Annotated in this window: 50 protein-coding genes (1 of these 50 cut by a window edge); 26 read left to right on the plus strand and 24 right to left on the minus strand. The window is 74.0% G+C overall.

All coding sequences use genetic code 11. The annotated features are described in order from the left end of the window. Positions 1-186 precede the first annotated feature (186 nt). The gene (locus ABZ312_RS34150) at positions 187-1,470 is read left to right on the plus strand and encodes a DUF6986 family protein (RefSeq protein WP_500324368.1); all 1,284 of its coding nucleotides are present in this window, start codon (positions 187-189) and stop codon (positions 1,468-1,470) included. A 72-nt stretch (positions 1,471-1,542) separates the two neighbouring features. On the opposite strand, the gene katG is transcribed toward ABZ312_RS34150, so the two are convergent. Beyond that, positions 1,543-3,774: a catalase/peroxidase HPI gene (katG, locus tag ABZ312_RS34155; protein ID WP_500324367.1), complete on the minus strand. Its 2,232-nt coding sequence runs from the start codon at positions 3,772-3,774 to the stop codon at positions 1,543-1,545. A gap of 380 nt (positions 3,775-4,154) precedes the next feature. Between katG and ABZ312_RS34160 the strand changes: the two genes are divergently transcribed. Next, positions 4,155-4,565, plus strand: coding sequence for a Fur family transcriptional regulator (locus tag ABZ312_RS34160; RefSeq protein ID WP_500324366.1), 411 nt, complete (start codon positions 4,155-4,157; stop codon positions 4,563-4,565). A 24-nt stretch (positions 4,566-4,589) separates the two neighbouring features. On the opposite strand, the gene ABZ312_RS34165 is transcribed toward ABZ312_RS34160, so the two are convergent. Then, the gene (locus tag ABZ312_RS34165; protein ID WP_500439416.1) at positions 4,590-5,573 is read right to left on the minus strand and encodes an acetylxylan esterase; all 984 of its coding nucleotides are present in this window, start codon (positions 5,571-5,573) and stop codon (positions 4,590-4,592) included. Between the two features lie 84 nt (positions 5,574-5,657). On the opposite strand from ABZ312_RS34165, the gene ABZ312_RS34170 reads away from it, so the two are divergent. Beyond that, positions 5,658-6,149 (plus strand): hypothetical protein, encoded by a 492-nt coding sequence (locus tag ABZ312_RS34170; protein ID WP_500324364.1) that lies wholly within the window; start codon positions 5,658-5,660, stop codon positions 6,147-6,149. Beyond that, positions 6,139-6,477: a hypothetical protein gene (locus ABZ312_RS34175; RefSeq protein WP_500324363.1), complete on the plus strand. Its 339-nt coding sequence runs from the start codon at positions 6,139-6,141 to the stop codon at positions 6,475-6,477. The genes ABZ312_RS34170 and ABZ312_RS34175 overlap by 11 nt, the downstream gene beginning before the upstream one ends. Before the next feature lie 16 nt (positions 6,478-6,493). Here ABZ312_RS34175 and ABZ312_RS34180 read toward each other — a convergent pair whose 3' ends face one another. Beyond that, on the minus strand, positions 6,494-7,480 hold the full coding sequence (locus ABZ312_RS34180; protein WP_500324494.1) for a LacI family DNA-binding transcriptional regulator: 987 nt from the start codon (positions 7,478-7,480) through the stop codon (positions 6,494-6,496). An 86-nt stretch (positions 7,481-7,566) separates the two neighbouring features. Between ABZ312_RS34180 and ABZ312_RS34185 the strand changes: the two genes are divergently transcribed. Then, positions 7,567-8,574, plus strand: coding sequence for an ROK family protein (locus ABZ312_RS34185; protein ID WP_500324362.1), 1,008 nt, complete (start codon positions 7,567-7,569; stop codon positions 8,572-8,574). 151 nt (positions 8,575-8,725) lie between these two features. On the opposite strand, the gene ABZ312_RS34190 is transcribed toward ABZ312_RS34185, so the two are convergent. Beyond that, on the minus strand, positions 8,726-9,055 hold the full coding sequence (locus ABZ312_RS34190) for a hypothetical protein (protein WP_500439417.1): 330 nt from the start codon (positions 9,053-9,055) through the stop codon (positions 8,726-8,728). Between the two features lie 155 nt (positions 9,056-9,210). Between ABZ312_RS34190 and ABZ312_RS34195 the strand changes: the two genes are divergently transcribed. Further along, positions 9,211-10,251 (plus strand): NUDIX hydrolase, encoded by a 1,041-nt coding sequence (locus tag ABZ312_RS34195; RefSeq protein WP_500324360.1) that lies wholly within the window; start codon positions 9,211-9,213, stop codon positions 10,249-10,251. A gap of 35 nt (positions 10,252-10,286) precedes the next feature. Here ABZ312_RS34195 and ABZ312_RS34200 read toward each other — a convergent pair whose 3' ends face one another. Then, a complete protein-coding gene (locus tag ABZ312_RS34200) occupies positions 10,287-11,645 on the minus strand; it encodes a dipeptidase (RefSeq protein ID WP_500370627.1) in 1,359 nt (452 codons plus the stop codon). A gap of 157 nt (positions 11,646-11,802) precedes the next feature. Here ABZ312_RS34200 and ABZ312_RS34205 point away from each other — a divergent pair, with 157 nt between their 5' ends. After that, a complete protein-coding gene (locus tag ABZ312_RS34205) occupies positions 11,803-13,032 on the plus strand; it encodes a geranylgeranyl reductase family protein (RefSeq protein ID WP_500324358.1) in 1,230 nt (409 codons plus the stop codon). A 57-nt stretch (positions 13,033-13,089) separates the two neighbouring features. Beyond that, positions 13,090-13,761, plus strand: coding sequence for a DUF4230 domain-containing protein (locus ABZ312_RS34210; protein ID WP_500439418.1), 672 nt, complete (start codon positions 13,090-13,092; stop codon positions 13,759-13,761). Here ABZ312_RS34210 and ABZ312_RS34215 read toward each other — a convergent pair. Then, the gene (locus tag ABZ312_RS34215) at positions 13,754-14,212 is read right to left on the minus strand and encodes a nitroreductase/quinone reductase family protein (RefSeq protein WP_500324356.1); all 459 of its coding nucleotides are present in this window, start codon (positions 14,210-14,212) and stop codon (positions 13,754-13,756) included. The two genes, ABZ312_RS34210 and ABZ312_RS34215, sit on opposite strands and share 8 nt — an antisense overlap. A gap of 150 nt (positions 14,213-14,362) precedes the next feature. Here ABZ312_RS34215 and ABZ312_RS34220 point away from each other — a divergent pair, with 150 nt between their 5' ends. From ABZ312_RS34220 to ABZ312_RS34230, 3 genes are read left to right on the plus strand one after another with little or no spacing between them, the layout of a single operon-like run. Next, entirely contained in the window at positions 14,363-15,082 is a 720-nt protein-coding gene (locus ABZ312_RS34220; protein WP_500439419.1) for a TetR/AcrR family transcriptional regulator, read from the plus strand. A gap of 58 nt (positions 15,083-15,140) precedes the next feature. Beyond that, on the plus strand, positions 15,141-16,406 hold the full coding sequence (locus tag ABZ312_RS34225; protein WP_500439420.1) for a sensor histidine kinase: 1,266 nt from the start codon (positions 15,141-15,143) through the stop codon (positions 16,404-16,406). Beyond that, a complete protein-coding gene (locus tag ABZ312_RS34230; protein WP_499510704.1) occupies positions 16,403-17,068 on the plus strand; it encodes a transcriptional regulator in 666 nt (221 codons plus the stop codon). Before ABZ312_RS34225 ends, ABZ312_RS34230 begins: the two co-directional genes overlap by 4 nt. A gap of 55 nt (positions 17,069-17,123) precedes the next feature. Here ABZ312_RS34230 and ABZ312_RS34235 read toward each other — a convergent pair whose 3' ends face one another. Continuing rightward, a complete protein-coding gene (locus tag ABZ312_RS34235) occupies positions 17,124-18,620 on the minus strand; it encodes an MFS transporter (RefSeq protein ID WP_500357496.1) in 1,497 nt (498 codons plus the stop codon). A gap of 87 nt (positions 18,621-18,707) precedes the next feature. Here ABZ312_RS34235 and ABZ312_RS34240 point away from each other — a divergent pair, with 87 nt between their 5' ends. Beyond that, on the plus strand, positions 18,708-19,103 hold the full coding sequence (locus ABZ312_RS34240; RefSeq protein WP_500324352.1) for a MarR family winged helix-turn-helix transcriptional regulator: 396 nt from the start codon (positions 18,708-18,710) through the stop codon (positions 19,101-19,103). 30 nt (positions 19,104-19,133) lie between these two features. Here ABZ312_RS34240 and ABZ312_RS34245 read toward each other — a convergent pair whose 3' ends face one another. From ABZ312_RS34245 to ABZ312_RS34255, 3 genes are all read right to left on the minus strand, one after another. After that, positions 19,134-19,601, minus strand: a complete 468-nt coding sequence (locus tag ABZ312_RS34245; protein WP_500439421.1) for a DUF4442 domain-containing protein — start codon at positions 19,599-19,601, stop codon at positions 19,134-19,136. Positions 19,602-19,670: 69 nt separating this feature from the next. After that, complete coding sequence (locus tag ABZ312_RS34250) at positions 19,671-20,417, minus strand: maleylpyruvate isomerase family mycothiol-dependent enzyme (protein ID WP_500439422.1); 747 nt, start codon at positions 20,415-20,417, stop codon at positions 19,671-19,673. A gap of 216 nt (positions 20,418-20,633) precedes the next feature. Next, a complete protein-coding gene (locus ABZ312_RS34255; protein ID WP_500324349.1) occupies positions 20,634-21,872 on the minus strand; it encodes an MFS transporter in 1,239 nt (412 codons plus the stop codon). Positions 21,873-21,889: 17 nt separating this feature from the next. Between ABZ312_RS34255 and ABZ312_RS34260 the strand changes: the two genes are divergently transcribed. Further along, positions 21,890-23,113: an ROK family protein gene (locus tag ABZ312_RS34260; protein WP_500324348.1), complete on the plus strand. Its 1,224-nt coding sequence runs from the start codon at positions 21,890-21,892 to the stop codon at positions 23,111-23,113. Positions 23,114-23,143: 30 nt separating this feature from the next. Here the strand turns inward: ABZ312_RS34260 and ABZ312_RS34265 are convergent, their stop codons facing one another. Beyond that, the gene (locus ABZ312_RS34265) at positions 23,144-24,040 is read right to left on the minus strand and encodes a DUF2797 domain-containing protein (protein ID WP_500439424.1); all 897 of its coding nucleotides are present in this window, start codon (positions 24,038-24,040) and stop codon (positions 23,144-23,146) included. A gap of 148 nt (positions 24,041-24,188) precedes the next feature. Here ABZ312_RS34265 and ABZ312_RS34270 point away from each other — a divergent pair, with 148 nt between their 5' ends. From ABZ312_RS34270 to ABZ312_RS34280, 3 genes are read left to right on the plus strand one after another with little or no spacing between them, the layout of a single operon-like run. After that, positions 24,189-24,497: an SHOCT domain-containing protein gene (locus ABZ312_RS34270; protein ID WP_500324346.1), complete on the plus strand. Its 309-nt coding sequence runs from the start codon at positions 24,189-24,191 to the stop codon at positions 24,495-24,497. Beyond that, a complete protein-coding gene (locus ABZ312_RS34275; RefSeq protein WP_500439426.1) occupies positions 24,494-25,264 on the plus strand; it encodes an ABC transporter ATP-binding protein in 771 nt (256 codons plus the stop codon). The genes ABZ312_RS34270 and ABZ312_RS34275 overlap by 4 nt, the downstream gene beginning before the upstream one ends. Then, positions 25,261-27,837 (plus strand): ABC transporter permease, encoded by a 2,577-nt coding sequence (locus ABZ312_RS34280; RefSeq protein ID WP_500357488.1) that lies wholly within the window; start codon positions 25,261-25,263, stop codon positions 27,835-27,837. Before ABZ312_RS34275 ends, ABZ312_RS34280 begins: the two co-directional genes overlap by 4 nt. Positions 27,838-27,901: 64 nt before the next feature. Here ABZ312_RS34280 and ABZ312_RS34285 read toward each other — a convergent pair whose 3' ends face one another. Further along, the gene (locus ABZ312_RS34285) at positions 27,902-28,459 is read right to left on the minus strand and encodes an ATP-binding protein (RefSeq protein ID WP_500324343.1); all 558 of its coding nucleotides are present in this window, start codon (positions 28,457-28,459) and stop codon (positions 27,902-27,904) included. A gap of 189 nt (positions 28,460-28,648) precedes the next feature. Further along, the gene (locus tag ABZ312_RS34290) at positions 28,649-28,957 is read right to left on the minus strand and encodes a hypothetical protein (RefSeq protein WP_500324342.1); all 309 of its coding nucleotides are present in this window, start codon (positions 28,955-28,957) and stop codon (positions 28,649-28,651) included. Positions 28,958-29,115: 158 nt separating this feature from the next. Between ABZ312_RS34290 and ABZ312_RS34295 the strand changes: the two genes are divergently transcribed. The 3 genes from ABZ312_RS34295 (at position 29,116) to ABZ312_RS34305 (ending at position 32,988) form a co-directional block, all read left to right on the plus strand. Then, positions 29,116-30,213: a PLP-dependent cysteine synthase family protein gene (locus ABZ312_RS34295; protein ID WP_500439438.1), complete on the plus strand. Its 1,098-nt coding sequence runs from the start codon at positions 29,116-29,118 to the stop codon at positions 30,211-30,213. A gap of 93 nt (positions 30,214-30,306) precedes the next feature. Beyond that, positions 30,307-31,707, plus strand: coding sequence for a GlnX family signal transduction membrane protein (locus ABZ312_RS34300; RefSeq protein WP_500324341.1), 1,401 nt, complete (start codon positions 30,307-30,309; stop codon positions 31,705-31,707). A gap of 90 nt (positions 31,708-31,797) precedes the next feature. Next, entirely contained in the window at positions 31,798-32,988 is a 1,191-nt protein-coding gene (locus tag ABZ312_RS34305; protein WP_500439428.1) for a hypothetical protein, read from the plus strand. Between the two features lie 26 nt (positions 32,989-33,014). Here the strand turns inward: ABZ312_RS34305 and ABZ312_RS34310 are convergent, their stop codons facing one another. Together ABZ312_RS34310 and ABZ312_RS34315 are read right to left on the minus strand one after the other, a co-directional pair. Next, positions 33,015-33,491: an SRPBCC family protein gene (locus tag ABZ312_RS34310; RefSeq protein ID WP_500324339.1), complete on the minus strand. Its 477-nt coding sequence runs from the start codon at positions 33,489-33,491 to the stop codon at positions 33,015-33,017. Positions 33,492-33,516: 25 nt separating this feature from the next. After that, entirely contained in the window at positions 33,517-34,380 is an 864-nt protein-coding gene (locus ABZ312_RS34315) for a DeoR/GlpR family DNA-binding transcription regulator (protein ID WP_500324338.1), read from the minus strand. 249 nt (positions 34,381-34,629) lie between these two features. Here ABZ312_RS34315 and ABZ312_RS34320 point away from each other — a divergent pair, with 249 nt between their 5' ends. Next, positions 34,630-36,930, plus strand: a complete 2,301-nt coding sequence (locus tag ABZ312_RS34320) for a hypothetical protein (RefSeq protein ID WP_500439429.1) — start codon at positions 34,630-34,632, stop codon at positions 36,928-36,930. Here the strand turns inward: ABZ312_RS34320 and ABZ312_RS34325 are convergent. The 4 genes from ABZ312_RS34325 to ABZ312_RS34340 all read right to left on the minus strand — a co-directional run bounded on the left by ABZ312_RS34325 (position 36,900) and on the right by ABZ312_RS34340 (position 41,647). Then, a complete protein-coding gene (locus ABZ312_RS34325; protein WP_500324336.1) occupies positions 36,900-39,335 on the minus strand; it encodes a right-handed parallel beta-helix repeat-containing protein in 2,436 nt (811 codons plus the stop codon). The two genes, ABZ312_RS34320 and ABZ312_RS34325, sit on opposite strands and share 31 nt — an antisense overlap. A 166-nt stretch (positions 39,336-39,501) precedes the next feature. Continuing rightward, positions 39,502-40,110, minus strand: coding sequence for an Rv1733c family protein (locus ABZ312_RS34330; RefSeq protein WP_500357480.1), 609 nt, complete (start codon positions 40,108-40,110; stop codon positions 39,502-39,504). A 133-nt stretch (positions 40,111-40,243) separates the two neighbouring features. Further along, positions 40,244-41,080, minus strand: coding sequence for an MOSC domain-containing protein (locus tag ABZ312_RS34335; protein ID WP_500324334.1), 837 nt, complete (start codon positions 41,078-41,080; stop codon positions 40,244-40,246). A gap of 60 nt (positions 41,081-41,140) precedes the next feature. Continuing rightward, positions 41,141-41,647 carry a DUF6643 family protein gene (locus ABZ312_RS34340; protein WP_500357479.1) on the minus strand — a complete coding sequence of 169 codons (507 nt, stop codon included), beginning with the start codon at positions 41,645-41,647 and terminating at the stop codon, positions 41,141-41,143. Positions 41,648-41,967: 320 nt separating this feature from the next. On the opposite strand from ABZ312_RS34340, the gene ABZ312_RS34345 reads away from it, so the two are divergent. Continuing rightward, complete coding sequence (locus ABZ312_RS34345) at positions 41,968-43,125, plus strand: glycosyltransferase (RefSeq protein ID WP_500324332.1); 1,158 nt, start codon at positions 41,968-41,970, stop codon at positions 43,123-43,125. Here the strand turns inward: ABZ312_RS34345 and ABZ312_RS34350 are convergent. Next, positions 43,089-44,246 (minus strand): glycosyltransferase, encoded by a 1,158-nt coding sequence (locus ABZ312_RS34350; protein ID WP_500324490.1) that lies wholly within the window; start codon positions 44,244-44,246, stop codon positions 43,089-43,091. The two genes, ABZ312_RS34345 and ABZ312_RS34350, sit on opposite strands and share 37 nt — an antisense overlap. Positions 44,247-44,366: 120 nt before the next feature. On the opposite strand from ABZ312_RS34350, the gene ABZ312_RS34355 reads away from it, so the two are divergent. Together ABZ312_RS34355 and ABZ312_RS34360 are read left to right on the plus strand one after the other, a co-directional pair. Continuing rightward, positions 44,367-45,155, plus strand: coding sequence for a glutamate racemase (locus ABZ312_RS34355; RefSeq protein WP_500324331.1), 789 nt, complete (start codon positions 44,367-44,369; stop codon positions 45,153-45,155). A gap of 90 nt (positions 45,156-45,245) precedes the next feature. After that, on the plus strand, positions 45,246-45,773 hold the full coding sequence (locus ABZ312_RS34360) for a hypothetical protein (protein ID WP_499510680.1): 528 nt from the start codon (positions 45,246-45,248) through the stop codon (positions 45,771-45,773). A gap of 69 nt (positions 45,774-45,842) precedes the next feature. Here the strand turns inward: ABZ312_RS34360 and yicI are convergent, their stop codons facing one another. The 4 genes from yicI to ABZ312_RS34380 form a co-directional block, all read right to left on the minus strand. After that, on the minus strand, positions 45,843-48,182 hold the full coding sequence (gene yicI / locus ABZ312_RS34365) for an alpha-xylosidase (RefSeq protein ID WP_500439431.1): 2,340 nt from the start codon (positions 48,180-48,182) through the stop codon (positions 45,843-45,845). After that, entirely contained in the window at positions 48,179-49,576 is a 1,398-nt protein-coding gene (locus ABZ312_RS34370) for a GH1 family beta-glucosidase (RefSeq protein WP_500439432.1), read from the minus strand. Before ABZ312_RS34370 ends, yicI begins: the two co-directional genes overlap by 4 nt. 93 nt (positions 49,577-49,669) lie before the next feature. Beyond that, positions 49,670-50,707, minus strand: a complete 1,038-nt coding sequence (locus ABZ312_RS34375; protein WP_500439433.1) for a LacI family DNA-binding transcriptional regulator — start codon at positions 50,705-50,707, stop codon at positions 49,670-49,672. A 463-nt stretch (positions 50,708-51,170) separates the two neighbouring features. Further along, entirely contained in the window at positions 51,171-52,235 is a 1,065-nt protein-coding gene (locus ABZ312_RS34380; RefSeq protein WP_500439434.1) for an O-antigen ligase family protein, read from the minus strand. 156 nt (positions 52,236-52,391) lie between these two features. Between ABZ312_RS34380 and ABZ312_RS34385 the strand changes: the two genes are divergently transcribed. The 3 genes from ABZ312_RS34385 to ABZ312_RS34395 all read left to right on the plus strand — a co-directional run. Continuing rightward, positions 52,392-52,877: an NUDIX hydrolase gene (locus tag ABZ312_RS34385; RefSeq protein WP_500439435.1), complete on the plus strand. Its 486-nt coding sequence runs from the start codon at positions 52,392-52,394 to the stop codon at positions 52,875-52,877. A gap of 85 nt (positions 52,878-52,962) precedes the next feature. Beyond that, positions 52,963-53,787 (plus strand): 3-hydroxybutyrate dehydrogenase, encoded by an 825-nt coding sequence (locus tag ABZ312_RS34390; protein WP_500324325.1) that lies wholly within the window; start codon positions 52,963-52,965, stop codon positions 53,785-53,787. Between the two features lie 66 nt (positions 53,788-53,853). After that, positions 53,854-55,666, plus strand: partial view of a helix-turn-helix domain-containing protein gene (locus ABZ312_RS34395; protein WP_500324488.1) — the 5' portion only. Its footprint extends 116 nt past the window's final position; 1,813 of the gene's 1,929 nt are visible here — the first part of the coding sequence; the start codon lies at positions 53,854-53,856; its stop codon lies beyond the right edge, outside the window.

The raw sequence follows: 55,666 nt of genomic DNA on the forward strand, positions 1-55,666 counted from the left end.
CGCCCGCAAGGGCTGACCCCGGCACACCACCGGCCGGCAGCACACACCCACCGGAGCCCCGTGACGCCCCCTGACGGCACCACGGGGCTCCGGCGCTTCCTGGCTCCCCCCGCGGGTCGTTGACGGTGCGACGGAGGGGGCGTTAGCTTCACTTCAACGATTTGTTGAAGACCGGGAGGGTGCCCGATGGCGCAGAACGAGACGGTCCGCACATCGCTCGGCGACGCGGTCCGGCAGGACGTCGACGCCTCGCTCGCCGCCGTGGACGCCGAACTCGCCCGCCGCTACCCCGGGGACCCGGGCACCCGGCAGCCCGTGCACACCGTCTACGTCCCCGCCGACGCCTTCGCCGCCGACACCGTGCGCAGCTGGGGCGACCGCGCCCTCGCCGCCCTGGACGAGCACGCCCCCGACGCGGTGCGGCTCGCCGGCGTGCTGGGCCTGTCGCCCGCCCTCGCCGCGCCCGTCCACGACCGCGTACGGGCCAAGCTGCGGCGCGAACCGGTCGAGGACCTGCGGATCGACTTCGAGGACGGCTACGGGACCCGGCCCGACGCCGAGGAGGACGCGGCGGCCGCCCGCGCCGCCCGGCTCGTGGCCGCAGCCGTCGCGGACGGGACCGCGCCCCCGTACGTCGGCATCCGCATGAAGTGCATGGAGGCCGCCGTGCGCGACCGCGGCATCCGCACCCTGGACATCTTCCTCACCGGCCTGATGGATTCCGGCGGGCTGCCGGGCGGCCTGGTGCTGACCCTGCCCAAGGTCACCTTCCCCCAGCAGGTCACGGCGATGGTGCGGCTCGCCGAGGAGTTCGAGACGGCACGCGGACTCCCGGCCGGACGTCTCGGGTTCGAGATCCAGATCGAGACCACGCAGTCCATCCTCGGGCCCGACGGCACGGCCACGGTCGCCCGGCTGATCGACGCCGCCGAAGGCCGCGTCTCGGGGCTGCACTACGGGACCTTCGACTACAGCGCCGCGTGCGGGGTCAGCGCGGCGTACCAGTCCATGGACCACCCGGTCGCGGACCACGCCAAAGCCGTCATGCAGGTGGCGGCCGCCGGCACGGGCGTACGGCTCTCCGACGGCTCCACCAATGTGCTGCCCGTCGGCCCGGGCCCCCAGGTCCACGAGGCCTGGCGGCTCCACTACGGCCTGGTCCGCCGTTCGCTGGCCCGCGCGTACTACCAGGGGTGGGACCTGCACCCCGCGCATCTGCCGACACGGTACGCCGCGGTCTACGCCTTCTACCGCGAAGGCCTGGACGCGGCGGCGGCCCGGCTCGCGGCGTACGTCGCCAAGGCCGGCGGCGACGTCATGGACGAACCCGCCACCGCCCGCGCCCTGAGCGGCTACCTGCTGCGCGGACTCGACTGCGGCGCCGTGGACTTCGCGGAGGTCGCCACCGCCACCGGGCTGACCCGCGCCGACCTCGACGCCCTCGCGGGCCGCGGCGGCCCCGCCGTCTGAGGACCCTCCACGCGAAGACGGCCGGGCCGGCCCCAGCGGGGGCCGGCCCGGCCGTCCTGCAGAGGTGGACGATCAGACGAGGTCGAACCGGTCGAGGTCCATGACCTTCGCCCACGCCGCGACGAAGTCCTCGGTGAACTTCGCCTTCGCGTCGTCGCTCGCGTAGACCTCCGCGAGCGCGCGCAGCTCGGAGTTGGAGCCGAAGACGAGGTCGGCACGGGTGCCGGTCCACTTGACCTCGCCCGTGGCGTTGTCACGGCCCTCGAAGGTGGACTGGTCCTCGGAGGTCGCCTTCCACGACGTGCCCAGGTCGAGCAGGTTGACGAAGAAGTCGTTGGTCAGCGACCCGGGGGTCGCGGTGAAGACGCCGTGCGACGACTGCCCGTGGTTCGCGCCCAGGACGCGCAGACCGCCGACGAGGACCGTCAGCTCGGGGGCGCTGAGGGTCAGCAGGTTCGCCCGGTCGAGCAGCAGGTACTCGGCCGGCAGGCGGTTGCCCTTGCCGAGGTAGTTGCGGAACCCGTCGGCGGCCGGCTCGAGCGCCGCGAAGGACTCCACGTCCGTCTGGTCCTGGGCGGCGTCCACACGACCCGGCGTGAAGGGCACCTCGACGCGGTGACCGCCGTCCGCGGCGGCCTTCTCGACGGCGGCGGAACCGGCCAGCACGATCAGGTCGGCCAGCGAGATCCGCTTGTCGCCGGACTGCGCCGCGTTGAAGGACTCCTGGACGCCCTCCAGGGTGCGCAGCACCACGGCGAGCTCGTCGGGCTCGTTGACCTCCCAGCCGCGCTGCGGCTCCAGGCGCAGACGGGCGCCGTTGGCGCCACCGCGCTTGTCGCTGCCGCGGAAGGACGAGGCCGACGCCCACGCGGTGGACACCAGCTGCGACACGGTGAGGCCCGAGGCGAGGACCTGCTCCTTGAGGGCGGCGACGTCGGCGGCGTCGACGAGCCCGTGCGTCCGCGCGGGCAGCGGGTCCTGCCACAGCAGGGTCTCGGACGGGACCTCGGGACCGAGGTAGCGCACGACCGGGCCCATGTCGCGGTGGGTCAGCTTGAACCACGCGCGGGCGAAGGCGTCCGCGAACTCGTCCGGGTTCTCCAGGAAGCGACGCGAGATCTGCTCGTAGACCGGGTCGAACCGGAGCGAGAGGTCCGTGGTCAGCATCGTCGGGGCGTGGCTCTTGGAGGAGTCGTGCGCGTCGGGGATGGTGCCCGCGCCGGCACCGTCCTTGGCCACCCACTGGTTGGCGCCGGCGGGGCTGGTCGTCAGCTCCCACTCGTAGCGGAAGAGGTTCTCGAAGAAGCCCATGCCCCACTGGGTCGGGGTGCTGGTCCAGGTGACCTCGAGACCGCTGGTGATCGCGTCGGCGCCCTTGCCGGTGCCGTAGCTGTTCCGCCAGCCGAGGCCCTGCTCCTCCATCGAGGCGGCCTCGGGGTCGGGACCGACGTTGTCCGCGGGGCCCGCGCCGTGGGTCTTGCCGAAGGTGTGCCCGCCGGCGATGAGGGCGACGGTCTCCTCGTCGTTCATCGCCATCCGGCGGAAGGTCTCACGGATGTCGCGGGCCGCGGCGATCGGGTCCGGGTTGCCGTTGGGGCCCTCCGGGTTGACGTAGATCAGGCCCATCTGGACGGCGCCGAGCGGGCTCTCCAGCTGGCGGTCGCCGGTGTAGCGCTGGTCGCCGAGCCAGGTGGACTCGGGGCCCCAGTAGACGTCCTCCTCCGGCTCCCAGACGTCCTCGCGGCCGCCGGCGAAGCCGAAGGTCGCGAAGCCCATCGACTCCAGCGCGACGTTGCCGGTGAGGATCATGAGGTCGGCCCACGAGATGCTCTGGCCGTACTTCTTCTTCACCGGCCACAGCAGGCGGCGGGCCTTGTCGAGGTTGCCGTTGTCCGGCCAGCTGTTGAGCGGGGCGAAGCGCTGCTGGCCGGCGCCGGCGCCGCCGCGGCCGTCGCTGATGCGGTAGGTGCCCGCGCTGTGCCAGGCCATGCGGATCATGAACGGGCCGTAGTGGCCGAAGTCCGCGGGCCACCAGTCCTGAGAGGTCGTCAGGACCTCGAGGACGTCCTGCTTCACGGCAGCGAGGTCGAGGGCCTTGAACGCCTCGGCGTAGTCGAAGTCCTCACCGAGCGGGTTGGCCACCGCGGGGTTCTTGGCGAGGATCTTCAGGTTCAGCCGTTCCGGCCACCACTGCCGGTTTCCGCCGCCCTGGGTCGGGTGCGGGGCGCGCCCGTGCGCGACGGGGCAGCCGTTCACACCCTCCGTCTTGGCGTCTGTGACGATTGCTTCGTGGTTCTCAGACATGGGAATCCTTCCGGACCTGGCGGATCACGGTGCTCAGGACTGCGGGCCGTCGGACGCGTTCGGGCGGGGGCCGTCGCGGTGAGCGCACGGGGGCCTCACCGGCGGCATGACAGGGAGAGCGGGTCCCGGACCGGCTGCGGCAGTGCGACGCGGGCGCCCGTAACTCCCAGGCGGCACCGCGCGGCTGCTCGGCGGTGGTCCCGTCACGTCTCTCTCTTCTGCCGTACTGGAGTCTTCCTGTCCCTTGGCTGGCGCCGGAACCGATCCTACGATGGACGCAGTCCAAGTCAAGAAGAGCGTCAATTCCCTAGGCGATTAGAACCCGGACGCGTCCACGGGGTGAATTCCGGACGTCCACCGAGCGGAACGGGTGAGCACACATGAGCGACCTGCTGGAGCGACTGCGCGGGCGCGGCTGGCGCATGACGTCCCAGCGGCGTGTCGTCGCGGAGGTCCTCGACGGCGACCACGTGCACCTCACGGCCGACGAGGTGCACGCCCGCGCGGCGCGGCTGCTGCCCGAGATCTCCCGGGCGACCGTCTACAACACCCTGGGCGAGCTGGTCTCCCTCGGTGAGGTCATAGAGGTCTCCACCGACGGCCGGGCCAAACGCTACGACCCCAACGCGCACCGTCCGCACCAGCACCTGGTGTGCTCCAGGTGCGGCACCGTCCGCGACGTCCACCCCACCGGCGACCCGCTGGCCGACCTCCCGGCCGACGAGCGCTTCGGTTTCACGGTCTCCGCGGCCGAGGTCACCTACCGCGGCCTGTGCCCGTCCTGCGCCTGAGCGTGCCACCTGCGGGAGCGGCGGCTACCGGTCCGTGGCAGGGGCGAGCCCGAGGCCGCGCAGCCACAGCATCTGCTCGTACGGCTGGGAGCCGCGTCCGCCGCCGTGGTCGCCGAACCGCCACACCGTGATGTCCTTGGGCCCCGCGTAGCGGTTATAGGCGGCGAACACCGTCGACGGCGGGCAGACGGGGTCCATCAGGCCCACGCTGAACAACGCCGGCGCGGTGGCGCGCGGGGCGAAGTGGACACCGTCGAAGTAGTCGAGGGTGCCGAAGAGCCGTTCGGGGTCGATGCGCCGGTGGACGCCGAGGTACTGGGCGAGCTCCGGGTACGGCCCCTCGGTGGCGGTCTCCGCGCTCCGCCGGAAGTGGCAGAGGAACGGCACGTCGACCAGGGCCGCCGCGACCGCGTCCGGGGCCAGTCCGGCCACCGCCAGGGCGAGCCCGCCGCCCTGGCTGCCGCCGGAGACGACGACCCGGCCCGCGTCGACGGCCGGGTGCGCGCGCAGGGCGTCCACGGCGCGTACGCAGTCCGTCATCAGGCGGCGGTAGTAGTAGTGCTCCGGGTCCTCCACGCCGCGGGTCATGAACCCGCCGACGTACTGCGGGCCCGGGGCGGGGTCGGGGTCCGGCGTGTCGTGGCCCTGGCCGCGGGAGTCGACGACCAGATGTGCGTAGCCCGCGGCGCTCCACAGCAGGTTCTCGTGGTGCAGCCCGCGCCCGCCGCCGTAGCCGATGTACGTGACGACCCCCGGCAGCGGCCCGGCCGCCCCGCGGGGCAGCAGCAGCCAGGCCGCGACCGGCTGGCCTCCCCAGCCCGGGAAGCGCACGTCGAACACCTCGACCGTGGCCAGCGGCGAGTCGACCGCGCGGTACTCGGCCGGGGCGGTGCCCGCCTCACGGGCGGCGGTCAGGGTCTTGGCCCAGAAGGCGTCGAAGTCCCCGGGCTCGGCGATCTCCGGGGCGTAGCGGCGCAGTTCGTCCAGCGGCAGGTCGGTGAGCGGCATGGCCGGTATCGAATCGTTTCACGGGGTGGGGTGTCAACGGCCGGCCGGTGCGTGCCGGTTGTCCGTCCGTCGTGGGATGGTGTCGTGGTGGAGGAGATCGGCTGGGAACCGGCGCCCCGCTCGCCGGTGACGCGAGCGCTGCTCAGGGTGGGCGCCGTCACCGTGCTCGCCGCGTTCGCGGCAGGGCCGGGAAGTGCCGTGCCCGTGACGGCGGTTCCCCTGAGCCGCGCCGCGGTGGAGGCGGAACTCGACGCGGCGGCGGACCAGTCCGGCGTACACAGGTCGCAGAACACCGTGATGGGCTTGACCGTGACCACCGACAAGGAGTCCGACCGGCCCAGCGAGCAGTGCATGCTCGCCTGGGCGGCCGCCGAGGGGGCGGGCCAGCGGGAGTACGCCGCCGTGACGGCGGTCCTGCGCGAGCACGGGTGGACGGAACTGCGCCGGGAGAACAGCCCCGGCGGCGGTACGTACGTCAACCTCGGAAAGGGTGGCTGGACGGTGACGGTCGCGTACGACGGCGGGCCGGGGTCCTTCACCTCGCTGACCTTCACCGCCATGGCACATGCCTGCTGACGGTCCGGGCACGGCGCGCCCGCGCCACGCGCTCGGCCACGGTGCCCCGGCGACGGACACCGACCCGCTCGTGCCGGTACTCGCCGGAATCGTCGTGGACGTCGTCCACTTCCTCGACACCTACGCCGACGGCGAGGTCGCCGCCGATGTCGCCGTGCGGACGGCGGAGCACGCCGGGTGGGTGCTCCACAACCTGCCACCCCGTCAGCGCGCCCGGTTCCTGCGGGTGCTCGACGACCTGGCGGCGGCCGAGCCGGACCCGGCGCGGCGCCGCGCCCTGGAGTCCTTCGGCTTCACCTGCGGGCTGGTCGAGGAGGAGCCGTCCTGAACCGTCCGCCGCGCCGTCACGGCACGGGCGGGAGCTCGCCCGAACCGCGCGGGATCAGGCGGCAGGCGAGCTCGACCCGCTTGGGGGGGCCCGCCGAGCCGTCGAGCCGCTGGAAGAGCAGGCCGGCCGCGGTCCGGCCGAGCTGTCCGGGCTCCTGGGCGACGACGGTGACCGCCGGGCGCAGCAGGTCGGCGAGCTCGAAGTCGTCGAAGCCCACGAGGGCGACCACGCTGGGCCGGTCGGCGAGGACCCGGACCGCGGTCACGGTGATCCGGTTGTTGCCGGCGAACAGGGCGGTGACCGGCTCCGGGCCGCTCAGCATGGACTCCACGGCGGCGCGGACGCGGTCGGGGGCGGTGGGCCCGCAGGAGACCCAGCCCTCGTGCACGGGGAGCCCGGCGGCGGCCATCGCCTCGCGGTAGCCCCGCAGACGCTCGGCCGCGGTGTGGATGCGGGGGAGGTCGCCGATGAAGCCGATGCGCCGGTGCCCGTGGGCGATGAGGTGGGCGACGCCCTCGCGGGTGCCTCCTGCGTTGTCGCTGAGGACCACGTCCGCGTCGATGCCGCCCGCGGGGCGGTCCACGAACACGGTGGCCACGCCGGCCGCGATCTCCGGTTCGAGGTAGCGGTGGTCCTCGCTGGCGGGCACGATGACCAGCCCGTCGACACGCCGGGCGCAGAAGGCGAGCACCAGTTCCTGCTCGCGGTCCGCGTCCTCGGCACTCGATCCGGTGAACAGCAGCGTCGAGTGCGCCCGTGCCAGGTCCTCGACGGCCCGGCTGAGCGGGGAGTAGAAGGGGTCGGCGAGGTCCTCGAGGACCAGCCCGATGCTGGCCGTACGGCCCTTGCGGAGCAGCCGCGCGCTGTCGTTGCGGCGGAATCCGAGGGCGTCGATGGCCGCCTGGACACGCGAGATCGTGTCCTCGGTGACGCCTGGTTCCTCGTTGACGACACGCGATACCGTCTTCAGGCCGACACCGGCCCGGGCCGCGACATCCTTCATGGTGGGACGGGCGGTACGCGGAATATCGGTCACGGCGTGATCCTATGGGCTGGACAACGTTGTCAACAAAGGGCGACACTACGCCCATGCCGTTCGAGAGCTCTGCCGAGTCCATCGTCCCGCCGTCGGGTGCCGCCGGTGCGGGCCCGCTGATCGCCGCCGTGGACATCGGCGGCACCAAGATCGCGGGCGCCCTGGTGGACGCCCGCGGCGAGTTGCTCGTACGCGTGCAGCGCCCGACGCCCGCGGACCGGGACGCGGCGACGGTGATGGGATCGCTCGCGGAGGTCCTGGCCGGGCTGCGGGAGTCCGCGGGCTGGCCGCGGGTCGTCGCGGTGGGCATCGGCAGCGCCGGGCCGATCGACGCCTCCCGCGGCACGGTGAGCCCGGTCAACATCGCCGGCTGGCGGGACTTCCCCGTGGTCGCCCAGGTGGGCGAACGCGTCGGCGGGCTGCCCGTCGTCCTCACCGGCGACGGCATCGCGATCACCGCGGCGGAGCACTGGCAGGGCGCCGCCCGCGGGCACGACAACGCGCTGTGCATGGTGGTGTCGACCGGCGTCGGCGGCGGTCTCGTCCTCGGCGGCAAGCTCCACCCCGGCCCGACGGGCAACGCCGGGCACATCGGCCACATCAGCGTCGACCTCGACGGGGACGTGTGCCCCTGCGGCAGCCGAGGCTGTGTCGAGCGCCTGGCCAGCGGGCCCAACATCGTGCGGCGCGCCCTGGAGTCCGGCTGGCGTCCGGCCCACGGCGAGGAGTCGGACGCCGCCGCCGTCGCCCGGGCCGCCCGTGAGGGCGACGCCCTCGCCCTCGCCTCGTACGACCGTGCGGCGCAGGCGCTGGCCGCGGGCATCGCCGCGACGGCCACCCTGGTGGAGATCGACGTCGCGGTGATCGGCGGCGGTGTCGCGGGCGCCGGCCCGCTGCTCTTCGAGCCCCTCCGCGCGCACATGCGCCGGTACGCCACGTTGTCGTTCGCCTCCGGGGTGAAGGTCGTTCCCGCCGTGCTCGGCACGGACGCGGGCCTGGTCGGCGCGGCCGCCGCCGCGGCGCAGGCGCTGCGGCTGGAGGCCTTCGCGACCGGGGCCTAGTCCGGCTCGTCGCAGTCCCTCCCCTGGCCTACGGCCGGGGGCGAGGTCCGGTGTGCCTCGCGGAGGAGGAGATTCACCCGTTCGCGCGGGAGCGCACACTCGTGCCCCCGCGTCGTCGCGCGCTGCCCTCGTGGACGTCGCGACGCGCACGTCACGGCCCGGTGGGCGAGGTCGGTCGCGCCTGCTTCTCGGGCTTGTCGACCTCGGGCCCGAGCGTGAAGCCCAGGCGGAGCAGGCGCGCCATGGCCGCGTCGCTGCGGGCGTCCGCCCACCGGGTCGGCAGAGGTGTCGTCGTCCGGAACAGCGCGACGATCCGGTCGTCGCGGTGGACGAGGCAGGCGTGGTGCGTGCCGACGCCGTCCAGGAACACGTGGATCTCCACGATCGGCCGAGGCGTGCGGCCGAGCTCGTGGTGGTCGCGGGAGGCGACGACGAGGCCGTCGCGGGCCGGGACCACCATGCTGCTGCGGAGGCAGTTCATCGCCCGACTGACCCCGGGGTCCAAGGAGGGCTGACCACCGGGTTCGCGGGTGCCGAAGCCGCCGGTATGCGCCGATGGCCGGGCCTGCGCGTTTGCCGACGCCGATGATCCGGGCAATTCGTAGGGGGCTACCGGGCTACGGAAGAGGGGGCACCGTGATCGTCTGGCTCAACGGCACGTTCGGCGCGGGGAAGACCACTGCGGCACGCGAACTGCTCGAACTGCTGCCGGGCAGCGTGCTCTACGATCCGGAACTCGTCGGCAGCGGACTGCGGCTGATGCTCCCGGAGAAGCGGCTGGGCGAGGTCTCCGACTACCAGGAGCTGCCCGCGTGGCGGAAGCTGGTCGTGGACACCGCCGCCGCGCTGCTCGCCGAGGTGGGCGGGGGACCGCTGGTGGTGCCGATGACCCTGCTGAGGCAGGAGTACCGGGACGAGATCTTCGGCGGGCTCGCGGCCCGCCGGATCACTGTGCGGCATGTGCTGCTGCACGCTGAGGAAACGGTTCTGCGGGAGCGCATCGACCAGCGCGCCGACATCCCGGGCGACGCCGAGGCCAGCGCGGGGGTCCGCGCCTGGTGTCTGGACCACCTGCCCGCCTACCAGGAGGCACTGCCCTGGCTCACGGCGGACGCCCACGTCGTCGACACCGCGGGGCTCACCTCCCGCGCGACGGCCGAGCGGATCGCCGAGGCGATACGGGAGGGCGCGGGCTCCTGCGACATCGTGCAGACCCCGGAGCCCACCGCCGAGACCCTCGCGGCGGGCGTGCTGCTCTTCGACGAGGACGACCGGGTGCTGCTGGTCGACCCGACCTACAAGCCCGGCTGGGAATTCCCCGGCGGGGTCGTCGAGCCCGGTGAGCCGCCCGCCCGGGCCGGCATGCGGGAGGTCGCCGAGGAACTCGGACTGCGGCTCCCGGCGGTGCCCCGGCTGCTGGTCGTCGACTGGGAACCGCCGCTGCCGCCCGGATACGGCGGTCTGCGGCTGCTCTTCGACGGCGGGCGGCTGCCCGCCGCCGACGCCGAGCGCCTCCTGCTGCCCGGCGCCGAGCTGCGGGGCTGGCGCTTCGCCACGGAGGACGAGGCCGCCTCCATGCTGCCGCCGGTCCGGCACACCCGGCTGCGCTGGGCGCTGCGGGCGCGGGAGCGGGCCACCGTGCTCAACCTGGAGGCGGGCGTGCCGGTGGGCGGCTGAGAGGCGGCGGGCGCGTCCCGGCCGCCCACCGGGGCTCAGACGGCCTTGGCGGCGTACTTCTGGAGGAAGAGCGCCTCGGTGAGCGAGAGCTTCTCCAGTTCCTCGGGGGAGACGCTCTCGTTCACCGCGTGGATCTGCGCCTCCGGCTCGCTCAGGCCGATCAGCAGGATCTCCGACTCGGGGTAGAGCGTCGCCAGGGTGTTGCAGAGCGGGATCGAGCCGCCCATACCGGCGATCTCCATCTGCGTGCCGTACGCGGTGCGCATCGCCTCCGCCATGGAGGCGTACGCCGGGCTGGAGGTGTCCGCGCGGAACGGCTGGCCGCTGCCGACCTGGGTGACCTCCACGCGGGCCCCCCAGGGGGCGGCCGCCTCCAGGTGGGCGATCAGCAGCTTGGCCGCCTGCTGGGCGTCCACGCCCGGCGGGACCCGGAGGCTGACCTTGGCACCCGCGGTGGCCTGCACGGACGGCGTGGCGCCGACCACGGGAGGGGCGTCGATGCCGATGACGGTGACGGACGGACGTGCCCAGAGGCGGTCGGCGACCGTGCCGGTGCCCATCAGCTCGACGCCGTCGAGCACCTTGGCGTCGGCGCGGAAGTCGCCCTCGTCGTACTGCAGCCCGTCCCAGGCGGCGTCGGCGGTGAGGCCCGCCACGGTGGAGGCACCGGAGTCGTCGTGGAGCGTGTGCAGGATGCGGACCAGGGCGGCCAGTGCGTCCGGTGCGGCACCGCCGAACTGGCCGGAGTGCAGGTTGCCCTCCAGGGTGGTCACCTTGACGTCGACCAGCGCCATGCCGCGCAGGGTCGCCGTGACGGTCGGCAGGCCGACGCGGAAGTTGCCGGAGTCGCCGATGACGATCGCGTCCGCGGCGAGCAGTTCGGGGTGCTCCTCCGCGTAGCGCTCCAGACCGCCGGTGCCCTGCTCCTCCGAGCCCTCGGCGATGATCTTCACGCCGACCGGGACCCCGCCGTTCTCGCGCAGCGCGCGCAGGGCGGTGAGGTGCATGATCAGGCCGCCCTTGCAGTCGGCCGCGCCGCGCCCGTACCAGCGGCCGTCGCGCTCGGTGAGCTCGAACGGCGGCGACAGCCAGCCGGCCTCGTCCAGCGGCGGCTGCACGTCGTAGTGCGCGTACAGCAGCACCGTGGGCGCTCCCTCCGGCCCGGGCAGGTAGCCGTAGACCGACTGCGTGCCGTCCGGGGTGTCCAGCAGGGCGACGTCCTCGAAGCCCTCCGCACGCAGCGCGTCGGCGATCCAGGAGGCGGCCCGCTCGCACTCGCTCTTGGGGAACTGCCGCGGATCCGCCACCGAGCGGTACGACACCAGCTCGGCCAGCTCGGTCCTGGCCCGCGGCATCAGTGCGGCGACGGTTGCGGCGAGTGGTGCGGCGGACATGGGCGCTCCTGATGGGTGGGACAGGGTCGAACGCGATGTTCGTGGACCGGTGGTCGTGATCGATGGTGCCACAGGCGGCCTCGCTCACCCCGCGGATTAGTATGCGGCTGAGCAGGGGCGACGGCAGTCGGCAGGTCGAACGGGAGCGGAAGCACACGTGAGCAGCGAGTACCAGGCGCAGGACGGCGGTTCGGCGGAGGACGTCGACGGTACGCCGGTGTGGGACGTCGTCGTGGTGGGTGCCGGACCGGCCGGGGCCTCGGCGGCCTACGCCGCGGCAAGTGCGGGACGCCGTGTGCTCCTGCTGGAGAAGGCCGAACTCCCGCGTTACAAGACCTGCGGCGGCGGCATCATCGGGCCCTCCCGCGACGCGCTGCCGCCGGGCTTCGAGCTCCCGTTGCGCGACCGGGTGCACGCGGTGACCTTCAGCCTCAACGGCCGGCTCAGCCGGACCCGCCGGTCGCGGCAGATGCTCTTCGGGCTGATCAACCGGCCCGAGTTCGACGCCCAGCTGGTGGACGCGGCCGTCGACGCGGGCGCGCGGCTGCGGACCGGGGCCCAGGTCTCCCGGGTCGAACAGCACGGCACCTCCGTCCCGGACCGGCGGACCGTCGCGGTGGTGCTCAACGACGGCGAGACGATCCTCGCCCGCGCGGTCGTCGGCGCCGACGGCTCGGCGAGCCGGATAGGCGCCCACGTCGGCGTCAAGATGGCCCAGGTCGACCTGGGGCTCGAGGCCGAGATCCCGGTGCCCGCGGAGGTCGCCGAGGACTGGGCGGGCCGGGTGCTCATCGACTGGGGCCCGTTGCCCGGCAGTTACGGGTGGGTCTTCCCCAAGGGCGAGACCCTGACCGTCGGCGTCATCTCGGCGCGCGGCGAGGGGGCGGCCACCAAGCGCTACCTGGAGGACTTCATCGGCCGGCTGGGGCTGGCCGGTTTCGAGCCGAGCATCTCCTCCGGCCACCTCACCCGCTGCCGCGCCGACGACTCCCCGCTCTCCCGCGGCCGCGTGCTGGTCTGCGGTGACGCGGCGGGCCTGCTGGAGCCGTGGACCCGCGAGGGCATCTCCTTCGCGCTGCGCTCCGGCCGCCTGGCGGGGGAGTGGGCGGTGCGGATCGCCGAGGCGAGCGACGCGGTGGACGCGCGTCGCCAGGCCCTGAACTACGCGTTCGCCGTCAAGGCCGGCCTCGGGGTCGAGATGGGCGTCGGCCGCCGGATGCTGGGCGTCTTCGAGAAGCGTCCGGGTCTGCTGCACGCGGCTCTCACAACCCTCCCCCCGGCGTGGAACGCCTTCGCTAAGATCACCCGCGGTTCCAGCTCGCTCGCCGAGCTGGTCCGTACGCATCCGCTGGCCCGTCGCGCGCTGGAGTCGTTCGACCGTCGTTGACCTCCTGATGGCACCCTCCTGGGCGTCATAAAGGCGGAGTTGAGGGGCAGAGACGTTATGGGAGGTGTCCTCGTCATGCCCTTGAGGAACGTAGACGGAAGACTGCCGTGGTGGGTGCGTACACTCACCGGGCTCGTCGCGCTCGGCGGACTTCTGTTCCTGGTCGCGCGCGCGGACCTGATACCGGGTCTGCCCAATCCCTTCGCCGAGGAGACCAAGGACCGCAGTGGTCCCGTGGTGCTCAAGGCGATCCAGGACATGAGCCGCTTCGAAGGAGCAAGTGGCCAGTTCCAGGTCGTGGTCGACCTGGAGAAGGACGCCAAGTTCCTTCCCGACGCCGTGCGCGGCAGGCGCACGCTCTACGTGGGGTCCGGCAGTGTCGACGCCTACGTGGACCTCGGTGACGTGGGCCCGAAGGGCGTGACCGTCTCCGAGGACCGGACCTCCGCCGTCATCACCCTGCCCCACGCCCAACTCGAGCGGGCCTCGCTCGACCCCGACCGTTCCTACGTGGTGGCCCAGGAGCGCGGTTTCTTCGACCGGCTCGGCGACTTCTTCTCCTCCCACCCGGGGGACGAACAGCAGGTCCAGCAACTCGCCGCGAAGAAGATCCAGCAGGCGGCCAAGTCCACCGAACTGGCGAAGCGGGCGGAGACCAACACCCGGGCCATGCTGGAACAGCTGCTGACCTCGCTGGGGTTCGAGAAGGTGGAGGTCCGCTTCAGCTGACGGGCCGGAGCTCGGTGATGCGGAAGACCGGGTGCTTGTGGGCTATGGCGCGCAGTTCCTCGTCGGTGGAGTCCGCCCCCACGCCGCCGAAGAACACGCCCACCTCGGCCTTCCAGCGCTTGAGGTAGGCACGCAGCACCTCGGGCTTGACGTCGTCGCCGACTTCGGTCGCGCTGAACTCCTCGACCTTTTTGCCCAGCAGCAGCTGACCGCCGCCGGCGGCGCGCATGTTGTGCGTCCACTGGACGTGCCCGCGCGGCGCCACGAGGTAGCGCTCCCCGTTCACCACCAGCAGGTTGACCGGGGTGCGCCGCCACTCCCCGCTCTTGCGGCCGCGGACGGCCAGCACGCGGGAGCCCCACACGCTCAGACCGCGGCGGGTCAGCCAGGCCACGGCGCGGTTGAAGACGTTGACCGTGAACCAGCCGGGCTTGATGACGTGCTCGGACATGAGGACTCCTCCGTGACGCGCGGGCCGTGGACCGAGGGCGGTCCGTGAGCGGTGCTCTCGCTTGAGAACAGTGTGCACGTCCTGCCGCTCCATGGCAAGAGCACTGCTCTCGCTCTTGGTCGCCGCTCCATTCGTGCGTACACTGATCGCATGAGCGTCATCCGAACGGCCAGGGAACGGGCCCGCGACGAAGTGACCGCGGCCATCAAGGAAGAGGCGCGCCGGCAGCTCGCCGACGAAGGCGCCTCGAGGCTCTCGCTCCGCGCCGTCGCGCGGGAGCTGGGCATGGTCTCCTCCGCGCTCTACCGCTACTTCCCGAGCCGGGACGAGTTGCTCACCGCCCTCATCATCGACGCCTACGACGCGGTGGGCACCGCCGCCGAGGAAGCCCTGGCCCGCGCAGGCGGCGACCCTGTGGAGCGCTGGAGCGAGGTCTGCCGGGCCGTACGCCGCTGGGCCCTCGGGCATCCGCACGAGTACGCCCTCATCTACGGCTCCCCCGTGCCCGGCTACTCCGCGCCGCTCGACACGATCGGACCCGCGTCCCGGGTCGGGCTGGCACTGATCGCCGTGGCCGAGCAGGCCCACACCGCGGGGGCGCTCGCCGCCGCCCCGGCCGACGCCCCGTTGTCGGAGGCCGCCCACGCCGACGCCTGGCGGCTCAGCAAGGACCTCGACCGCGACCTGCCGGCACGGGCGATCCCCTCCCTCGTGGCCGCCTGGGCGCAGTTGTTCGGCCTCGTCAGCTTCGAGGTGTTCGGCCAGTTCAACAACGTGGTCGAGGCGCGGGACGACTTCTTCGACCACGCCGTCGCGGGCCTCGCGCACCAGGCGGGGCTCCGCCGTGAGCGCGTACTCCACGGGGAGTAGACGCGATCACCCCGCCGACCGGACGCCGACCCGCCGCCCCCCGGTCTAGCGTGGCCGCATGACCGACGACGTGACACGGGGCGGCGGCCCGCCCTGGGGGCCCTGGTGGCGCCACACCGGGCCCGGCCACTCCCACGGCGGCGAGCGCCTGCGCCGCCCGTGGGTCTCGTCGCTGGTCATCGCCGTCGTCCAGGTGGTCGGCACCACGGCCGCCGCGCACAACGCGCCCGACCGGGTCACCCTCGGCCACTTCGGGTACACGCTCCTGCTCGCGGGGCCGGTGCTGCTCCTGTGGCGCAACCGCGCGCCCGTCGCGGTCGCCGCCGCCGTCTCGGCCGTCACGCTCGCGTACGTCGCCGCCGGTTACCCGTACGGTCCGGTCTTCCTGAGCATCGTCGCCGCGTACTTCACGGCCGTCGCCGCCGGTCGCCGCAGAGCCGTCCTGATCATCGCGGCCGCCCTGTACACGGCCTACCTGCTCATCACCGTGTGGCTGTACCGCTGGCTGCCGCCCGCCGGGGACGAGGCCGCCTCGTGGGCCCAGGTGTCGGGGGCCGCCGCCTGGCTGCTGGCGATCCTCGCCGTCGCCGAGCTGTGGCGGCTGCGCAGGGAACAGTTCGTCCGCGACCGGCGGGAGCGGGCCGAGGCCGAGCGGCGCCGCGCCGACGAGGAGCGGCTGCGCATCGCCCGTGAGCTGCACGACGTGCTCGCGCACAGCATCTCGGTCATCAACGTGCAGGCGGGGGTCGCGCTCGCCCTCATGGACGAACGCCCCGAGCAGGCCCGGCAGGCACTGACCACCATCAAGGCGGCCAGCAAGGAGGCGCTCGGCGAGGTCCGCCAGGTGCTCGGCACCCTGCGCAGCCCCGGGGAGGCACCCCGCTCGCCCGCACCGGGCCTGGACCGGTTGCCCGAACTGCTCGAACAGGCCGCGGGCGCGGGCCTGGCCGTCGACATCACCCGCGACGGCCGCACCGGCGCCCTGCCACCCGGCGTCGACCTGGCGGCGTTCCGCATCGTCCAGGAGGCGCTGACGAACGTCATCCGCCACTCCGGCTCCCGTACCGCCCGCGTCCACGTCACCCGCCGCCGGGACGCCGTCGAGCTGCGGGTCGACGACGACGGCCCCGCCACCACGACTGCCGACCACGCCCCCGACTCCGGTGGCGGCAACGGCCTGCTCGGCATGCGCGAGCGGGCGGCGGCGCTCGGTGGCACGGTCGAGGCCGGACCCCGTGCCGACGGCGGGTTCCGCGTCATGGCCCGTCTGCCGCTCGCCGCCGGCGCCGCGGCGGCGCCCGCCCCCGACAAGGAGAACCCATGACCCGGGTCCTGCTCGCCGACGACCAGCTCCTGGTGCGCGCCGGCTTCGCCGCCCTGCTGGACGCCCAGCCAGACATCGAGGTCGTGGGGGAGGCCTCCGACGGCGCCCAGGCGCTGCGCCTGGTCCGCGAACTCACCCCGGACGCGGTGCTGATGGACATCCGCATGCCCGTCATGGACGGACTGGAGGCCACCCGCCTGATCACCGAGGACGCGGCGCTGACCGGGGTCAGGGTCGTCATCCTCACCACGTTCGAGCTCGACGAGTACGTCTTCGAGGCCATCCGGGCGGGCGCCTCGGGCTTCCTGGTCAAGGACACCGAGCCGGAGGAACTGGTGCGTGCCGTACGGGCGGTGGTGGACGGCGACGCGCTGCTGTCGCCCGGCGTGACCCGACGGCTCATCGCCGAGTTCGCCGCCCGGTCGAAGGAGCCCTCGGCCGCGGCGGAACTCGACCGGCTCACCGAGCGGGAGCGCGAGGTGATGGCCCTGGTCGGGATCGGTCTGTCCAACGAGGAGATCGCGCGCCGCCTGGTGGTGAGCCCGCTCACCGCCAAGACGCACGTCAGCCGCACGATGGTGAAGCTCGGCGCCCGGGACCGGGCCCAACTCGTCGTCCTCGCCTACGAATCCGGTCTGGTGCGGCCGGGCTGGCTCGGCTGAGCCGCAGGGGCCCGCGCGGACCGTGGTCCGCACGGGCCCCCAGGCGGCGAGCAGGTCAGTCCCGCACCGGGACCTTGCGCTCCTCGCCCACCGGCGTGGCGGTGTCGGAGGAGGCGACCACGAAGCCGTACGACACCCTGCGGCGCAGCCCCGTGAGGGTGATCAGCAGTCCGGCCAGGGCGATCGCACTGACCACGACCAGCCCCGGGCGGTAGCTGTCGAGCACCGCCTGCGGGGAGGCGGGGTGGCCGTCATCGGACCCGGCGGTGATCGCGGCGGTCACCACCGCGAGGAAGATGGCGCCGCCCACCTGGAAGGAGGTGTTCAGCAGGCCGGAGACCATGCCCTGCTCCTCGTCGCGCACGCCGTTGGTGGCCTGGATGTTGAGCGACGGGAAGACCAGCGCGCACGCGGCGCCCAGCAGCAGCATGGACGGCAGGATCACCGCGGCGAAACTGGGGGTGAGGTCGACGCGCAGGAAGAGCACGTAGCCCACGAAAAGCAGGGTGAACCCGGTGGCGATCACCCGCGGTGTGCCGAAGCGGTCCACCAGCGGACCGATGCGCGTGGAGGCGAGCGCCACCAGCGCCCCCGCGGGCAGGAAGGCGAGCGCGGTCTGCAGCGCCGACCAGCCCAGCAGCGACTGCATGTACTGGGTGACGAGGAACTGGAAGCCCACGTAGGAGCCGAAGAAGGCGGCGCCGCCCAGGTTGGCGCGGATCTGGTGGGGCGAGCGCAGGACGCCCAGCCGGATAAGCGGGTGGCTGCTGCGGTGCTCGATCACCGCGAAGGACGCCAGCAGGACGGCGACGGCGGCGAAGGAGAGCAGGGTGCGGGCGGAACTCCAGCCCGCTTCGGGGGCCTGGACGACGGTGAAGACCAGCAGCAGCATCGCCCCGGTGCCGGTCAGGGCGCCGGGCAGGTCGTAACCGCGGCCGGTGTGCCGCTCGCGGGGGCTCGACGGGATCAGCCGCATGCCGGCCACGAGGGCCAGGACGGCCACGGGCGCGGGCAGCAGCATCGTCCAGCGCCAGCCCACCTCGGTCAGCAGGCCGGACAGGACCAGACCCATGGAGAAGCCGGTCGCGCCGCAGGTGGTGTAGATGCTGAGGGCGCGGTTGCGGACCGGTCCCTCGGCGAAGGTCGTGGTGATGATGGACAGTCCCGCCGGGGCGGTGAACGCCGCGCTCAGACCCTTGATGAAGCGGCTGGCGATGAGCAGTTCACCGGAGTCGACGAGTCCGCCGAGCAGGGACGCGAGGGCGAACACGGCCAGCGCGACGAGGAAGACCCGGCGCCGGCCGAGCAGGTCGGCGGCACGGCCGCCGAGGAGCAGCAGGCCGCCGTAGCCGAGGATGTAGCCGCTGACGACCCACTGGAGCGACGAGGTGGACAGGTCGAGGTCGTCCGCGATGGACGGGAGGGCCACGCCGACCATCGAGACGTCCAGGGCGTCGAGGAAGAGCGCGGCGCAGAGCACCAGCAGGGTGCCCCACTGCCGGGCGCTCCAGCGCCCGTCGGAACCGGGGACGGCGGTGTGCGGAGAGGTCATGCCGAGGAACATTACATGCATGTGCATCAGATGCAAGCGCATTTAATGTGCGTACATCTAGTGTTGATTTTCTGGTATCCTGCGGCCATGACCGGCGTGAAGAGTGAGCATGTGCTCGTGGAGCGGTGGCGGGAGGTCCTCTCCCTGCACGCGCGCACCGCGTGCGAACTCGACCGTGAGCTGAACCCGCACGGACTCGGGGCGAGCGACTTCGAGGTGCTCGACCTGCTCGCCGAGGGCAACCCCGACGACGGCGGATGCACCTACCGCGTCCAGGAGCTCGCGGACCGCGTGCACCTGAGCCAGAGCGCGCTCTCCCGGCTGGTCGGCCGGCTGGAGAAGGACGGCCTCGTCAGCCGGGGGATCTGCAGCGAGGACCGGCGCGGGGTGCGGGTCGCGCTGACCGAGGCGGGCCGGGTGCGCCACGAGGAGGTCAAGCCCGTGCAGCGCGCCGTCCTGGAGCGGATGCTCGGCCAGGCCTGAGGACGCCCGGCGTCGCAGCCGTCCTTCCGCTCAGCGGGAGTCGCGCTTCCGGCGGACGTACAGCTGCTTGCGGACCCTGGCCACGACCGTCCCGTCGTCCGCGACGACGTCGTTCTCGAACCACACCAGGGCCTTGTCGCCGCCCGCGGTGAGCCCCCTGATCTCCTCGAGCCGGTGCTCGGTCAGCTTGAAGTCGGCGAACACGTCCCCCTTGCCGGGTGAGACGAACTCGATCTCCGCCGCGCGGTCCCACACCAGGTAGTCGCGCCCTAGGCGGTTCATGACCAGCAGCATCCAGAAGGGGTCGCTCATCGAGAAGAGCGATCCGCCGAAGTGGGTGCCCACGTAGTTGCGGTTGAAGCGGTGGAGCCGCAGGCGGACCCGGGCCGAACTCCAGTCGTCGGCGATGTGCAGGACGCGGATGCCGGAGAACAGGTAGGGCGGCCACCAGGTGATCGCGCGGCGCAGGGCGGCGGGCGTGAGGGAACGTCGTGCCATGCGGAGACGCTAGCACGTGAAGTTACCGGTTGGTAATCACGGTGCCGCCCCTGCGTCGCGCCCGGTGCGTCAGTCGATCGCCGCCGTGCGCCGCCACAGTTCGATCACGGAGCCATCCCCCGTCACCTGCAGCTTCTCGTACGCACCCCGGTTCCAGAGGGTGAGGTAGAGCTCCTCGGCGGTGCCGCTCACCGTGCAGTCCGCCTCGCCCGGCGCGGGCCTTTCGACGGCCAGGGGATCGGCCGACATACGCGCGAGCCAATCGTCCCGCGCGGCGTCGGTGTCGGTCGTGCGCACCCGGAGCGTCCTGGGCGTCCCGCTGCGGACCCGGCTCCTGGGCCGGGCGTGGAAACCGGCGAGCAACTCGTCGATGCCGTCGGCCGCGAACCCAGGATCCACCGGGGACGGGGCCCGGCCCAGGGCCAGTTCCGCGTCGACCCGGTGGACCGCCGTCTCGTGCGCCTGGCGCCGCGCCCAGAAGGCCCGCGGGGAGGGGGCCTTGAGGAAGTGCCAGCACTCCAGGTCGGCGGGTGCGGCATCGAGGGCCGCGACCAGCAGCCCGTGGCCCTCGCGGAACCAGGGGAGGAGCAAGGCGTCGTCCCTGGGTGCCTCGGCCTCGATGGGCTCCGGCTGCCGCCGTCCCTCCGCGACGTAACGCGTCGCCCAGCGGTGCACGACCCCTTGATGGCGGACCAGTTCACGCACGCGCCAGCCGGGGCAGGACGGCACCTCGGCGTCGAGCCCGGCCGCTTCCGCCGCGTCGGCGAGCAGTCCGCCGTCGCGTCGCAGCACCTCGATGAACTCGGCTGTCTCCATGACGCGATTGTGGCAGCCGGCACCGACAGCCGGGCCCGTGAAAGCTCAGTGCGCGGGTCGACGCCGGCGCCGGGCCCGCGCCCACCAGGCCGGACAGCACCGCGTCGAGGACCGCCGACGCCACGGCCGTTGCCACGGCCGCCGACCAGCCACCCCAGCCTCGGGCGGCGTCGGCCGTCCAGTCCCCGCACGCCGGGGGAACCCGGATGCGACGCGTCAGACTCCGGCCGCCGCGGACGCGTGCCGGGTCGTGTGCGCGACCACGGCGGCCACCGCCGCCAGCGCGGCGACCGTGGTCAGCGCGACCGGCAGCCCGAAGGCGTCGGCAAGGAAGCCGATCGTGGGCGGCCCGAGCAGGAAGCCCGCGTACCCCAGGGTGGAGGCGGTGGCCACACCGCCGGGGCCGCCGAGGGCACCGGCCCGGCCGATGGCCACGGGGAAGACGTTGGCGAGCCCGAGCCCGGTGAGCGCGAAACCGGCCAGGACGAGCCAGACCTCGGGGCCGAACGCCCCCAGCAGCATCCCGGTGCAGGCCGTGAGTCCGCCCAGCACCACCGCCCGGGTCGGGCCGAGCCGCAGCAGGAGGGCGGTGCCGGACAGGCGTCCGACGGTCATCGCGAGGGCGACGGCGGCGTATCCGGTGGCCGCGAGGGCCGGACCGGTGTGCAGGTCCTCCTGAAGGTGGAGCGGACCCCATTCGGCGAGCGCTCCCTCGCCGTATGCGGTGCACAGCGCGATCAGGCCGAAGACAGCGACCATCCGCCGGGCGCCCGCCTGGCGCGCCGTGTCGTGCGCACCGTCCATGGTGACGGCCGGCGGATCCGCGGGCTCCGCGGTACGGGGGACGGCGTGTCCGAGCAGGAGCCGCCCGAGCAGCACCGTGGCCAGGAGTCCGAACAGCGCGACGCCGACGAGGTGCTGGGCCGGCGTCAGCCGCGCGGCCAGTGGCCCGCCGACGCCCGCCCCGACCAGTCCGCCAAGGCTGTACGCCGCGTGGAAACCGGGCATGATGGGGCGCCGCAGCGCGGCCACCAGGTCGACGGCGACGCTGTTCATCGCGACGTTCATGCCGCCGAAGCCCACGCCGAGCAGGAGCAGTACGAGACCGAGGGCGAGGGGGGAGTGGGTGAACGGGGGCAACGCGACGCCCAGTGACAGGACGGCACCGGTGCCGACGGTCACCTGCCGGGCCCCGAAGCGCCGGCACAGCCGCCCGCTGGGGATCATGGTGGCGACCGCCCCCGCAGACACGCCGAGCAGCGCGAGGCCGAGCGCTCCGGCCGAGGCGCCGACCTGCTCCTTGACGGCGGGGATGCGAACGACCCAGCCGGCGAAGACGAATCCGTCCAGGGCGAAGAACGCGGTCAGGGCGACACGCAGGCGCCGCAACGGGGGCGGCGGACTTGCGCGATCTTGCCGGGCGAGTACGCTCCGTATTTTGTTTAGGCTCGGCACAAAGTGAGAATAGGACTGTGACCCAGACTCGGACAAGGTTGGAGCGGGGCCGTGGTGCGCTCGGTCCCGCGCTCGCGCTCGTGCACACCGGGCGTGCCCCCACCCGCGCCGTGCTCACCGCCGAACTCGGCGTGACGCGGGCGACCGCGGGGGCCGTCGCAGCCGAGCTGGAGGCACTGCGCCTGATCCGGGTCGACACCCGGCCGGGCGGACCCGCCGGAGCGCAGGGCCGGCCCTCGCACCGGCTCGCCGTCAACCCCGAGGGGCCCGTCGTCCTCGCCGCGCAGATCCACGCCGACGGATTCCGCGCCGCCCTGGTCGGACTCGGCGGCCACATCCTCGCGTCCGCTCCGGTCACCATGACCGTGCCCGCGGACCCCGCCCGGGTCCTCGGCGCCGTCGTCGAGGCCGGTGCGGAGCTGCTGCGCGCCTCCGGCCGGGCGTGCGCGGGTGCCGGTCTCGCCGTGCCCTCCGCCGTCGCCGAGCCGGAAGGCGCCGCGCTCAACCCCCTGCACCTCGCCTGGCCCGCGGGCGCACCCGTCCTGGACATCTTCCGCGAGCAGATCGAGCGGTCGGGCATCATCTCCCCCAACGGGGCGCCGCCGCCGTGCTTCGTCGGCAACGACGTCAACGTCGCCGCTCTCGCCGAGCACCGGCACGGCGCCGGACAGGGAGCCGAGCACCTGCTGGTCGTCGCCACCGGCCACCGCGGCGTGGGTGGTGCGCTCGTCCTGCACGGCAAGCTCCACACCGGCAGTGCCGGACTCGCCCTGGAGGTCGGCCACCTCACGGTCAACCCCGAGGGCCGCCCCTGCCATTGCGGCAGCCGTGGCTGCCTCGACGTCGAAGTGGACCCCCTCGCCTTCCTGGAGTCCGCCGGCCGCATCCCCGGCCCCGAGGGCTCGCTGCCCGACCAGTGCCGTGCCCTGCTCCGCGAGGAGTACGACGACCCGGCGGTGCGGCGCGCCGCCGACAGCCTCATCGACCACCTCGGCCAGGGACTCGCGGGACTGGTGAACGTCCTCAACCCCGACCGGATCCTGCTCGGCGGCCTGCACCGCTGGCTGCTCGACGCCGACCCGGGACGGCTGCGTGCCGTCGTCGCCGAACGCAGCCTGTGGGGGCGTAGCGGCGGCATCCCGCTGCTCGCCTGCGCCCTGGACCACAACAGCCTCGTCGGGGCCGCGGAACTGGCCTGGCAGCCCGTGCTGGACGACCCGCTCACGGCGCTCGGCGCCTGAGGTCCGTCCCCCGGAGCCGCCGGCACACCGTCAGAACAGCGGCTCCGGAGGCTCGGTGGCCTGCGGCAGTGCCTTCGTGGGCGGGGCCGGCAGGTCCTCCGCCGACGCCGTGAGCGGCCATCCCGGCACCAGGTGCGTGTCGAGCAGCAGGACACCGCTGGCCGGCCCGGCCGTGCGGAGGTAGACGTCGCCGCCGGCCACCGCCACGACGGTGCCGCCCAGGGCGGTACCCGGGGCGAGCCCGGTCACCGCGGCGGTGGCCTGGGGCGCGTCGGGCTCCAGGCCGAACACCACCGCGTGGTCGACGGGTTGGAACCCGGTGGCGGTCAGCGTGTCCCGCCAGTCGGGGACCGCGGCCGCCGCCTCGTGGAGGGCCCGCAGCCCGGCCACCCGTGCGGGTGCAGGTGGCAGCGCGGCACGGGCGGCACGCTTCGCGGACGTCGCCACCCGGTCCGGGATGCCCAGCGCCGTCCCGAGGACCGACTCGGCGCGGCGCGCGGCCATCAGCGGCCCCCGGCCCAGGAACGTGAAGCAGATCGCGGCTTGTTCGAGCAGCCGTGCGCTGCCCCGCTCGGCCGCCGTGATGCCGACCTTGCCCAGACCCGGGCCGAACCAGGCCAGGTACACCGCGAAGGTCCGGGGGTCGTCCAGCCGCGTGTCCGCCGCCACGGACCGGGAGCGGTCCAGCGCCGCGCACTGCTCGCACTGGTCGCGGCGGGCCCGCGCGGGAAGTTCCGCGGCCTGGGGGCACGGAGTCCAGCGCCCCGAACGCCACACGCCCATGCACTGCCGCACCGCGCCCGGTTCCACGGCGAGCGCCAGCGGGTCGCCGAGGCGCACGGGACTGCGCCGGTCGCCGTGGCGGGGGTGCCACCAGGTCCACGCCGGGCCCCCGGACACCCATCGCAGACCTGTGCATCGCCACATGATCCGCATGTTAGGCGCAGGCACCGACAGCGGCCGTACTCCCCGGGTGGTACCCGCGGTGCCGCTGGCCGTACGACGACCAGCGGCCGCGCGCGGACCAGTCTCGTGGTGCCGGGAAACCACGGCATCACCAAGGAGACGATTCGCGATGGACGCCAACGCACTGACCTCGCTCGCCGACCACTGGGACGGGGGCCCCGGCCCCTGGATCCTGTTCTTCCCGCTGATCTGGGCCGCCGTCATCGGAGGCGTCGCATTCGTGCTGCGCCGCGCCGCGTGGCGCAGGGGTCCCGGCCGCGGCCCCTGGCACGCCCGGGCCGCGATCGGCGAGCACTCGCCGATCGCCGTACTGGGCCGCCGCTTCGCCGCGGGCGAGATCGACGAGGACGAGTACTGGCGCCGGCTGTCCGTCCTGGACGAGCAGTTCGGCCGCTTCCCCAAGGGCGGGGAGCGATGACCGCCGCCCGCGTCGTCGACGCAGTCAAGACCTACGGGGCGGGCGACGCCCAGGTGCGCGCCCTGGACGGGGTCACGGTCGGGTTCCCCAGCGGGCGGTTCACCGCGATCATGGGTCCTTCCGGATCCGGGAAGTCCACCCTCATGCACTGTGCCGCCGGCCTGGACACCCTCACCTCCGGGACCGCCTGGATCGGCGACACGGAGCTGGGGGCGCTCGGCGACCGGCAGTTGACGCTGCTGCGCCGGGAGCGGGTCGGCTTCGTCTTCCAGTCCTTCAACCTGCTGCCGACCCTGACCGTGGCGGAGAACATCACCCTGCCCCAGGACCTGGCCGGTGCCGGGACGGACCGCGAGTGGGTGGACGCCCTGATCGACGTCGTGGGCCTGGGCGACCGCCTGCGGCACCGCCCGAGCGAGCTATCCGGGGGCCAGCAGCAGCGCGTGGCGGTGGCCAGGGCGCTGGCCGGGCGGCCCGAGGTCGTCTTCGCCGACGAGCCCACCGGCAACCTGGACTCGCGGTCCGGCGAGGAGGTGCTGCGCCTGCTGGGACGGGCCGTCCACGAGATGGGCCGCACGGTCGTGATGGTCACCCACGACCCGGTCGCCGCCGCCCACGCCGACGAGGTCGTCTTCCTCGCCGACGGACGCCTGGTGGACACGATGCCCGAGCCGAGCGCGGAGAAGGTCCTCGACCGCATGAAGGCCTTCGACACCGCCCGCGACGCGGGACGCGGCACCGCACCGCGGCAGCGGGTGAGGTCATGAGCGCGCCGGCCGGGCCGGTCCGCGCGTCCCTGCGGCTGAGCCTGTCCTCCCTGAGGGCCCACAAGCGCCGGTTCGCCGGCACCTTCCTGGCGGTCTTCCTGGGTGTCGCCTTCCTGGCCGGCACCATGGTGATGGGCGACACCCTGCGCGCCGGCTTCGACACGCTCTTCGGACACGCCAACAGCGGCACCGACGTGGTCGTCCGCAGCGCCGACGTCGTCACCGTCCCCGGGGAGGGACAAGGCACCCGCGAACCTGTCGACAGCGCGCTCGTCGCGCCGCTGCGGGCCGTGCCCGGGGTGGCGGCCGTCGCGCCCGACATCGAGGGCGCGGGCCAACTCGTCGGCCGTGACGGCGAGCCCGTCGGCGGTCAGGGCCCGCCGACCCTCGCCGGGAACTGGATCGACGACGCCGGGCTGAACCCGTACGCCCTCGCCGAGGGCCGCGCCCCCAGGGCCGCCGGCGAGGCCGTGGTGAACCGTGCCGCGGCCGAGCAGGGAGGGCTGGGCATCGGCGACACGACCGTGCTGCGCACCCCCGACCCGCTGCGGGTGACGATCGTCGGACTGGTGACCTTCGGCGGCGAGGACGGCATGGGCCAGTCCACCTTCACCGGCCTCACCCGCGCCGACGCCGAGCGCCAACTGATGCCCGGGCCCGGCCGGGCGTCCACGATCAAGGTGCGCGCGGCCTCCGGCGTCGGCCAGGAAGAGCTGGCGAGGCGCGTCGCGGGCGTGCTGCCCCACGGTGTCGAGGCGATCACCGGTCAGCAGGCCACGGACGAGAACCTCGACCAGGTCTCGGGCCGGTTCCTGTCGCTGTTCACGACCCTGCTGACGGTCTTCGCCGGGATCGCCCTGCTCGTGGCGACCTTCAGCATCCACAACACCTTCGCGATCGTCGTCGCCCAGCGCACCCGGGAGAACGCCCTGCTGCGGGCGCTCGGCGCATCCCGGCGCCAGGTGCTCGGCTCGACCCTCACGGAAGCCGTGGCCGTGGCGCTGGCCGCTTCGGCCGCCGGGCTCCTGGGTGGGATCGGCATCGCGGCCGGGCTCCAGGCGCTGTTCCCGGCCGTCGGATTCCCCTTCCCGGACGGGGGACTGGTCGTCGGCGCCACCGCCATGGCCGTACCGCTCGGCGTCGGCCTGCTCGTCTGCACCGGCTCGGCCGTGCTGCCCGCCGTCCGGGCCGGGCGTACGGCGCCGCTCGCCGCGCTGCGCGAGACGGCGGTGGACCACTCCGGTTCCTTGCGCGGACGGGCGGCGCTGGGGGCTGCGCTGGCGGTGGCCGGTGGCGCGACGACCGTGGCGGGCGCGGCGGGCACGCCCGAGGTGTGGCTCGCCTCCACCGGAGCCGCCGTGGTCGTCGTCGCGTTCGTCGTCCTGGGGCCGGTCGCCGTCTCGTACGCGGTACGCGTCCTGGGAGCCCCGCTGGCCCGGCTGCGCGGTGCCACCGGGGCGCTGGCCCGGCGGAACGCGCTGCGGAGCCCGAAGCGGACGGCGGCCACCGCCACCGCGCTGATGATCGGCGTCGCGGTCGTGTCGCTCTTCACGGTCTTCGGTGCCTCCCTGAAGGCCACCATGGACCGGACCGTCGACCGCTCCTTCGCCGGCGACGTCGCCCTGACCGCCTCGGGGTTCGGTGCGGGTGCGAACGGTCTCAGCCCGGGGCTCGCCCCCGCCGTGGCGAAGCTGCCGGAGGTGGCGACGGCGGTCGGGCTCGGCAAGGGCGTCGCCGAAGTCGACGGCGGAGGGCGGCGGCTGACGGTCACCGACCCCGTCGCCCTGACGCGCGTGCTCGACCTCGGTGCCGTCGACGGCTCCCTGAGCGGCCTCGGCCGGGACGGCGTCGCCGTCTCCCGCAAGGAAGCGGACAAGCACCACTGGAAGCCGGGCAGCACCATGATGCTGGCGTTCGCCGACGGCACCCGCCAGACCTTCACCGTGCGCGCCGTCTACCCGGAGGCCGGCCTCGGCGGCGACTACATCGTCACCCGCACTGCCTGGGCACCGCACAAGGTGCAGGACGCCGACGACCTCGTCGCCGTCGCCTTCAAGAAGGGCGTCGCCCTCGACGAGGGCCGCACGGCCGTCCAAGGAATCGCCCGGCAGTACGGCAACCCCGAGGTGCAGACCCGCGAGGAGTACGCGGAATCCGCCGCTTCGGGCGTGGAAATCATGCTGACGCTCGTCTACGCACTGCTCGCGCTGGCCGTCCTCATCGCGCTGCTCGGCATCGCCAACACGCTCACCCTCGCGGTGCACGAGCGCACCCGCGAGCTCGGGCTGCTGCGCGCGGTCGGGCAGACCAGGAGCCAGCTACGGGCCATGGTCCGCTGGGAGTCCGTCCTGGTCGCCGCCTTCGGCACGGCCGGCGGCCTGGCGCTCGGGGGGTTCCTCGGCTGGGCACTGGTCAAGGCGTCGGACGGCGCGGGCACGAGCGCCTTCGCGGTGCCGCCCGTCCAGCTCGCGGTCGTCGTGCTGGTCGGGCTGGCGGCCGGAGTCCTGGCCGGATGGCGTCCGGCCCGGCGCGCGGCGCGTCTGGACGTACTGAGGGCCATCGCAGCGGAGTGACTCCGCCGACGACGGCCCGGGGGCCACGGCCGCCGTGCCCCTCCGGGGGTGCGGCGGCCGCGCGTCAGACCAGCACCGGTTCGGCCGCGGCCGGGACCAGCCGATCGAGTACCGGGGCCCAGGCCTCCGGCGTCTCGGGGAGCACCGGCAGCGTCCGCGGGGCGACCTTGCGGACGACTGTCGCCGACACCTGCTCGGTCATCGCCCTGGACGAGACCGTCGCCTCGGCCCGGAGCGTGAACCACACGACCTTGCCACCGTCGTTGACGGTCTCAGTGCCCCAGCTGTCGCTCATCGACACGACCATGGCGAGGCCGCGGCCGCAGGTGGCCAGGGGCTCGAACTCGCGGACCCGCGGCAGGCGCGGATCATTGTCCGAGACGGCGACGGTGAGCCAGCCGGAGGCGAAACTCAGCTCGACGGAACAGCGCTTGTCCGGCCGGGCGTGCCGGTGGACGTTGCCGAGCAGTTCGGTGATGCCCAGCAGAGTGGGGTCGATCAGGGGGTCCAGCCGCCAGTACCGCAGTTGAGCGGCGACGATGCGGCGTACCTGCTGGATCCGGGACGGCAGTGCCTCAAGTTCCAGGGCACACTGCCGTTTACTGCCTTCTGAGCTGATCACGGCTGCGACTCCCTCCGCGGTGAGGGCGCGCCCCTGTGATCGGGGCATGCCCCGCCCGCATGGTATGGGAACACCTTTGCGGGATTGCTGTGAGTGACTGCTGCAGTGACTCCGTGACGCCACTCAAGGATCACCCCGATGGATGCTTACCGCAACTCCGTGAACGCGGAGAGTGCCGTTCCGTTCGGCTCAGCGGCGAGCGACCCGCTCCCGGGCCGTGCGCAGGGCGTCCAGGAAGCGGCCCGCGGACGCCGCGCCCTGCGTGCGCAGGGTCAGCAGGTAGCCGGTGCCGTTGAGCCGTGTCAGGGTGCGGCGCCGCACCGCGAACCGCGGGGTCAGGGCGTGGACGTCCTCCACCGGGGCGCTGTCGATCTCCCGCCCGCGGCTGGTGAGCAGCACCAGGCGGCCGTCACGGATCAGGACCTGCCCGCCCCGGGTGAGCGACCGCAGCCGCCGTCCGATCCGCACCCCTGTGGCGGTGAACTCCGCTTCGGCCACGGCGCATCCCCTCCTTCGTCCGCTCGAAGTCTGCCCGCTCCGGGGGGCGTGGCACCAGCGCCTGCCTATGATCGGGAGACAGGCGCGAACGGAAGGCGGCGCAGGTGGACAGCAGCGAGAAGGGTGACCGCGAAGACCGTGCGAGGCCGGCGGAGGCGATGCCCACCGTCGACGTGGACCGGACCGACCCGGACTACCGGGGGTGGCTGAAAGAGGCCGTGCGCAGGGTCCAGGCGGACGCCAACCGCTCCGCCGACACACACCTGTTGCGCTTCCCGCTCCCCGACGCCTGGGGCATCGACCTCTACCTGAAGGACGAGTCGACCCACCCGACCGGCAGCCTCAAGCACCGCCTCGCCCGTTCGCTGTTCCTCTACGGCCTGTGCAACGGCTGGGTCCGGCCGGGCAAGCCCGTCATCGAGGCCTCCAGCGGTTCGACCGCGGTGTCCGAGGCGTACTTCGCCGCCCTGATCGGCGTGCCGTTCATCGCCGTGATCCCGCGCACCACCAGCTGGGAGAAGCAGCGGCTGATCGAGTTCCACGGCGGCCGGTGCCACCTGGTGGACGATCCGCGGACGGTCTACGAGGTCTCCGCCCGCCTCGCGGAGGAGACCGGCGGCCACTACATGGACCAGTTCACCTACGCCGAGCGCGCCACCGACTGGCGCGGCAACAACAACATCGCCGAGTCGATCTACCAGCAGCTGCGCCTGGAACGGAACCCCTGCCCGGCGTGGATCGTGGCCACCGCCGGCACCGGCGGGACCTCGGCCACCCTCGCCCGCTACATCCACTACATGCAGTACGAAACCCTGGTGTGCGTCGCGGACCCGGAGAACTCGGTGTTCTTCGACGGCTGGGTGAGCGGCGACGACTCCGTGTGCTGCGACCGCGGTTCACGGATCGAGGGCATCGGCCGCCCGAGGGTGGAGCCGAGTTTCGTGCCCGGTGCCATCGACCGGATGATGAAGGTGCCGGACGCGGCGTCGGTGGCGGCGGTCCGCGCCCTGGAGGCGGCCATCGGGCGCAAGGCCGGGGGATCGACGGGCACCGGCCTGTGGAGCGCCTTCAAGATCGTCTCGGAGATGCTCGCGGCGGGCCGCACGGGCAGTGTCGTCACCTTGCTGTGCGACCCCGGCGACCGGTACCTGGACAAGTACTATTCCGATGCCTGGGTCACCGGACAGGGCCTGGACATCACGCCGTACGCCGTCACCATCGACACCTTCCTGACGGCCGGGACCTGGCCGGACTGACGCGGTCCGCCCGTTCCGTTCTGTTACGTCGTGGTCACCAGGAGTCCGCCGGAGTACCGCCTTCCCTTCCACGGGCGCTCTTAGCGTCCGGATATGACGATCTCTCACGTCGCGCCTCCGGCGGTCGCGCCGCCGACCCCCGCGCCCGGTGCGGCCGCACCGCCGGTGCGCCGGGCGCCGGTACCGCCCGTCCAGGCGCGGCGCCGGCGCATGCCGCCCCCGGCGCGCCTGGTCGTCCAGGCGACCGCCGCGTTGGTGGCCGTCCTCGCCCTGTGCCTCGCCGTGGTCGTCGGGGCCGTCACCGTACGGTCGGACGCCGAGCAGTTGCGCGACACCTCCGCGCACCGCGCCGCCGTCACGGCGGAACTCCGCTTCGCCCTGGCCGATCTGGACGCCCAGCGCGCCAACCAGCTGGTGCCCGGCCACGCGGTCGACGACCCCGAGGTGTCGGTCGGCAACCGCCTCCTCGCACTCATCACCGCCCAGCAACGCCGGGCCCAGGCCAGCGACCTCCTCCGGCAGCTCGGCGGCGACGAGGCCCATGCCGCGCAGGTGCGCGGCATCCTCGACCTGCTCGGGCGCTACGACGACGCCAGCGGTCGTGCCGCCTACGTCGACGAGCAGCACCACGAGCGGGCCGCGGGCCACCCGCCGGTGGTCGCCGTCGCCTTCTCCGCCGAGGCGGGCGACATCATGCACAGCCACCTGCTGCCCAAGGTCGCGACCCTGGCGAAGGCCTACGACGCGCAGGCCACGGCGGCGTCGCGCACCGCGCAGGACGCCGCCGTGGGCTCGGCCGTGACCGTGGGGCTGCTGGGCCTGGTCGCCGTCGCCGTGCTCCTGTGGTGGCAGCGGGACCTGACCCGCCGTTACCGCCGTGTCCTCAACCCGGCGCTGGCCGCCGCCACGACCGCGGCGCTCGGGGTCACCCTCGCCGGCGTGTTCTCCTTCACCGGCGCCGCCGCCGACCTCGACGCCGGGACCCGGGACGGACTGCGCCCCTGGTCCCGGCTCGCACAGGCCCGCGCGGTCGCCGCGGAGGCCGCCGCCACGCAGAGCCGCTGGCTCGTCAACGGCGCCGAGCCGCAGCAGCGCGCCGAACTCGACGCGCTCAACCGGCGGCTGGACGGCCTGCTGGCCCCCGACGGCTGGGCCGCGGCGGACGAGCGTCCCGCGTACGCCGACGTCAACGAGCGCTACGGGCACTTCCGCGCCGACGACCGCAAGCTCGTCGAGCTGATGGCCGGCCAGCGGATCGACGAGGCGGCCGTGGTGCTCACGGACGTCGGACGCGGTGAGGTGGGGTTCGACTTCTGGGACTTCTCGACCACCCTGGACGTCCTCGCGCAGGAACAGCAGGCCGACTTCACCGTGCGCACGGACGCCGCGCGCTCCGCGCTCGACGGCTGGCCCGCCGTTCCCGCGGGCGTCCTCGGCATCGCCGCGGCCCTCGTCGTGGTCGGTGTGCGGCCGCGGCTCGCGGAGTACCGGTGAGGCGGTGGTCCCGGGGCCGACGGGGCTTGTGGGGAAACTGCGTTCGGTTATAGAAAGGCCTGTCAGTCCGATCTTGTGAAAGAGCCTCCGGTGACCACCACTCCACCGCCCCCCGACGACGTCCCCTCCGTGCCCGACGACGTCTGGGAGCGGTTCGTCCAGGACAGCGAGGCGGAGATCCGCGCGTCGGCGCCCAAGGAACCCTCGGCGCGGGCCCGTATGGTCACCGAGCGACTGCGGCAGCAGGACGCGGAGGCGGCGCGCCGCACCAAGCGCAAAGGGCGCGGCAACCCGCCGCCCGCGCAGCCCGAGGGCTGGCGCACCGGCCCGGCGGTCTACGCGGTCGAGGCGCGCGGCCACCGGCGCCGCCGGTGGCTCGGGCTGGTCGGCGTCCTCGTCGCCGTCGGGGTGCTGCTGTTCGCTTTGAACCCGGGCTGGGCGCTGGACGCGATGCGCGGCAGCGCGGCCCCGGCCCCCTCGCCGCTCCCCGCGGAGACCGCGCGGCCGACGAGCGCCCCGTCGAAGGAGGCGTTCCCCGGCACGCCCACGCTCGGGGACCCGTTCGCCGGCTCCCCGGCGAAGCAGTACGCCGACGGCGCCGCGGGGATCGTCCCGCCGAAGGCGCGGTCGGCCGGCTGGATGACGTCGGCGCAGGTGAAGGCGGCCCTCAAGAACGTCAAGGCGTACCTGGTCGACACCAACCTGGACCCCGCGACGCTTCGGGGCGAACGGCCCGACGCCGCCCTGGGGATGATCGATCCGAGCCAGCGCGACCTGCGCACCCGGTTCGAGACGGCCTTCCGCAAGCCGACCGAGAAGAACGACCCGCTCCGGCTCGCGGTGCGCTTCAAGCCCTCCGAAGTCGCCCTGGCGGGAGACGTGGTCAAGACCCGCGGCCGGATGACCTTCGCGAAGGGCAAGGACCGCGCCGTCGTCGTCCACGCCGACTACACCTTCGTGTACCCCCTGGTGCAGGCAGGGTCCGGTTCCACCGAGGTCGCCCGGACGATCATCCGCCGCATCCTGGACGTGGAGTTCCCCGACCCGTCCCGCTACCGGGTGACCCCCGGCAAGCTCGCGATCACCCTGTACGTCGACGACGTCGCCAACACGGCCTGCTCCGTCCACGACGGCTGGCTCCACCCGCAGTTCGCCTCCGGCGCCTCGCCGGGTGACGACCCCGGTCGGTCGGGGCCCACCGTGGACCCCTACGACCGCAGCAGGGACCTCGAGGCCGAGCGGACGGGGTCAGAGGGCTGCGGCACCGTCTCCCGTACCTGAGGCCCCGGCCCCGCCGGGAGGCCCGTTCAGGAGGCCAGCCGGCGGTCCAGCGAGCGGACCGCGGAACGGAACGACAGGCCGAGGCCCGGGCGGGACAGGAGCAGGAAGGTGCGCAGGGGCGGGGGGCCGTCGGCGGCGAAGGTCCAGCGCACGTGGGTGCCGCCGCCCGGGGTGGGGGAGAGCGCCCATTCCTCCAGCAGGGCGCGCAGGCCCGGGGCGTTCGTGGCGTCGACGCGGTAGGCGAAGCGCCGCGGGGGCTCGTCGGCGAGGACGGTCTCCTCGAAGCGCACTCCTGCCCGGAGCCCGATCGCACGGCCCGTGGCGGTCGGCACGGCGGCCGTGACGGCGCCGAACCACGCCGTCCAGCCCTCGGTGTCCTTGGCCAGGGCGGCGTGCACGGCGTCGGGCGGTGCCGTGACGTCGGCGGCGAAGACGAGACGCAGCGGCGCCGAGGCGAGGAAGCCCAGGTCCACCTGACGTGTGGGGCGCAGTCGGCGGGTCATGGACCGTACGGTAGTTGATGCCCCGTCAGTTGTCTGCGGGGCTCTCGCGCAAGGCGCCGCCCGGCTCGGCCTCCCCGGGCTCGCCGGCGACGATCAGGTCCGACAGGTGCTCGGCGATCTCCGCCCGGAGCACCTCGGGGATGCCCGCGTCGGTGACGAGGGTGTCCACGTCCTCCAGGGTGGCGAAGGAGCTCAGGCCCACGGTGCCCCACTTGGTGTGGTCGGCGATGACGACCACCCGGCGTGCGGAGCGGACGAAGCGCCGGTTGGTCTCCGCCTCGGCGAGGTTGGGGGTGGACAGGCCGGCCTCGACCGAGATGCCGTGGACGCCGAGGAAGAGCAGGTCGAAGTGGAGCGAGCCGATCGCCCGGTCCGCGACGGGGCCGACGAGGGAGTCCGAGGGGGTGCGCACACCGCCGGTGAGGACGACGGTCGCGGCGCCCTCGCGGCCGCCGCCCGCGCCGCGGGCCGCGGAGTGGAAGACGTCGGCGACGCGGACGGAGTTGGTGACCACAGTGAGGTCGGGCACGTCGAGGAGGTGCTGCGCCAGGGCGTACGTCGTCGTGCCGCCGGTGAGCGCGATGGCGCTGCCGGGGGTGACCAGGCGGGCGGCGGCGCGCGCGATGGCCTCCTTGGCCCCGAGCTCGAGACCCGCCTTCGCCTCGAAGCCCGGCTCGTGGCTGCTGGCGGGGGCGACCGGCACGGCGCCGCCGTGGACCTTCTCGACCACGCCCTGACGGGCGAGCGCGTCGAGGTCGCGGCGGACGGTCATGTCCGACACGTTCAGCTTCCGGGTCAGCTCGTTGACCCGGACCCCGCCGCGGCGCCGGACCTCGTCCAGGATCAGCGCACGCCGCTGTTCCGCGAGCAGGTTCTGGTTGTCGCTCACCCGAGGTCCCGTCCCATCCTCTGATGTGATCCCGATGCTGCCCGGACCGGCAGTCTCGCCATCCTTCCACGACCGCCCCCGCCGGACGGGGGACGAAGGGCGCGGGGTGACCGGTCCCACACGTACCGCGTGTGACACGTTCGGGTGGCATTCGTGAACACCTCTGTCCCGTACTGGTACGTGTGCCCGATTCTGAATACGCGCGATGCCGTACGCGCGTCACGGGGAAAGTACGGGGAGGCGATCGCGATGCGGTCGGATACGGTAAGGACGGAACTGGCGCTGGAGTTGCTGGTCCATGGCGTCGGCGGGACGACGCCGCAGACGATGCTCAACGACCCGCGCATCACGCGCGTCTGCGGTGACGACACCGCCGGGATCTACAGGCGTGCCGACGACGCCGACGCGGAGCGGCGTCCGCAGGAGTACGGCGAGGGCCCGGTGCCCGACGCCTACTCCTGGTGCAATCTGACGTCCGGGGACGGCAGTCGTGCGCTGTGGCTGCTCCTGCTGCCCTTCATGGTGGCCAACCTGGCGCACTGGATGCGGCCGCCGGTCTCCCGGCCGCGCCTGGACCGGGCGTACGACGTGCTGGTGCGGGTGCTGGCGCTGTCGCTGACGGTGCTGCTGGTGGCGGCGGCCTGCGAGGTCGCGATGGACCTGGTGGCCTGGCAGTGCGCGGGCAACGCGGCCTGTGCGGGCGGGAAGAGCTGGCTGTCGTTCCTCGCCGCCGGCGAGCCGGGGCGCCGGATCGCCGCCGGGGCCGCGCTGCCCGTCGGGCTGACCCTGCTGCTGTGGTGGCTCTCCCGGCGCACCTGGTACGCCTACGAGTCCCAGCGGCCCCTGCCGGGCCCGCATCCGGAAGAGCGGGAGGGGCCGGACGTCACGCCGCTGGCCCGGCGGGGCTTCTGGTACGGGCGGCGGCTGGTCGCCAGGCTCCGTGCGGCCCATACGGCGGCGGGGCTGCTCACGGTCGCGGTCGCCCTGGTCGTCCCGCCGCTCGAAAGGGACATGGACGTCGGCGGGATCCGGATACTCGCCGCGGTCGGCTGGCTGCTGACGGGCGCCCTGGCCGGCTTGACCGTCGCGGCGATCGCCGTGACCTGCGGCATGGGACGCAGCGAGCACGCGCCGGACGAGGCCCTGGATCCACGGCTCGCCCGGGCGATGCTGGGCGGGGCGGCCGCGGCGCTGCTGGCTACGGCCGGATACGCCTGCTGGCACCGGCCGGGATGGAACGCCGGCGGGCGGCTGCCCGCAGGGGAGGCCTTCGGCTGGCTCGCCCTGGCACAGGGGCTGTTGCTCGTGGCGCTGGCATGCGTCGCGCATCTGATGCACCGCTCCGGCGGCGGGCGGGCGGAGCTGCGAGGTCTCGGCGGGCCGGCGGTGGCCCTGCTCGCGTGCTCGCTCGGCGGGGTGCTCACCGGAGGGATCACCCAGCGGGTCGCGGACTGGCTGGACCGCGGGGCCACGCCGGGCGGCGGGGACGGAGCCGTCGCCGGGCCGCCCGTGCTGCTGTCCTGGCAGGCATCGGCGATCCCGCTGCTGCTGCTGGTGCTGGCCGTGGTGGTCGTCGCGCGCGGCAGGAGGCTGCTGCGCCGGACGCGGGCGCTGGTGCCGAAGGTGGAGTCCGACTATCCGGGGGAGGAGCACGAGCCGGCGCGCAGCCGCCAGATCGCCCTGGCCCGGGCCAGGGCCGAACTCACCGATCAGGCTGCCCTGTTCATAGGGGTCATCGGGACGGTGGCCTTCCTGCTGGGCGCGGGGGCGCTCGCCGGGGCCTGGCTGGGCGGTGCCGTTCCCGGGCGGGCCGGGGCCGACCCGCCCGGATGGGTGCGCACGGCCGCGGAGACCGCCCAGGCCCTGGGCTCCTGGCTGGTCGGCGCCGGGGTGGTGGCCCTGATCGCCCTCGGCCGCAGGGCCTACCGCGACGCCGGGGCACGCCGCACCGTCGGCATCCTCTGGGACGTCGGCACCTTCTGGCCGCGCGCCGCGCATCCCTTCGCCCCGCCCTGCTACGCCGAGCGCGCGGTGCCGGACCTGACCTGGCGCATGACGACCTGGACGCGGGCCAACCACGGCCGGATCATCCTCTCCGGGCACTCCCAGGGGAGCGTCCTGGCCGCGGCGGCGGTCTGGCAGCTGGATCCGGCGACCCGGGCGCGGATCGCCCTGCTCACCTACGGCTCGCCGCTGGGCCGGTTGTACGGGCGCTGGTTCCCCGCCTACTTCGGGCCCCCCGCGCTGACCTCGCTCCACGGCGAGCTGCACGCCTGGCGCAATCTGTGGCGGCGTACGGATCCGATCGGCGGCCCGGTGCACCTCGACGAGCCCGGGCCACCGGTCGACCGGGCGCCGCTGCCCGATCCTGCGGCGTACGGCCGGACGGAGGAACACCCGCTGCCCGCGCCCCTGCTGACCCACTTCGACTACCAGGCCGACCCGGCCTTCGCGGCCGAGCGCGGGGCGCTGCTCCGCTGGCTGTACCGCAACGTGGAGGGAGTGCTGCCCGGGCAGGGTCAGGGCAGCGGGGGGAGGTCCTCCGGGTAGAGCAACTGCAGCTCCTCGTGGCTGGGCTCGCTGATCCGGGCGAGCCGGCCCGCGTGGCGCTCGACCATGGCCTCGAAGGTCTGCCGCGCGGTGCGGCCGTTACCGAAGGCCGGGCCCTTGGGGATCGCGGTGAAGTACTTGTAGAGCGCCTCGCCGGTGTCCTCGGAGAGCTGGTACTCGTGCTCCTCGGCCTGGGCCCGCACGATCCGCAGCAGCTCGACGGGGGTGTAGTCGTCGAAGGTGATGGTCCGCGAGAAGCGGGAGGCGACACCGGGGTTGGCGGACAGGAAGTGTTCCATCTCCGCGGTGTAGCCCGCGACGATCACCACGACGGCCTCGCGGTGGTCCTCCATCAGCTTCACCAGGGTGTCGATCGCCTCCCGGCCGAAGTCCCGGCCGGAGTCCTCGGGGGCCAGGGCGTAGGCTTCGTCGATGAAGAGCACCCCGCCGCGGGCGCGTTCGAAGGCCTCCTGGGTGCGGATGGCGGTCGAGCCGATGTGCTCGCCCACCAGGTCGACTCGGGCCACCTCCACCAGGTGGCCGCGCTCCAGCACGCCCAGGGTGGCCAGGATCTCGCCGTAGAGCCGGGCGACGGTCGTCTTGCCCGTGCCGGGGGAGCCGGTGAAGACCAGATGGCGGCGCGGGGAGGGGGCCTTGAGGCCGGCCTCGCGGCGTCTGCGGCCCACCGCGATCAGGTCGATCAGGGAGCGCACCTCACGCTTGACGTTCTCCAGGCCCACCAGCGCGTCGAGTTCGGCCAGCACCTCGTCCGAGGGACGGGTGTCCCCGGCCGGGGCCGGCGCGGGCACGGCCGCGGGCCCGGCGGTGCTGGTCGGCGTCACGGGCAGTCCGCCGAGCAGCCCGAACGACGTGGGCGCGGGCTGCCGCTCACCCGCCGGAGCCGGCACACCCGACGACGACTCCGGCACGGTGCGGCGCTCACCGCTCTGGTCCCCGGTGCAGTCCTCCGTCACCGGGCCCGGCTCCGCGAACTCGTAACCGCCGCGCGCGCACCGCTCCGTGCGGCAGCGGGTGAGCGTGGAGCGGCAGCCGTCGATGATGTGGAAGCCGTAGCCCCGGCTGCCCGTGACCCGGCAGCCCGTGAAGGTCCCGCGGCCGCCCGCGGAGACGTAGAACCCGGCCTCGGCCGGGTTGGTCACGACACACCGTTCCAGCGTGGGATCGGCCCCCTTGGTGACGATGACCCCGGTCGCCGTGTCGTCGATGGTGCAGGCGGACAGCGTGCCGCCGCTGCCGTGGTCGCGGAACCAGGCACCGGTGGAGGCCTCGCGGATGCGGCAGTCGTCGAGCTGCACGGTGGCGCCGTCGCTGACCGAGACCGCGGTGTTGCGGACCTGGGAGATGTCGCTGTCGACCACGTCGGCGCGCGAGCCCCGGTCGAGCACGAACAAGGCGTCGGGCACGTCGTGCAGGCGGCAGGAGTCGAGGACGGCGGCGGCCCCGTCGCTGACCCAGACCGCCGGGTAGTCGCCCTGGCTGTCGTGGATCTCGCACTGGTTGGCGTCCACCCGGGTGCCCGGGTCCCACACCGACAGGCCGTTGCGGCCGAAGCGCCGCACCGTGGTGCGGGTGAGGGTGAGCACCGAACGGGAGCGCAGGTCCACGGCGTTCTCGGGGATGTCGTGGATGTCGCAGTCGGAGAGGGTCAGGGCGGCGTCGGTGTCCAAGGTGATGCCGTCGCCGGTGGTGCGGTGCACCTGGCACTCGGTGAGATGGCCGGCCGCGCGTGAGGCGACCTGTACGCCGGTGCCCTTGACCTCGTACACCTCGCAGCCGACCGCCTCGGCCACGGTGCCCTCACCGGTGAGGGCGAGTCCCGCCCCGGACGCGTTGCGGACCCGGCAGCGTTCCAGCCGCGGGGAGGCTCCGCCGCGTACGGAGATGCCGGTCTGGCCCGCGGCCACGACCTCGCAGTCCTCGAACAGCCCGCCCGCGGCCTCCAGGATGCTGATCCCGAGCCCGGCCGGGTTGTCGACGGTGCAGCGGCGCACGGTCGGCCGTGCCCCGTCGCGGACCTCTATGCCCACCGCGGACCGCGTGCTGACCCGCAGTCCGGTGAGTTCGGGTGCGGCGCCCTCGACCAGGAGGGCGGCGGCGGAGGTGTCCTGCCCCTCGACGGAGAGGTCCTGGACCGTCGCCGCGGCCCGTACGGTCAGCGCGACACCGGCCGGCGGGGCGATGCGGACGGAGCCCGGCCCCTCGGCCGCGCGGAGCGTTATGGCCTTCTCCACGACGAGGTTCTCCCGGTAGGTCCCGGGGTTGACCGAGAGCACGTCGCCCTCGGCGGCCGCATCCAGGGCCGCGGCGAGGCTCTCGTACTCTCCCGTGCGGCGGCGCCACCGCGAGCTGCTGGTGTGCGTCACCTGAACCACGCCCTGTGCCATGGAGATGCTCTGCCCCGTCCTCTTGCACTGCGCCGACCTGGGGGCCTCAACGGTAGCGCGCGCGGGGCGCGCGCCAGCACCCGATGCCGATGGATCACCTGATGGAACCGGGCGGATGAGGCCGATTGCGGATGATCCGTGGCACCGGCGTACGTATCCGGCGTGGTCAGCCGCCCGCCCCGGCGCGGCCCCAGCTCTGCCCGGCCGCGGCCCACTCGCGCTCCCACTCCGCGAGCCTGCGGCGCATCAACTGCCACATGAGCACCTGGCGCCCCATCAACCCCAGCACGCTCGCGGCGAGGAAGGTGCCGATCCCGGCGAGCATCGCATGCGTGGTGGCGGACCGGGTGTCCAGGGGCGGGGGCACGGGCACGGCACCGGACTTGTCGGTCCACATCGTGAGGTGGTCGCCCTTGTCGTGGGTGGCGGCCACGCGCACCTGGGCGGTGTGGACCTGCCCGTCCGGAGCGGTCCAGCGGACCACGGCGTCACGGCGTTCCTCGCGGACGTGGCCGGACTCGGGGTCGGGGTCGGCGGCCTCGCGCGGCCCGGCCTTGAGCACCAGGGCGCCGACCTCGATGCGGGTGGCGTGCTCGACGCCGACGGTGTGCTGGAGGGAGTGGTCCACGGCCAGCCCGGCGACCAGCCCCGCGGCCGGCGCCCCCAGGACGATGGCGCAGCCCGCCGCGACCCCCGCGCAGGCCTCGAACACGTCGGAACGGCGGCGCAGGCTGTTCTTCCGCCAACGCCACCACCGCACGTGCGTGGCCGCCATCGGGCCGCACCCCCTTCACCGTCCAAGTACCGCACATGGCACGGCACATGCGCGGCATGGACCGAGCGGGAGGGGGCCATCTCACGCCGGCACCCGTCCGGTGCCCGGACCGTGCCGCGGTCTCGGGACGCGTTCACTCCACCATCAACAACGCGTCTCCCACCCGGAGTGTTCCGGGTCGTACGGGCACGAGATTCTGTCCGAAAACCAGTCTGCCCCCGAATCTGCGGTGGCGCGCGAGGGTGCGCAGGGGTTCCCGGCCACGGGCCGCGGTGCGCTGGTCCGTCGTCGTCACCACGCAACGCCCACAGGGCTTCACGACGCGGAATTCGACTTCCCCGATGCGGATCCGGGTCCAGGTGTCCTCGGCCCAGGGGCCGGTCCCCGCGATGACGGCGTTGGGACGGAAGCGGTCCATCGGAAGGGGGCCTTCGCCGGGGTGGTCGCCCGCGGCGATCAGGGCGTTGAGGGCGGCCAGCGAGGCCTCGGTCGTCACGAGCAGGGGGAAGCCGTCGGCGAAGCTGACGGTCTCACCGGGGCGCGCGTAGTCCGGGTCTATCGGGCGGCGGCGGGCCGGGTTGTCGAGGTGGACGAGGGTGACCTCCGTGCCCAGGTACGTGCTGAACCAGGCGGCGGCCGCGTCTCCCGCGGGCACGGCCTCCACCTTGTCGCCCCATATGTGCACCGGGACCGTCGTGGACGGTCCCGGTGCGTCGATGTCCAGCAACGGCATCCCCGGGGCGGTCAGCAGCAGCCCACCACCGGGGGACGACTCCGCGCGTGCCAGGGCCAGCCGGGGCTGCTCCCGCTGCGTGACGCATCGTCCCGCAGCGTCGGCGAGCATCCACCGGCGGTCTCCGGCGAGCCCCCACGGCTCCACCAGCGCCTCGGACAACCGCTGTCCACCGAGCGACTTGACGGGGTGGACGTGCAGGGAGCTGAGGCGAGGTGTCGGCGTCGGAGTCGTCATTCCGCCATCGTGCCAGGCGGCGCGGTCACCCGTCGGCGGGGACCGGGCTGCCCGCCGGCGTCAGCCGGAGTAGTAGCCCTGGCCGAGGTTGCGCCGCTGGTACGGCTGCTCGTCGTAGCCGCTGGGCGCCACGGGGCGCGGCGGCGCCGGACGCGGCGCGGCGGCGGGGCGCACCTGCTCGTAGCCGGCCGGGCCCTGGTACTGCTGCGGGGCCTGCTGCGCCTGGTACCCGCCGTTGAAGGCGGCGGGCCGGGGCGCGGTGGCCTGCTGCGGGATGTAGGGCGCCGGCGCCTGCTGCAGCTGGGGCTGCTGGTAGCCGGGCGCCGAGTAGCCGGAGTACGACGGCGTGCTCGGCGCGGAGGAGTACTGCGAGGGGCCGGGCGGCAGCGCGGGGAGCGCGGCCGGCAGGGCCGGGAGATTGCTGCCGGTGTCGTACGCGGACGGTACGCGGATCGGCGCGATCTGAGGGGTGCCCCGCTCTGCGACCAGGCTGTCGTAGATGGGGGTGTCGGGGAAGAACGGCGACGTGTAGTAGCCACCGCCGTAAGAACCGCGGGGGGAGGTCATAGCCCATAAGTTAAGCCCACGATGTGCTGGTTGGGGAGACCGATTAGCAGGTCATTTCATGTGCAGTGAGTGACGGCTGACCCCTATTGCGAGCGAATCGGAGGAAATCGGTCCGTGGCCGCCGTTCGGATCGCGTAAAGGCGCTGGGCCTGGGGCGTTACCGCTCGTCACGCAGGAACACGGGCGCGGGGAAGCACCCGGCCGGGTGGTGCCGGAGGGTGACGGGACCGGCACTCTCGCGCACCAACAGGTCACCCGCACGAAGGAGGAACGCGGCGTTTCCGTGACTCCGGCGAACTTCGTCCCGGGAGGCCCCCGATATGCCACAGTGGGCCATGCGCGTCGCCATGCTTTTCGGGCAGAACCGGCCGGCGCGGCCGGAGGAATGGCACAAGGCCGCTGCGACCGTCGCCGACGTGGTCGACGTGGTGGCCGTCCGCGAGTTGACCCTGCCCGCCGTCCGCGGGGTCCCCTACGCCGGCCGCGACCCCGAGCGGCCGCACCACTACCAGGTCGCCGTCCCCCACGGCGGCGCCGTGGCGCGCCGGATCACCGCGGGCCGCGTCGAGGGCGTGCTGCGCCACGAAGCGGCCGAGTGCGGCCGGTTCGACCTCATCCACGGCCATGTGCCCGGCGCCGGGGGACTGCTGCCCCGGCTCGCACGGACCGCGGGGCTGCCCTACGTGCTGAGCGAGGACGACCCGTCACTGTTCGGCCACCCCACGCGCCCGCTCCCCGGTCTTCCCGCGCGGCGGTCCCGCGTGCGGATCTACCGCGAGGCCGCCGCCGTCCTCGCGGTCAGCGACGCACTGCTGCTGCGGCTCGGGGAACTCCGCCTCCCGGGCCGGCACCGCCTCGTGCCGCACCCGGTCGGCCCCGAGGCACTGCCGCCGGTGCCCGCCCGCACCCGGATCAGCCAGGACCCGGTGCGGGTGGCGGCCGCCGGGCGCTTCGAGGCGCACGAGGGCTGGGAGGTGCTGGTGCGCGCCTTCGCCGGCGCCCGGGTCAAGGACCCGCGGCTGCGGCTGGACGTCATCGCCGAGGGGTCCGCCGAACTCCCCGGCGACGTGCGCGAGCTGATACGCAAGTGCGGAGTGGCCCACTTCGTCACGGTGCGCCGGGCCCGCGGCCGCGCCGAGGCGCTGCACACCGTCGCGCACGCCGACCTCTTCCTCGTGGCGAGTCATGTGGAGAGCTTCTGCGTGCGCGCCCTGGACGCGCTCTGCTGCGGCACCCCCGTCGTCGGCACCCGCACCGGCGCGCTCCCCGAACTCGTCGGGCACGACGGCGGGGTGCTCGCCCCACCCGGTGACGCCCCCGCACTCGGCCGGGCGCTCGTGGAGGCCGCCGCCCGGTTGTCCGCGCGCCGTCCCGCGGCCCTCGCCGACCGCACCCGGCGCCGCTACGGCACGGCAGCCGTCGGCGCCCGGCTCGCCGTCGTCTACGCCGAGGCGTCGTCGGGCCGCGGCCGCGTATAGGTGCGGCCCTTCCACGCGGCCCCACGGCCCCGGCCGTGCTGCACCGCCGAGTCGACCGTCATCAGCAGGTAGAGGACGGCCGTGAACGGCAGCAGCAGCGCCGGCCACGGCGGCAGCCGGTAGTAGCGGAGCATCGGTAGGTAGGTGCCGCACATCAGGGCCCACGCCGCCGCGCCCGCCGCGCACAGCGAGCGGTCACCGGTGACCGCCCCGCCGATCGTGGCGAGCGGCGGGAGCACGTACACCAGCAGCAGGCCGAGCACCGTGCCGGCGAGGAGGACCGCGCTGTGCCGCAGCTGCGCGTACGCGCTGCGCGAGACCATCCGCCACAGCTCGGCGAGGCCGGGGTAGGGGCGGACGCTGTCGACCTCATCGGCCAGGCCCAGCCAGATGCGCCCGCCGGACCGTTTGACGGCGCGGGCCAGCGCCACGTCGTCGATCACCGCGTGCCGGATCGTGTCGGGCACGCCCGCCCGCTCCACCGCCGTGCGGCGGATCAGCACGCATCCGCCGGCGGCCGCGGCGGTCCTGGCACGCGGCCGGTTCACCCGGCGGAACGGGTACAGCTGCGCGAAGAAGTAGACGAAGGCGGGGACGATCAGCCGCTCCCAGGCCGTGGCGACCCGCAGCCGGGCCATCTGCGACACCATGTCCAGGTCGCCTGCCTGCGCCGCGGCCACCAGGTGGCGCAGCGATTCGGGGCCGTGCGCGATGTCGGCGTCCGTCAGCAGCAGGAACTCCGGGCCGCCGGACGCGGTGGCCACCTCGATGCCGTGGCGCACCGCCCACAGCTTCCCCGTCCAGCCCTCCGGCACGGGCCCCGGGGTCACCACGCGCAGCGGCAGCCCGTCCACCCGGACCGCCAGCGCACGGGCCAGTTCCCCGGTGCCGTCGCTGCTGCCGTCGTCCACCAGGACCACCTCGGCGCGTCCCGGGTAGCGCTGCGCCAGGACGCTCGGCAGGCTCCGCGGCAGCACCTCCGCCTCGTCCCGCGCCGGGACGACCACCGCCACGTCCGGCCACTCCCGGGGCTCCGCCGCGACGGCAGGCAGCCGCACGTCCGTCCGCCAGAACGCCCCCTGCGCCAGCAGCAGCCACACCCACGACAGCAACGACACCATGGTCACCCACGTCAGCCACGTCACCCCCGCAGTCTGCCGCCGTCGCCCTCCCGCGTGCGTCATTTCCCCCGGTACGGCCGCAGAGCGGGCCGACAATCGCATCGCGTAGGGTTGTCCCCCGTGAAGATCGCGCTGATGGACTCCGGTATCGGCCTGCTCGCCGCGGCCGCGGCCATCCGCCGGCTGCGGCCGGACGCGGACCTGGTGCTCTCCAGCGACCCCGACGGCATGCCCTGGGGTCCGCGCACCCCCGAGGACGTCACCGCGCACGCCCTGGCCTGCGCCCTCGCCGCCGCCGAGCACCGCCCGGAAGCGCTGATCGTGGCCTGCAACACCGCCTCGGTGCACGCCCTGCCCGCGCTGCGCGCGGCGCTCGAACCCGGCATCCCGGTCGTCGGCACCGTCCCGGCGATCAAGCCCGCCGCGGCCGGGGCCCGCAAGGTCGCGATCTGGGCCACCCCGGCGACCACCGGGAGCCCCTACCAGCGCGGGCTGATCGAGGAATTCGGCAACGGCGCCGAGATCACCGAGGTGCCGTGTCCCGGCCTCGCCGACGCCGTCGACCGGGCCGACGAGGCCGCGACCGCCACCGCCATCGCCGCCGCGGCCGCGCTCACCCCCTCCGACGTGGAGGCGGTCGTCCTCGGCTGCACCCACTACGAGCTGGTCGCCGACCGCATCCTGTCCGCCCTGGCCGGTCCCGCCCGGCTGTACGGCTCGGCGGACGCCGTCGCCGCCCAGACCCTGCGGCGGATCGGCGCCGAGCCGCGCCCGGACGCGGCGTCCACCGGGAGCCTCGCGGTGATCCTCAGCGGACGGGCGGGCGCCGTCACGCCCGAGGCGCAGGCCTACGCCGAGGGCCGCTCCCTCGACGCCGGAGTGACCCCCGCCACGGCCGAGGCGCGCTGACACCGCCCGGACGCGCCCCCGGGCGGCGTCCCCCCATTTCCCCTCCGTGGAACGGTGCCAACTCGTCGTGGGATGAGTAGGCTGCGGACTATGACGGACGCGCAGCGTGACGACGCGCGTACATCCCAGGTGTGGACCGGCCACGCGAGCAACCGCTTCCAGTGGCTGCTGGCGGCCGCGGGAGCGGCCTGCATGGCGCTCGGCATCGAGCTCGCCGTGGCCTCGCCCTACACCTCGGGCACGGTGCCGCTGGTCATGTCGGTCGTGGGCTGCATCGCAGCGGGGCTGCTGGTGCTGTTCGGAACGGTCGCGTTCACGCACGTCCGCGTGAACGTGGACCGCGAGGGGCTCCAGGTGCTCTGCGGCCACATCGGCGTGCCCCGCCGGCGGTTCCGGTGGGAGGAGATCAACGACGCGCACCTCGCCCCCGTCGTCAGCCCCCGCCACTGGGGCGGCTGGGGCTACCGCTGGCGGCCGGAACAGGGCACCGCGGTCGTGGTCCGCCGCGGGCCCGGTGTCGTCATCGACCTCGGCAACGGCCGGCACTTCACCGTCACCGTGGACGACGCCGAGGGCGCCGTCCGGGCCATCCGCAGCCGGCTGAGCCTGCGCCCGTAGCCGCCGGGCGGAGGCCGCGCCCGTAGCCACCGAGGGCTTCGGGCGCGGCCCCTCACGGCCGGCGCGTGGCTACGACCAGCGCGCCGTCACCCGTCCGGTTCCCGCGGCGCACGTCAGGAGCACGCCCAGCCCGGTGCGCTCGGCCGACGTGGCGCCCTCGGCCCCGTCCGTGTCGTCCGCACCGACGAGCAGGACGTTCCACGGCGTGGCCGGCGGGCGCTCGCCCCGGGCCTCGACCGTGACCGTGTCACCCGTACGGCTTACCCGGAAGACGGCGGCCGCCGTGCCGTCCGGTGCGGGCACGGTGGCGATCGTCTCGCCGCCGTCGGCCGGGGCGTGCACCCGCAGGGTGACGCCGTCGGCCCAGTCGTACTCCGGGCCCTCCTCAAAGGCGCCGAACGGCACAACCGAGCCGGGCCTCGCCAGCAGCGGGAGCGTGTCGAAACCGTGCGTCTCGCGCCGCCAGCCCGGCCCCTCGACGCGCTCGCCGGTCAGCAGGTGCGTCCAGGTGCCGGCCGGGACGTAGTACTCGACCTCGCCGTCCGCGCTGAGGACCGGAGCGACCAGCACGTCGTCGCCGAGCATGTACTGCCGGTCGAGGTGGTGGCAGGCCGGGTCGTCGGGGAACTCAAGCACCATCGCCCGCATCATCGGAGTGCCCTGGTCACGGGCCTGCAGTGCGGCCCGGTACAGGTACGGCATGAGGCGGTTCTTCAGGCGGGTGAAGTCGCGGGTGACGGCGACGGCCTCGTCGCCGAACTCCCAGGGCACGCGGTAGGACCTGCTGCCGTGCAGCCGGCTGTGCGAGGACAGCAGGCCGAACTGCACCCATCGCTTGAACAGCGCCGGGTCCGGCGTCCCCTCGAAGCCGCCGATGTCGTGGCTCCAGAAACCGAAGCCCGACAGGCCGAGCGACAGACCACCGCGCAGGCTGTCCGCCATCGCCGTGAACGTCGACTCGCAGTCACCGCCCCAGTGCACCGGGAACTGCTGCCCGCCCGCGGTGGCCGAGCGGGCGAAGAGCACCGCCTCGCCCTCGCCGCGCTCCTCGCGCAGCAGGTCGAAGACGACCTGGTTGTACAGCTGCGCGTAGTAGTTGTGCATGCGCTCCGGGTCGGAGCCGTCGTGCCACACCACGTCGACCGGGATGCGCTCGCCGAAGTCGGTCTTGAAGACGTCGACGCCCTGCCGCAGCAGCGCGCGCAGCTTCTCCGCGTACCAGGCGCGGGCCGCGGGGTTGGTGAAGTCGACCAGCGCCATCCCCGGCTGCCACAGGTCCCACTGCCACACGTCGCCGTTCGGCCGCATGACGAGGTAGCCCTCGCGCATGCCCTCCGCGAAGAGCGCGGACTTCTGCGCGATGTAGGGGTTGATCCAGGCGGAGACGCGCAGCCCGCGCTCCTTGAGACGGGCGAGCATGCCCTCGGGGTCGGGGAAGACCTCCGCGTCCCAGGTGAAGTCGCTCCACTGGTACTCGCGCATCCAGAAGCAGTCGAAGTGGAAGACGCTCAGCGGGATTCCGCGGTCCGCCATCCCCTGCACGAAGTGGCTGACGGTCGCCTCGTCGTAGGAGGTGGTGAAGGAGGTCGACAGCCACAGGCCGAACGACCAGGCCGGCGGCAGCGCGGGGCGGCCGGTGAGGGCCGTGTAGCGGGCCAGGATCTCCTTCGGGGTGGACCCCTGGACGACGAAGTACTCCAGCGACTGGTCCTCGACGCTGAACTGCACCTGGTCGACCACCTCGGAGCCGACCTCGTACGAGACCTTGCCGGGGTGGTTGACGAAGACGCCGTAGCCGCGGTTGGTGAGGTGGAACGGGACGTTCTTGTAGGCCTGCTCGCTGATCGTGCCGCCGTCCGCCTGCCAGATGTCCACGGTCTGGCCGTTCTTCACGAACGGGGTGAAACGCTCGCCCAGGCCGTACACCAGCTCACCGACCCCGAGCGACAACTGGGCCACCATGAAGTGCCGGTCGTCGGCGTCGGTGACGAAGCCCGTGCCGCGGGCGCCGGCCGAGGTGAGGACACGGCCGCCCGCGGTGAAGTCCAGGCGCCACGGGGCGGAGGTGTCGACGCGCAGCGTCAGTTCGCCCGAGGTCAGCTCGAGCACCGAGCCGTCGCGGGCGGTCTTCCCCGTGCCGCCGTCCCCGGCGCCGGCCAGGCCGAACTCCGGGCCGCGGCGGGCCTTCCCGGCGTGGTGGGTGGTGCGCACGCCGATCACGCCCTCGGCGGGGGACCAGCACTCGACCGTCAGCAGCGGGCTGTTGAGCGTGTCGCCGCGCTGCCGCACCGGCTTCACCGGCGCGTGGAGGACGATCCGGTCGTCCGCGACCGAGGCGTCGGCGACGGAGGCCGCGTACTTCGCCGTGACGCCCGGGCGCATCATCCAGAAGCCGTCGGTGAACTTCACGACCGCTCCTGCCGTCCCGCCCGGTGGGCGCCGATCAGGTCCCGGTACCAGCCGTAACTGGCCTTGGGCGTGCGCTTGGCGCCGTTGTCGTAGTCGACGTGCACGATGCCGAAGCGCTGGCCGTAGCCACGGGCCCACTCGAAGTTGTCCAGCAGCGACCAGACGTAGTAGCCGCGCACGTCCACACCCGCGTCCATCGCGGCGAGGAGCGCGTGGAGGTGGTCGCGGAGGTAGGCCACGCGGTCGGCGTCGTCGACGCGGCCGTCGGGGGAGAGGACGTCGGCCTCGGCCGAGCCGTTCTCCGTGATGAAGGCGGGCGGCAGCGACGGGTAACGCTCCTTGAGCTCCAGCAGCAGCGCCGTGAAGGACTCGGGCACCACGGGCCAGCCCATGGTGGTGTGCCGCGTCCCGTACGGGTCGGTCTCCCGCACACCGATGTCGACGGCGGTACGGCGGGCCGGGTCGGCCTCGCGGTGCGGGGCGTCGGTGACGGTGAGGGGGCGGTAGAAGTTGAGGCCCACGAAGTCCAGCGGGGCCCCGATGACCTCGAGGTCGCCCTCGCGGCGGTACGAGCCGTCGGCGAGCGCGCCCCAGGTCTCGGCCTCGCCGGTGGGGTAGCGGCCCGAGAACAGCGGCTCGGTCCACGTGTCGTTGTGCAGCGTCACGGCCCGGCGCAGCGCGGCCTGGTCCGCGGCGGAGTCGCTCGCCGCCTCGATGCGGTCGAGGTTGAGGGTGATGCCGACCTCGCGGGCGTCCGCCTCGCGCAGGGCGCGCACGGCCAGGCCGTGGGCGAGCAGCAGGTGGTGGGCGGCGGCCAGCGCGCCGGTGCCCTCCTGCGCGCCGGGGGCGTGCCGGCCCTCGGCGTAGCCGACGAAGGCCGAGCAGTAGGGCTCGTTGAGGGTGATCCAGCGCTCGACGCGGTCCCCGAGCCGCTCGGCGACGGCGGCCGTGTACGCGGCGAAGGCCTCGGCTGTCGCGCGGTTGCGCCAGCCGCCCTCGTCCTCCAGGGCCTGGGGGAGGTCCCAGTGGTAGAGGGTCACGGCGGGGGAGATGCCGGCGGCGAGCAGGTCGTCGGTGAGGCGGTCGTAGAAGTCCAGGCCCTTGCCGTTGACCGCGCCGCGGCCCTGCGGGACGACGCGCGGCCAGGCGACGGAGAAGCGGTAGGAGTCGACGCCCAGGTCGGAGAGGAGGCGTACGTCCTCGGCGTGCCGGTGGTAGTGGTCGCAGGCCACGTCACCGGTGGCGCCCTCGGCGGTGCGGCCCGGGGTGTGGCTGAAGGTGTCCCAGATGGACGGCCCGCGGCCGTCCTCGTCGTGGGCACCCTCGATCTGGTACGCGGCGGTGGCGGCGCCGAAACGGAAACCGGGCGGGAAGACCGGGAAATCGGTGGGCATGGGGGAGTGCTCCCTGGCTGGGTGGGTGGCGGGTACGTGGAACGGGACGGTGGGAACGGCGGACGGAGGGCGCCGGGTCTTCAGGGGCCGGGTTCAGGCGCCGGCCGTGCGCGGGCGGGGCGGGGCGATCAGCGGGCCCGGCACGAGCGCCGGGGGGATCAGCCGGTGCCCCGGCGGCGTGGGTGGCGTGCCCTGCGCGTGGGCGGCGATGGCCTCCACGGCGAGCCGTGTCACCTCGGCGGACATCTCGGGGACGGGCAGTTCGATGCGCGGCAGGTCCTGACCGCCCACGTCGTCGGGGAGGTTGCCGACCGCCACGACCGCCAGGTCCTCGGGCACCCGCAGCCCCTCCGCCGCCACGGCGGCGAGGACGTGCGGGAGCGCCGCCACGTGCTGCACCACCAGGGCGGTCGGCGGGCGCTCGCCGTGCAGCAGGGTGCCGATGCGCCGCGCGAGCCGCGCCATGTCCCCGGTCGACTGGTGCACGCGCACGTCGGCCCCGGTCTCCGGCGCCGCGCGGCGCGCTCCGGCCACGCCCCGGATCGCGTAGCCGCGCCGCGCCTGGATCTCGCGCTCGGTGGTGGCCAGGTACGCGATGTCCCGGTGGCCGGCGGCGGCGACCTCGTGGACGGCAAGGGCGGCGGCCGCCTCCCAGTCCAGATCGGTCCACGGCAGCGCGGAGTCGTCGGCGGACCGCCCCAGCAGCGCCGTGGGGAAGCCGAGTTCGAGCATGGCCGCGATGCGCGGATCCTCCATTTCGACGGCCATCAGGATCGCGGCGTCCGCCTGGCCGCCGCGCGCGATGCGGCGCAGCCCCGGCACGCCTTCCCGCGCGGTCATGAGCAGGACGTCGTAACCGTGGGCGCGGGCCGCGTCGCTGATGTAGATGGCGAATTGCCCGTCGACCGCCCGGTAGCCGCCCGCCACGCGGGGGAAGGCCAGCGCCAGCACGTTGGTCCGCGCGCTGCGCAGCGTGCGGGCGCTCGCGCGCGGGTGGTAGCCGAGCTCGTCGATCGCCTGCTGCACGGTGCGGCGGGTGTCCTCGGAGATCTTGCGCGAGCCGCTCAGAACGTACGACACGGTGCTCGGTGCGACCCCGGCGCGCTCGGCGACGTCCTTGATCGTGGTCATGCGGCTCCTTCGCGACCCGTGTGCCGGGTTGTCGAATCGATTCGTCGAATCGATTCACCACTACGGAGCACGATGCTATGTCGGCCCCCCGGGGTGAGGCAATGGCCCCCGCCCCGTCGTGCCGGTGTGTGACGCATGCCGCGAGCCCGGGAGGGCCGGTGCGGGCGGCACCGACGGGGCGCCGGGAGGGCGTCCCGTGTGGACGAGGCAACAGCGGCACCGCTGGGCGCCGCGATCGGCGCGTTCGGTTCGGTGGGCACCGGCGGCTTCGCCCGGGCGGCGATGCGGGGGCGGTGACGTGAGCGGGGGTTCACGTGCCGCGCCGCCACGGGGTGCTTGCGCGGATGACGCAGGGCCTCCCGCGCTCTGGATTGCACGCAGTGGAGGCGGTCGTGGGACGCCGCCTTCCGACGCTGCGCCGACGTCGCGCGGACATGGCGAGGCGGCAGGGTGGGCCGGAGGCTCATGTGCCGCCGGGGTCCGGGGGGCCGCCGAGGGGGCGGGAGGTGGCGAGGCCGGCGAGGAGGCCGGCGGCGGCGGTGACGGCAGGGTAGCTGAGGACGTGGTCGACGGCGGCCTGCATGGCGAGGCCGGTCAGGGCGGCCGCGGCGGTCAGGACGACGGGGGTCGGGCGCGGGGAGCGCTGGAGGGCCCAGAGCAGCCAGACGTAGGAGGCGCCGAGGAGGGCGACGCCGGGCAGTCCCTGCTCGGCGGCCAGTTGCAGGGGCGCCGACTGCGGCGTGCCCCCGCCGGGCGCCGAAGGAGCCGGTGCGGTGCCCGCCTCGGCGAAGCGGCCCGGGCCGATCCCGCGTACGGGATGGTCCCGGGCGGTCTCCAGGGCGTCGTGCCACAGCCGGACCCGGGCCGGGGTGAGCTGCCCGGACAGCGAGGCCGACAGCCCCGGCGGCAGGGCGTCGACGGCGACCGCGCAGGTGCCGCCGACCGCCACGACGAGGGCCAGGGCCAGGCCCGCGAGGCCGACCGCGCGGCGCGTGCGGTCGGCGGCAAGCGAGCACAGGACCACCCCGAGGCACGCCGCGAACCCCGCGGCGGAGCCGACGGCCAGCGCGAACCCGGCCGCCGTGGCGCCGAGCAGGCGCAGGCCCAGCCGGAGCGGTCGGGTCCGCGCGGCCCAGGCTGCACAGCAGGCGGCGCCGGTGGCGAGCACCATGAGCGCGGCGTCGGCGTTCGCGTACCCGAGCGGCGGGGTGTCCGGGCCGCCGGACAGGCGACCGGGGAGGGCGACCACCAGGACGACCGCGGTCAGGGCCGCCACGGCGGGGACGGCCACCGGACGCAGGGCGCCGCCGACGCGGCCTGCCGCGTATCCGGCGGTGACCGCCAGGACGGCCAGGAGCACGCCCTCGGGACGGGCCGGGCGGCCCGCCGCGGCGACCAGCGACCACACCGCGCAGCCGGCGAGGACCAGCGCGCCGACCGCGTCCGTCCATCCGGAGCGCGGGCGTTCCGCCGGGCCGTCGCCGGCACCCCCGACCCCTGACCGCGTGCCACCGGTTCGCGTGTCCATCAGCGCACCCCCTGACCCCCGGGGAACCCCCCGGCCCCGGGGGTCACCGTAACCGCTGGGGGCTCGGGATGTGGAGATCCCGTGCGCGAACGGCAAGTGCCGCGCTCACGGACCTGATCCACGGGAGGGTACGGCCGAGGACGTAGGCTCGGCGGCGTGCCGATTCCCGAATTCCTCCGCGAGCTGCGGGCCCTCGTCGGCCACCGGCAGCTGCTCCTGCCCGGTGTCACGGCGGTCGTCCTCGACGACGACGACCGCGTCCTGCTGAACCGGCGGGCGGACAACGGACGCTGGTCCCTCATCGGCGGCATCGCCGAACCCGGCGAGCAACCCGCCGAGACCGCCGTCCGCGAGGTGCTGGAGGAGACCGGCGTGCGCGCGGTCGTGGAGCGCGTCGTCCTGGTCCAGACGATCGACCCGGTCCTCTACCCCAACGGGGACCGCTGCCAGTACGTGGACATCACCTTCCGCTGCCGGGCGGTCGGCGGGCGGGCCCGGGTCGCGGACGACGAGTCGCTGGAGGTCGGCTGGTTCGACGTGGACGGTCTGCCCGACCTCGGCAACCACGGGCGGCTGCGCCTCAAGCACGCGCTGTCCGACGGCCCGACCTGGTTCGAGCCCGTGGGGCCGCCGCAGGAGTGAGTGTGCGCCACCCCCATTGGCGGTGTCGCGAGTGTGGGTGGCGCACACATCGGTCGGGGCCCACGCGCTGCCTAGCCTGCAGTGCATGACGCCCACGCCCCCCGCGCCCCGTCCCGCAGCAGGCCCCGTCCCGCCGTCCGGGCCGCCGGACCTGGACGGACGCACCGCGCTCGTCACCGGCGCCGCCGGCGGCATCGGCCGCGCGTGCGTCCTGCGCCTGGCCGCGGCCGGTGCCAAGGTGCGGGCCGCCGACCGGGACGCCGAAGGCCTGGCCGAGCTCGCGGAACAGGCCGCGGCGGGCGGCCGCCCCGGCGCCGTCGAGACCGTGACGCTGGACCTGACCGACCTCGACGCCGCCGAGCAGGCCGCCGCGGGCACCGACATCCTGGTCAACAATGCCGGGCTGCAGCTCGTCCGCCCCATCGAGGACTTCCCGCCCGACGTCTTCGCCACGGTGCTGCGCGTGATGCTGGAGGCGCCCTTCCGGCTGATCCGGGGGGCGCTGCCGCACATGTACGGGCAGGGCTGGGGCCGGATCGTGAACATCTCCTCCGTCCACGGACTGCGCGCCTCGGCCTACAAGAGCGCCTACGTCTCGGCCAAGCACGGGCTTGAGGGGCTGTCCAAGACCGCCGCCCTGGAGGGTGCCGCCCGCGGCGTCACCTCGAACTGCATCAGCCCCGCCTATGTGCGCACCCCGCTCGTCGAGCGGCAGATCGCCGACCAGGCGGCCGCGCACGGCATCGATCCCGAGCGGGTCGTCACCGAGATCATGCTCGCCGACTCCGCCGTGAAGCGGCTGGTGGAGCCGGAGGAGGTCGCCGAACTGACCGCCTACCTCTGCTCGCCGCAGGCGTCCTTCATCACCGGTGCCTCGCTCACCATGGACGGTGGATGGACGGCGCACTGATCTGCCGGTATCCCTGACAGCGTGCCCCGCGACCCACTCCACGCCCCCGACGACGACGGCGGAACCATGGCTCCCCACAGCCCTTCCGACGCACCCTTCCTGCGGCTGCTCGCCCGCGGGGCACCGGCCGAGGAGTACGAGCGGCCGGTCCTCGCGGCCAGGGCCGAGGGCGCGCCCCCCGCCGTGCTCGCGGAGATGGAGCAGGCCAAGCTGCTGGCCCTGCGCGTGCGGGCGGAACTGGAGGGCCGGCGGCGGCGCGAGGCCGAGCTGTCGGCGCTGTTCGAGACGGCGGGCGACCTCGCGGGCCTGCGGGACCTGGACTCGGTGCTGCAGGCCATCGTGCAGCGGGCCAGGTCCCTGCTCGGCACGGACGTCGCCTACCTCAGCCTGATCGACCGGAAGGCCGGCGACACCTACATGCGGGTCACCGAGGGGTCGGTCTCCGCCGAGTTCCAGCGGGTACGGCTCGGGATGGGGGAGGGGCTCGGCGGTCTGGTCGCGCAGACCGCGCTGCCCTACGTCACCGAGTCCTACTTCGACGACGAGCGCTTCCGGCACACCCACCCGATCGACTCGGCCGTGCACGACGAGGGCCTGGTGGCGATCCTGGGCGTGCCCCTCGTGCTGGGCACCGGCGTCATCGGGGTGCTGTACGCCGCGGACCGCCGGGCCCGGGTGTTCGAACGCGGCCAGATCGCCCTGCTGGCCTCCCTCGCCTCGCTCGCCGCCGTCGCCATCGACACGGCGAACCTGCTGGAGGAGACCCGGTCCGCGCTCGCCGACCTGGGCACCGCCAACGACACCATCCGCAGCCACAGCGCCGTGCTGGAACGCGCCTCCGAGGTGCACGACCGGCTCACCGAACTCGTCCTGCGCGGCGGCGGCGTGGACGACGTCGCGGACGCCGTCGCCGAGGTGCTCTCCGGGACGGTGCGGGTCGTCGGCACCGACCGCGACCCCGTCCCCGACATGCTCGCCGATGCCGTGGCCCGCTCCCGGAAGGACGGCCACGCCGTACGGCAGGGCCAGACCTGGACGGCCGCCGTCACCGCGGGCGGCGAACTGCTGGGCGCGCTCGTGCTGCACGGCCACCCCGAACTCGACCCCGTCGACCAGCGCACGCTGGAGCGGGCCGCCATGGTCACCTCCCTGCTGCTGCTCGCCCGGCGCACCGCCGCCGAGGCCGAGCAGCGCTTCCGGGGCGAACTCCTGGACGACCTGCTCGATGCCCCGCAGCGTGACCCCGCACTGCTGCGCGAACGCGCGGGCCGGCTCCGCGCGGACCTCGACGCCCCGCACGTCGTCCTCGCCGCCCGCGTCGGCGAGGAGCACGCCGGGGCCGCAGCCGACCGGCAGCGGCTGTGGTCGGCCGCCTCCCACCTCGCCGCCACCCGGCGGGGTCTGGCCGCAGCGCGCGACGGGGGCACCGTGCTGCTGCTCCCGCTGGAGCCGGGCTCCGACGCCTCCGCCACCGCCCGCCGGATCGCCCAGCAGCTGGGCACGGCGGTGCAGGCGGCCGTCACGGTGGGGGCGTCCGGCCCCGTCCACGCGCCGGCCGGGCGGCCCGGCGCCGTCGCCCTGGCCTACGCGGAGGCGCAGCGCTGCGGCGACACGCTGCGCGCCCTCGGCCGGGTCGGGGAGGGCGCCGCGGGCGACGACTTCGGCTTCCTCGGGCTCCTGCTGACCGAGTCGCGCGACGTCGACGGCTTCGTGCACCGCACGATCGGCGCCGTCGCCGACTACGACAGCCGCCGGGGTACCGACCTCGTGCGCACCCTGGACGCCTACTTCGCCAGCGGGATGAGCCCCGTGCGCACCAAGGACGCCCTCCACGTGCACGTCAACACCGTCGCGCAGCGCCTGGAGCGCATCTCCCACC

This window comes from Streptomyces sp. NPDC006207, from assembly GCF_040613835.1.
In the GTDB taxonomy this organism is placed as follows: domain Bacteria; phylum Actinomycetota; class Actinomycetes; order Streptomycetales; family Streptomycetaceae; genus Actinacidiphila.

Bases quoted from the DNA above. Each gene is read 5' to 3' on its own strand.
- ABZ312_RS34150 (WP_500324368.1), top strand. From the start codon at position 187: ATGGCGCAGAACGAGACGGTCCGCACATCGCTCGGCGACGCGGTCCGG.
- katG (WP_500324367.1), bottom strand. From the start codon at position 3,774: ATGTCTGAGAACCACGAAGCAATCGTCACAGACGCCAAGACGGAGGGT.
- ABZ312_RS34160 (WP_500324366.1), top strand. From the start codon at position 4,155: ATGAGCGACCTGCTGGAGCGACTGCGCGGGCGCGGCTGGCGCATGACG.
- ABZ312_RS34165 (WP_500439416.1), bottom strand. From the start codon at position 5,573: ATGCCGCTCACCGACCTGCCGCTGGACGAACTGCGCCGCTACGCCCCG.
- ABZ312_RS34175 (WP_500324363.1), top strand. From the start codon at position 6,139: ATGCCTGCTGACGGTCCGGGCACGGCGCGCCCGCGCCACGCGCTCGGC.
- ABZ312_RS34180 (WP_500324494.1), bottom strand. From the start codon at position 7,480: ATGAAGGATGTCGCGGCCCGGGCCGGTGTCGGCCTGAAGACGGTATCG.
- ABZ312_RS34185 (WP_500324362.1), top strand. From the start codon at position 7,567: ATGCCGTTCGAGAGCTCTGCCGAGTCCATCGTCCCGCCGTCGGGTGCC.
- ABZ312_RS34190 (WP_500439417.1), bottom strand. From the start codon at position 9,055: ATGAACTGCCTCCGCAGCAGCATGGTGGTCCCGGCCCGCGACGGCCTC.
- ABZ312_RS34200 (WP_500370627.1), bottom strand. From the start codon at position 11,645: ATGTCCGCCGCACCACTCGCCGCAACCGTCGCCGCACTGATGCCGCGG.
- ABZ312_RS34210 (WP_500439418.1), top strand. From the start codon at position 13,090: ATGGGAGGTGTCCTCGTCATGCCCTTGAGGAACGTAGACGGAAGACTG.
- ABZ312_RS34215 (WP_500324356.1), bottom strand. From the start codon at position 14,212: ATGTCCGAGCACGTCATCAAGCCCGGCTGGTTCACGGTCAACGTCTTC.
- ABZ312_RS34220 (WP_500439419.1), top strand. From the start codon at position 14,363: ATGAGCGTCATCCGAACGGCCAGGGAACGGGCCCGCGACGAAGTGACC.
- ABZ312_RS34225 (WP_500439420.1), top strand. From the start codon at position 15,141: ATGACCGACGACGTGACACGGGGCGGCGGCCCGCCCTGGGGGCCCTGG.
- ABZ312_RS34230 (WP_499510704.1), top strand. From the start codon at position 16,403: ATGACCCGGGTCCTGCTCGCCGACGACCAGCTCCTGGTGCGCGCCGGC.
- ABZ312_RS34235 (WP_500357496.1), bottom strand. From the start codon at position 18,620: ATGACCTCTCCGCACACCGCCGTCCCCGGTTCCGACGGGCGCTGGAGC.
- ABZ312_RS34240 (WP_500324352.1), top strand. From the start codon at position 18,708: ATGACCGGCGTGAAGAGTGAGCATGTGCTCGTGGAGCGGTGGCGGGAG.
- ABZ312_RS34245 (WP_500439421.1), bottom strand. From the start codon at position 19,601: ATGGCACGACGTTCCCTCACGCCCGCCGCCCTGCGCCGCGCGATCACC.
- ABZ312_RS34250 (WP_500439422.1), bottom strand. From the start codon at position 20,417: ATGGAGACAGCCGAGTTCATCGAGGTGCTGCGACGCGACGGCGGACTG.
- ABZ312_RS34265 (WP_500439424.1), bottom strand. From the start codon at position 24,040: ATGTGGCGATGCACAGGTCTGCGATGGGTGTCCGGGGGCCCGGCGTGG.
- ABZ312_RS34270 (WP_500324346.1), top strand. From the start codon at position 24,189: ATGGACGCCAACGCACTGACCTCGCTCGCCGACCACTGGGACGGGGGC.
- ABZ312_RS34275 (WP_500439426.1), top strand. From the start codon at position 24,494: ATGACCGCCGCCCGCGTCGTCGACGCAGTCAAGACCTACGGGGCGGGC.
- ABZ312_RS34280 (WP_500357488.1), top strand. From the start codon at position 25,261: ATGAGCGCGCCGGCCGGGCCGGTCCGCGCGTCCCTGCGGCTGAGCCTG.
- ABZ312_RS34295 (WP_500439438.1), top strand. From the start codon at position 29,116: ATGCCCACCGTCGACGTGGACCGGACCGACCCGGACTACCGGGGGTGG.
- ABZ312_RS34300 (WP_500324341.1), top strand. From the start codon at position 30,307: ATGACGATCTCTCACGTCGCGCCTCCGGCGGTCGCGCCGCCGACCCCC.
- ABZ312_RS34310 (WP_500324339.1), bottom strand. From the start codon at position 33,491: ATGACCCGCCGACTGCGCCCCACACGTCAGGTGGACCTGGGCTTCCTC.
- ABZ312_RS34320 (WP_500439429.1), top strand. From the start codon at position 34,630: ATGCGGTCGGATACGGTAAGGACGGAACTGGCGCTGGAGTTGCTGGTC.
- ABZ312_RS34325 (WP_500324336.1), bottom strand. From the start codon at position 39,335: ATGGCACAGGGCGTGGTTCAGGTGACGCACACCAGCAGCTCGCGGTGG.
- ABZ312_RS34330 (WP_500357480.1), bottom strand. From the start codon at position 40,110: ATGGCGGCCACGCACGTGCGGTGGTGGCGTTGGCGGAAGAACAGCCTG.
- ABZ312_RS34335 (WP_500324334.1), bottom strand. From the start codon at position 41,080: ATGACGACTCCGACGCCGACACCTCGCCTCAGCTCCCTGCACGTCCAC.
- ABZ312_RS34340 (WP_500357479.1), bottom strand. From the start codon at position 41,647: ATGACCTCCCCCCGCGGTTCTTACGGCGGTGGCTACTACACGTCGCCG.
- ABZ312_RS34345 (WP_500324332.1), top strand. From the start codon at position 41,968: ATGCCACAGTGGGCCATGCGCGTCGCCATGCTTTTCGGGCAGAACCGG.
- ABZ312_RS34350 (WP_500324490.1), bottom strand. From the start codon at position 44,246: ATGGTGTCGTTGCTGTCGTGGGTGTGGCTGCTGCTGGCGCAGGGGGCG.
- ABZ312_RS34360 (WP_499510680.1), top strand. From the start codon at position 45,246: ATGACGGACGCGCAGCGTGACGACGCGCGTACATCCCAGGTGTGGACC.
- ABZ312_RS34370 (WP_500439432.1), bottom strand. From the start codon at position 49,576: ATGCCCACCGATTTCCCGGTCTTCCCGCCCGGTTTCCGTTTCGGCGCC.
- ABZ312_RS34375 (WP_500439433.1), bottom strand. From the start codon at position 50,707: ATGACCACGATCAAGGACGTCGCCGAGCGCGCCGGGGTCGCACCGAGC.
- ABZ312_RS34380 (WP_500439434.1), bottom strand. From the start codon at position 52,235: ATGGACACGCGAACCGGTGGCACGCGGTCAGGGGTCGGGGGTGCCGGC.
- ABZ312_RS34390 (WP_500324325.1), top strand. From the start codon at position 52,963: ATGACGCCCACGCCCCCCGCGCCCCGTCCCGCAGCAGGCCCCGTCCCG.